Consider the following 57,671-nt stretch of genomic DNA (forward strand, 5'->3'; position numbering starts at 1 on the left):
CCTTGAATGTTGATAGAAGGCAAGACATGCTCATGAAGCGTCAAAGAGTATTCTTTAATAATTCTTCCATTTAATCTTTGAAAATCACGATATGATGTTTGAAGCTTCTCCTTCCATTTGCTGTCGGGTACCGATCTTGGTACTATCTTAAAATATGTATCCAAATAGGCAACATCAGATATCAAATGACACAAGTAACCAAGGTAAAATGGCTGCTCTTTAATGACATCTTTATACATGTTGTAGAATCGCATATAGTTTATATGACTCTTCCCATCCGCATCTATATCTTTAAAATGTGTAACTCCTTTTGGAACACCCATAAGTCCATGTATATCAGGCGCAATACCTCCAAGCATAAATTCGTTCCTATTACTTATGTCAAGTTTATTTGCCAAAAGCGATGAAATGCAGTAGTGCATAATTCTTGAACCCAATTGAATCCCTCCCCGGCACACTAAAAGCACATGATTGGTTTAGCTGAATTTCTTTTCTTCAATAAAATCTTCTCAGTTTGTATGTATTCGATCTTTATTATTTAATATTAATCTCAAGAATTTCCGATAACATTATGGCATTCACGACGTTGAGAGCCTTAGAGCGACTGCTCTAAGGCTCTCATAAGAGTCTCGGCAAATGCATACTCGTTCCCCGTTAGCTTAAAATTCGGATCGCAATCGAGGAGTAAAATTCCATCCTTCTTTCAGGGAATTACATACATCCTCTAATTTTAGACCTCTTGATCCCTTAACTAATACAACATCATCTTTATTTAATACTGCCTGCATCAGCTTCCTTAAAATCCTCGGGCAGACAGAACGATGCCACTTTAGCGCCATAACATGAAGTTATATGATGTTTATTAATCGATGTATCTACTATAGTTTTTTTGCATTATTAAATCTATGTATCCCAAAATCCTTAAAATCTGATGTTAAAATTGCTTCTCTAAGTGGATATAGATTAGAAGTAAATCTTAATTCAATTCCTTTACTTATAAGTCTCTCTATCAATTTATCGACTTTCTCTATAACAATCGGTTTCACTACTTGATAAGAGATATAGTACCCAGCTGTCTTGTCAAATAGTTCAAAACCATCATCTTTAAAATGGTATTTAAATAATGTTTGTTCAATAATTCGTGTATACCATTCACTCTCTACAGTAACAATAATGTCAGCATTAGTGTTATTGAAAAATAAATCAATGTTCTTATCGCTGATATCTTCTGTTTTTGTACAAATAATTCGAGGACAATCTCTCGGAAAATAATATGTGAATTCATGTTCCTCATCAATTGCCCACACTACTGCTGGAAAATCAGATCGATTCTGTTTTTCTTTTGGAACAAAGATTTCTATACTAGCATCTTCGCTGTAATGATAAAGCATTTAAACACCTCATTTTTATATGTATTTCAACTTTATTTGTTCTAACTTTTTTGCTTGTTTATATGCTTTTACTAGAAACTCTTCAACTGACAGATTAAGATAATCCCAGTTCATGGCTTCAATTGAGATGGGTCCTGAATAATCAGCCTCTACTATTTTTTGCATAATTACGGCCCAATCAAGCGTGCCATCAAAAGGCAATCCGTGTTGAGCGTAGCTTCCGTTATTATCATGCAGGTGCATAGCTTTTAATCGTTCACCGTATAAGGACAATAAATCACATTCTGGATAATATCGATAGTGGTGACTTACATCGTAACAAAAACCGACTTGCGGCGAATCCACTTCGTTCAATACGTGTGTCAAGTTTGCTAAATTCCATAAGTTCTCTAAAGCAATGTTAACTCCTCGCTGTTCCGCTCTGTCCACAATGTATTTAAATCTATCCATAGCAAAGGGGTTATGTATATGTTCTTCATCCGGAAGATGTATGACCATTGTTGGTATTTCTAGATTCGAACAGTCTTCAATACATTCCTGATAGCAATTGACCAAAGCTTCACCCGCCAAATTAGCTAACCAAAGATCATTTTGATTTTCGATGGGGGCATGAATGTTTTCAATCGTAAGTCCCACTTCTCGTGCAAATCGTGCTCCGTTTCGATATTCTCCACGGCCAAATCCTTCACTCCACCACATCATCACCCCATCAAAACCTGCTTGCTTAATCAAACGATAACGTTCTTCAATAGGCAGTTCATATCCGAACCAATCATAGATACTAATCATATAAACACTCCTTTTTTATCCTTACAACAATTTTCTCTATTCTTGATGTTTAATCGTTTTTAATTGTAATCAAGTGAAATCACCCTGCGTTATTGATCATAAAGGTTCCTTTGAATTTTGGATATTTCGTTTGTCGTTGGATCATATTTAAAAAGATATAGTATTTTCTCATCATCCTTATAAAGCCAAAATCCATCACTATTTATTCCTGAACTTGATTGCCCATAAACTGCAAATCCATCTGGAAAATGAATTTGAGGTTGTTGTACATTTCTGATTGATGTTATTTCCTGCTTTAAGTCAATGACTTGATAACCTAAAAAAAGAATCACCATAATTAATCCGGTGATAATAAAGTTCAGATTCTTCATAATATTCTCCTTTAGATTTTAGTATTTCGGGTTTCACTTAACGCTTCTCGTATTCACGGCTTCCACCACCATATGCCCCGTAGGGGCGACCGCGATTTGGTTAGTCGGTGCAAGCGTGTCTGCCTATGCGAATAAACACTGTTAACTGATGCAAACAACTTCCTCGAAGCACAATCAAAATTCTTATAATCTTTCCTTTAAGAAAGAAACCATTCCCAACTTCTCATCTTCTTTAAAGTTATTGCACTTACTAAGTTCAAAAGTATAATGATCTTCCGATTCCCTAATATCTATTGCTTTACAAATGTATTCCGCCTTTCCCCTATTAGAGCTCATTCCATCTCTTGAATTATCCACCGCCCAGTATATTTCACTGCCGTTTGACATTACGTCATGTATCCAATACCCTCCATCAATTATTGGAGGAATTAACATCAAGTTATCTCCCTTTCCTTCTTTGAACCTATTAGCCAGCTCTTCTAATCGTTTAAAATCTTTATTATCAAAGTTGACCAAGAAAAATTCATTCCTTGATTCTTCTTTTCCACTTCGATCTTTATTTGTAATGATCAATACAATAATTAGAACAAGAATTATGGTAAGTAATATATAGTTCAATAATCTATTACTCATAATTGCTTTTTCCTTTCCGCTAATTTCAGCTAACGTTTCAGGATCGAATGTCCCGAATCGTGAATGCGGTGTTAGATAATTCCCCCGTATTCGAAGCTTTATTTTACGAATTCTTATGTGGTTTTCTTCAATTCCTTAGTTAGAAGATTCCTGCAGGAAATATTATTCTCACCTTTATCAATCTCAACTAACACTAATCTTGTGGCTCGAGCAATCTGGGGTTTAAATCGTCCTATAATATAATTAATAGTTTTTAATCCTTCTTCCAAGGAATTATTTTTACCGATCGAAGTATGAGGGAACCATCGCCCCGGAGCATAGTATGGATTGCAATATTCTTCAAATTCCTGAAAAAATTTATGGATTTTAGTCATCAAACCCGTAAATTCTCTTGTCGAATTGGGTTGCAAGTAGGTAACCATTGATTGTGGGAAAATTGCAACCGCGTCAAAATGTAATTCAAATTCATTTAAATCATACTGTGTAAACTCCCTAAACTTTTCTACCAAATTTAATTGTTCTATATCTCCATATAACGCTAAAGCTATATGTGGTTCAGTTCCTTGAACCGAATTCATAAAGGAAGACAGATTTTTCTCATGACAGAGTTTCCACAACTCACGAACATATAAATCAAATTCCTTGTTGAAGAATATTTCGATCGCATACGTTTTCATGTTTTACTCCTTTTCATTTTGTTAAGGGATTTCGTCTAACGTTTATATATCTACGAACCCGAGAGGCTTAAGGCGCGAACGCGCCGGGTCCGGAGGACTTAGCCTCGCAAGGTTGTAAGCTGAACCCACTTCTTCGCTTCTCACATCTTGCGAGCCAAGGGCAAATACAGCCCGAAGCGTAGATATGATATTATAGGATGTCACTGACTTTATTGAGTTAATTAATAGGTTTATTTCGTATCTGGTTTAATTCTTCCGATTTGATAAATCGCCTTCCTAAAATATTTACCTACTTTCTCCAACTCATTCATTACATAATTAATTTTATTCTCATCGTGAAACCAATTTTCTTTATTTACTCCTGTCTTATCAATCACAGGACTTACGTAAAAAATCGTCTCTGGTGGGAAAATAAACCGATAAGTTAAAAGCGCTCTTCGTGCATGGTAGTTTTTACAGACAAGGATAACCCTCTTAGGGGATAGCCCTTTTTGCTGCAAAATGTCTAACGAGAGGCGCGCATTCTCAAATGTATTTGTAGCCTGATCTTCTTTAAGAATTACTTCCGGCGGAATTCCTAATGATACTCCAATATCTTTTAAGAATTTCCATTCAGTTTCTTCCACATGCTGAGTTGGACCACCAGAAGGTAGGATAAATGGAGCAAATCCTTGATGGTACAAGATTGCAGCTCTCTCCATTAATTGAGGATGACTAGCACCCGGGATCAAAATAACATCAGAATGTTGCAAGTCTGTTTCAAAAAACATAAATTCACCGATACAGTCAAATGGATACGGCAATTTGATTCCTCTCCTGTGCCTTTGGTTTTAATTTTTAAACTTTTCGCTGATTTCGAATAACGTTTCCGTGTTTACGACGTCCCACCACCTTAAGCGAACGAATGTGAGCGGCTGCAATGCGGTTAGATGAAGCGGGTGTGTCCCGGCAAACACTTCTCAGATTAAACTTCAGGGACCTAGGGAGCTTGTCTGAAGATGCGTTAGCACTTTATTAAATGATGTCAGTGTCTTCTCCGAATAACTTGCAAAATTATTTTGTATTTACTTCTGTTAATTAGTGAGTAACAGGTCCTTACTCATCTTCACTTGTTCAATCATATGTCCTATGTTCCCTTCGCCAGCAAATAAAGACATATCAAAAAAATCCTTATTTAGATCAGACCAATATAGTTCATTTTCATCCCCCGAAATTATTACTTCTTGCTGTAGTCTTCCAGCATAAACTTCAACATAGCAATTCTGAATGTAATACTTAAAGTCCATCAAATGATGTAATATGATGTCCTGATCTGTGATTCCGGTTTCCTCTAGCAACTCCCGATAAGCAGCATGAATACCTGATTCACCATCTTCGATTTTTCCACCAACTAGATTACTCAATCCCTTATAAGGATTCTTTAATCGTTTACACATAAGCAATTGATCCATACCTTTGTTATAAATCATTAGAACGTTGTACCCTTGCATAGGAACCCCCCAGTAAATGGATTTTCTAATCTTATGTGGTTTTAATATGTTTTGTCTGATTTCCTTTAACGTTTCCGTATTCACGATGTACATTTACCCTAAGCTGCTCAATTAGCACGATCTCCAATTTCTTTCACGTAAACGATTCTCACGGGTTTCTTCATCACGATCTAGAATTCCCAGCAGCATTTTCGCTATGGGTGCTTTAAAGCTCAAGTGCTGTAATTACCTTCAATTCTGTTTAAAGTAACATATATAGATTTAAAGGAGATGATAGCATGTCAGATAAGAAACCTTCGGTTCACACCGTCCCTGACCGTGATGGTGGATGGAACAACAAACAAGAGGGCAAAGTTATTAGTCACGCTGATACAAAAGCCGAAGCGCAAAAACTAGGTAGAGAAAAAGCCATCAAAGACACAACTGAACATGTAATTCATAATAAAGACGGGAAAATCTCCGAGTCTAACAGCTATGGCCATGACCCTTATCCTCCAAAAGGATAAAAATTAAATGCACCTATTATAGGGTGCATTTTTCAATTTAAATTATATACTCAACAAACGCTGGAGACCCTAACACATTGCCTTCTTTTTATATTTCAGTTTCATCATCTATTGATATGTTTCATCATATGGATAGTTATCCGATGGACTTGCCCTCTTCGAATTACTGAGAAGTTGTTTAATTCCTTATTAAATCCACTAGTTTATATAACTCCGCTATATCATGTCTATCAATCTCTTCAAATCTATTAATAGCTTCTTCAATATCCACTGTTTCTACAGATATTACTTGTTCTCCATCCACGGGATTTAATGGTTTACCTACAAGGTTAACTTCACCATATCCTACGATTCTTACGAATTTAGGATGAGGAATATGAGGCTTATACGGTTTTTCTGCACTTGATTCACAATCAAATTGTCCAATCACTTCATATGTAATCAATTCCCCACCGAGTTCTTCCATCACTTCACGTCTTAAAGCATCCATATATCCTTCTCCAGGTTCTAATGTTCCCCCTGGAAGTTCCCACATACCATTATCGATTTGAAATATAACATACTTGTTTCCAACACAAGGTATTATACTTACATTGCTTATTAATGCCTCTTCAACAGTATTCGTAAAAGTAAAATCAGCTTTTACAATCCCCCAATCAATGCTATGCGACAGTGTGGGGAATTCTTTAATATTAGGCGTATCCATTCGGTCTTGTCTCCCATGAATTTATGTTTTTATAGTAATGCAACTCTTTCATAAAACGTTTCTGTATTCACGAACCCCCACTGCCTTAAGCACCGAAGGGAGCGGCCGCGACTCAGTTAGGTTGTGCAGGGTTGTCTGCCCGTTTCCGCTTCTTCTAATTTGCCTTGGGCAGACCAAGCGACGTTAGCTGCACAGCGCGAGTATAATGTTATAGGAAGTATTCAGCCACTTTGAATAACTACCAAGGTATCTCCTCATAATTTGGAAATATGAATTTACCTGACTCCCCTATGGGGATTGTATCGATCCATTTAATTATGTTTCTTGCTGCATCTTTAGCTTTCCATTCACCTTGCCCGTGACTAGTTGTACTTCTAAACTTCCCTGGATGAATAGCGAAAGTGGCTATCCCTTTCTGTGATAACTCATGGTTTAAGCATGACGTAAACATATTTTGTGAGGCCTTTGCTATTCTGTATCCATAAGATAGTTCTTCCGCTCCATAATAATCATTTGCTATTCGTTCCAGAGAGCCCAATCTGGATGAAATATTCAGAATTAATGGCTTTGAAGATTTAAGTAAAAAGGATTGGGAAGCCAAGACACATCGTACTGCACCTAAACAATGAATATTGAACAGTTTTGAAATATTACCTGTTGTAATTTGATTCAATGTAAAGTCGGGTCGTTGCGAAGCTATACCAGCATTATTAATTAAAATATCCAGTCTATCTGTATATGAAGTTAATACCTTTTCAATTAGAGGGATTGACTCATCATTATTTAAGTCAGTAATAATAGGATAGCATTTATCAGTTATTTCTCTACTTATTAATCGAGCACTTTCTTCGGATCGAACAAGGGGAAATATTACATGTCCAGCATCATTAAATTGCTTGCACAACTCCAATCCTAGTCCTTTACCTGCACCTGTAACTAGCACATTCATTGGCTCACCACCACTTCTGAGAAGTTTTCTAATGTTTTCGTTTTTTTGAGGATTTCATAAAACGTTCCCTTGTTCATGACGTCCCATCGACTTAAGCGAATACTTCCGGGATCGAGGGCGAGGGTCTTGTCCCCCAAAGCGTCACCATAATGTTATGCGATGCTCGTCTTCACTGAATAGATCCCTGATTGTAGCCTAACATATTCTTTATTTTGAGTTCTTACATACTCCCATACTGGTTCATCAAAAGTCATGTATTCATCAATGTTTAAGTTAGTTAAATTAAGTTTTCTAATTCTGTTATTCCCCGTATCACAGATATACAAATGGTTGTCATAAATCATTAGGCTTTCTGGTAAACAAAGGATTGATTCATCCATCCTATCCCCTAGTGAAAATTCCTCATTGAAACTATCCAAGTTATATCTCTTAATTATATTTGCTGTTGGATAAGCTACCCAAATAGTTTTCTCTTGAACCTCTATATCATAAATGGTATCAAAATTATCCTCATACACTCTAATAAGATTTCCTATACTATCAAACTTCTTGAAATATCCGTCTTGATAAAAATTAATATAAATATTACCATCTAAATCATGGAGCGAATCTGTCATCTTAGTTCCATAAATATTCATTATCTTCTCGGATGCTTTGCCGTATTTCTTCTGAAAATATTCCTGTTCATTTAATTTCTTTAAGGTTCCATCATATATGTAATATTCTTGTAATTCTTCTCTTTCGCCACTATCGTGGAATAGAATGTTATCTCCATCTGCAATTAATGCCCACCCTCTATGAATAAACTCCATACTTACCTCCACGAATAAAGAGTTTCACTTAACATATCATCCACGAACTCCGAAAATCCCTCACTACAAACAAATCTACGAAGTTCTTGAATACCCTGTCCGTTCTCATCATACCATAATCTTACATGCCTACTATATAATATAATCGTTCACTCACAGGACTCATTCCCTCAAGATTTTCTTTCCAAGATTGAAGTCCTGCTCAGGAATGCGTCCTTCCGTTCTTTTTGTCATCGCTTTAATGTATAAAAAAAGCAACCTTTCACGGTTGCTAATACCTCGCTCAACACCTATTTAACTCCTTGCCACTATAGCCCAGGCCTCACCTGCAGCTCTTTTTCTAATATCATCTGATGTTTCTTCTGGTCAAATCGGAAGTAATACTTAGACACGGTATCCATCCCGGCTCCATAGCCTCCCCTAAAGACAAGTCGATCTTCTATGATGTTGGGCCTGTCAATCGGAGAAACATGAAATTTATCTAGAGACCGATGGTTAAGTGCAAACGTAATCGGATAGGCCTTATCACCGTCTATGCCATATAGATAAAACTCCAACCCATGACAATCGGTATACCTGGGCATAAAATAAAATAATTCAGTCTCCCCTAAAATCAACTTCTCCATCTCTATCGTTTCTTTATTAGGCTGGATCACTTCAATATTGTTCAGCTCTTGTATTTTCAGATCATGAGTCCCGGTTTTAAATAAGACATCATAGTTCGCGGTTATGCTATAGTCATCTTCCAGACCGTCACAACTTGGCGCACCTAGTGTATGAATTTTTTCTTCAGATCTTGATACAACTTCTAATTTGCCGACTTTTGCGTTCCCGAACGCACGTGAAGAAACTGAAGTAGCTTGTAACTGTTCATTAATCCCTATATCCGCGTTCCCCTCTTGAGTGATTCCTCGCTCCGAATATTCATAACTTGTCAGAAGCAGCAGTGATATGGTCAAGCTTATAATCAACTTAATCATTCGACCCACCTTTTTTCTTAGCCCTACAGCCCACCAATAAACTCATCAGCGGAATGCATAAGGATTATTTTTACATATGAACAAGCGTATCACAATTAAATCTCCAAAAATATACAAAAAAGCAACCTTTCAAGGTTGCTTCTCCTATTACGCTTTCTTAACTCCAGTCAGGAACAAGAGCATAAATGATATCAAAATCGTTGAGATCGTCCATACCCAAGCCATTGTCATTTCTCCAGAATCCACAGCGACATATATGGCCGTTGGCACCGTTTGTGTCTTGCCTGGTATGTTGCCTGCAATCATCAAGGTTGCCCCGAATTCTCCAAGACTGCGGGCGAAGCTGAGAATATAGGCGGTCATAATCGAAGGAAAGGACAGCGGCAAGGTGATATGACGAAAAATCTGCCATTCATTTGCCCCATTAGAACGAGCAGCATCTATAAGGCTTTGATCGATCGCCCTTATCCCCGTCTTCATCGTCTGATATACGAGCGGGAATGACACAACAACCGATGAGATAACAGCTGCCCCCCACGTAAAAATAATAGAACTAGAAAACAGCACATCAAAAAGCTGTCCAATCCAGCTGTTCCTGCCAAGCATAACAAGCAGCAAAAAGCCAACCACCGTCGGAGGTAACACAAGCGGAAGCATAAAGATCGTATCGATGATCACTTTGCCCCGTATTTTGCGAATGGACATCTGCCATGCCAAAATAATACCGATACATGTACTAACAACACTTGAAATAGCGGCAACCTGCAGAGATAAACGTATGGGACTCCATAAATGCATCCAGTCGATATCAATATGAATCATATGTACTCACACACCTGGACCTGAAAATCCGTATTTCACGAAGACATTCATCGCTTCCTCGGATCTCAGATAATTGTAAAAGTCCATTGCTCCCTGCTTATGTTTACTGGTACGAATGATTCCCATCGGATACACAATTGGTGAATAGGTTGAGAAATCCATCGTGTATGCTATTTTTACCTCATCAGAAGAAAGTGCATCTGTCTTGTATACCATACCTGTCTCCACATTACGCGTCTCTACATATTGCAGAACCTGACGAACATCCTTAGCCTGTACCATCTTCGGCAGTAATACTTCCCACACTCCAGTATGTTCAAGTGCCTCTTTCGCATATTTACCTGCAGGCACCGATTCAGGAATACCAATAGCAATCTTACGAACCTCATCATCTAAAAGATCACCCGGACCTTGGATCGTAATTCCCTCATTCGCATGAGTGATCACGGTTAGCTCATTCGATAACAGGCTTACCTGTTCTCCCTGATCAATTAGCCCTTTGTCTACCAAGGTGTTCATATATTTCTCGGATGCTGGTATAAAAAGATCCACCGGCGCCCCTTGCACAATCTGCTGCTGTAAAGAGCCAGATCCGCCTAAATTGAAGTTTATTTTCACCTCAGGATGCTCCTCCAGATAATTCTTCTTAATTTCCTGCAGGGCATCGGTTAGACTGGCAGCGGCAGAAACGGTAATCTCTGTTTGTGAGGCAAGGCGGTCATTCTCTGTCTGCTTCGTTCCACAGCCTGTTAACCACAGCATTATAAACAAAAGTACGAGTACACTTGTATTTTTTCCTTTTAAAAAAACCATTGTGCTCCCTTTCCAACCGCCAGTTTGACATTCGCAGCGCAAATTCAGCCTCATTTATCTCATTTTTTCTTGTTCAACACCATCAAGCAATGGGCGGCCTTCCGGATAACTCACTTGATTCAGCTGATCGCCAATCCATTCAGAACCGTCTTCCCCGAACTCTTTTTTCCAGATGGGTACAATCTGTTTGATCCGTTCAATCACGTATTCATTTGCTTCATAGGCGGATTTTCGATGCGGCGAGGAGACTGCAATGACAACCGCAATATCTGAAATTTCAAGACGACCTACACGGTGGGTAACAGCTGCCAGCGTATCCGGCCAGCGCTCACGAACTTCTTCACCAATACGCTCTAATTGTTTCACTGCCATTGATGGATATGCCTCATATTCAAGATACAAGGTCCGTTTGCCCTGGGTGAATTCCCTGACTGTACCTAGAAAAAGAGTAATCGCCCCCGCTTCCCTCCGTTTCACCTTCTCGGTTACTTTTTCAGGTTGAATGGGCTTATCCGTAATTACAAATAACGGAGTGTTCATGTTGTCATCCCTCCCTAACCCCCGCTAACTGGCGGAAGCATGGCAACCGTATCGTTAGGCTGGATCACAAATAACTCGTCTTCGAACTGTTCGTTAACCGCGATCATAACGTGGTCAAGCTGCAGCTTGGGATAACGCTTCTTCATTTCTTTACGAAATTCAGCCACCGTCATGGAACCAAGATCTAAATCCAGAGACGAGGTTCCAAGCTGTTCACTTAAATGGGCAAAACATAATATTTTCATATCCATCACCTTTTCTGACCATCATTCATAACTTTTAGCACGGGTATTGCTTAGGCATAATTTAAAGTAAACAATGAGTCAACGTGTTTGTCCAGCAAAAAAAAGAATCATCTGTCGAAAAATAGTCTTGGCAGCTGTAATGATCAGGCTTCACAGTTACCTCAGCTGTTTCTCTGGTTAAGCAGGGCTGCATATTGCTCTGTTGTGTCAACGTCCTCTGCGAATTGAGTATCTATTCCTTGTTCATGCCATTCTTGCTCTTCAAGTCCCCGCCAGGAGATCCCATCTAACAGTCCGGATAAGCGATACTGACGAGTCTCTAGTCTGTCCGTAATGAGAGGCAGTAACCGCTTCGGACGATAGACCCCATGCAGCATTTGGTGCATCCCGCCCACAATGGGGATCACAGCATCATACTGACCGGCCGCTAACCTGGACAACATATACTGCGCAGCTGGTGCAGACAGCATCGGATAATCACAGCCTACAACCCAAGCATATTCCATATCCACATTAGAAAAAGCAGCATGAAATCCGCTAAGTGGACCATGCCCTGTATATATATCCGGAACACAGATAATATCTTCATTGATCAAAAAGTCGTAAGCAAAAGGATCGTTCGCAATGATAATTAACTGCTTGCAAACCTTCCGCATCTCTCTTATTTGTCTTTCAACAAAGAGCTCTCCATCCATCTTCAGAAAAGCTTTGTTTTGACCTGACATACGGGAATTGCGACCTCCCGCAAGAATAACTCCTGTCATCAAAGGAATCCGCCCCCTTCCATATTATCTGAGCCATTGTAATCCTATTTTAGTAGAGATAATGCGAGGGACATAGACTGTTTAAGAACACTTTCTTCATTATGAATATGTATGATAGGAATATCGGAGTAACCGTATGAATCTAGTTCCGTTCGGTAGGCTTCTTCGCATAAGGAAGACTGCCAACTAATGAACAGTTTTATATTAGAAGCCTGCTGATGCAGACTCTCCAGATCCTGTTGATCTCGGAGGAGAGCTATTTTGGGGAAAGGGGCTGTTTTGAAGCCTTCAGCGATGATAATATCGACCGTCCCTTGCATCATAGCAGCAATTTCTTCTAAATGGACTTCACTTGGACGCATCATACGGGTAGCGGTCTTAGAAGTTAATACGGTTTGTACAGCTCCACTGCCGAGATGTCTGGAACTGTCCGTCCCCTCATCATCCAACTCAAAACCATGCGCATCATGCTTCGCAGATCCAACCCGGATTCCTTTTGCCGTTAGGGCTGCAATCAATTGGCATGAAAGAGCCGTTTTGCCACTGTTCTTGTAACCTATGATTTGTAATACAGGTGTACTCTTATTTTGCCGAGCCGTTGTTATACACCCTTGCTGAGTCCGAGTACTAGAATCCACACTTGTTGCTCCTTTCCATTCGATCCTCCGCTGCTTGCTGCACTGACATCATATCATTAGAAACCCACCTTCTACTCGCTTCCGCTTTCGTAAGGTGGGTTGTTGTGCTAATTATGAATTGAAGCAAGAGGAAAACACATTATGAATATGGATATTATCTACTCCAGGAGCGAGCTGCGCTGTCATGAGGACAAAAGCCACTTCTTGCTCCGGATAAACCCACATCATGCAGCCTCCCATTCCATTATGACCGTATATATTTCGCACAATATAGCCTTTGTGCCGAACAGGCATCTTCCATACGAATCCATAATCCGAATCCACATCCTCGAGGTGAAGCGTCTGAGGCGTAATCATCTGCTTAAAGGTCAGCGGCTGAATCAATCGGCGGTCCTGGTCATAACGAGACTCATTCATCATGACTCTAGCAAATTTAAGCAAGTCATCCGCTGTGCTAAACAATCCGCCCGAAGGTAACTTGGCCTCCATCAACAGATCCATCTGAGCACCCATAGCTTCTGCACCTGCTACATACGCTAAACGGTTCTGATCCAGCGCAGGTCCACCAAAATTCGTATCCTTCATACCAAGCGGTTCAAAAACATGAGATTGAAGATAGCTGTCATAGCTCTCTCCAGTTACACGTTCAATGATTTCAGCAAGAAGGGTGAATGCCATATTGTTATAATTGACGATTGTTCCTGGCGTACCCTGTAATTGGCTGTTTTTCAGAGCAGCGAACATCTTGGGATGAGTCATCCCATCCGGCTCGCCCTTTCCCTGCGCCCATGCAGCTGCATGGGATTGATCCAATCCTGAAGTATGGGTGAGCAAATGCCACAATCGAAGCTTGTCTTTTCCATGCTCATGAAATTCCGGGATGATATCTGTAATCAGCTGCCCGGGATGCACTAGCCCTTGTTCCCAGAGCTGCATAATACATAAGCCTATCATTGGTTTCGTGATGGAGAAGACGGGATAAATGGTTGAACTATCAACACTCTTCCCGTTCGGATCAGGACCAAACGAGCGTACGTCCAGTATGCGATCCTTATTCGTTACCCCAAAAACAGCCGATGGCCATTTCTTATCCTGTACATACTGCTGCACAGTCTGAAAAATCCGTTCAAATGAAATTGAATTTCCGCTCACTCCTGCGACCTCCATCTATATGTATATTCATATCTATGGTAACACGTAGATTGAGACGTTTCAAAAGGGGGGGATCCGTATTTTTTTTGGAAAGAATATTGCTGCCTTCTCAGTACAAAAAAAAGACCCTTCTTAATAGTTTTGCTAATAGGAAGGGCAGCACTAATTTTATGTATCAGCTTTTCTATTTTCGTGCCTAGTATATTTTATATAAGTCACTGCATTTCCAACCAGATATATCAATATAACTATAGATATGGCATACGTCGGCAGCATGTGAATCTGATAATTTTGCTGGGAGGTGATGACCTCAATCTTGAATAGATTAAATGTAACATCAGTAATAATAGCTTGCGTATTCTTGATATTCCAAAACACATAAAATAGACCGTAAGTGAATCGAAGACATGCCCCAAAAATTGTTAATAAATAAACCATACCAAGCAGATGACGAACTGTAGGTTTCTTCATGGTACCTCTCTTTCAATTTACTTACGTTGATACTGTGTGGGGCTCGATAAACGAACTTAATAATGCCCTCTTTCATTCAACTTATCTATTTTCTCTTCGATTCTTTTCAAGGTTTCCTTTGTGTTTCGCATATGCTGAACTATTTTGCTTACAAATATAATCAAGCCCAAAATAAACAAAAATATTAAAAATATAGAGAACATTTGCATAAATATAATCAAAATAATCCCCTCTTCCTATATCTATTCCTTAACTTCAATCGCGAACACGTAACTTGAAGAGCCCTCACTGATCCTCTTGTCTTTATCAAGCAGCCAAAATGCTGAAAGAGAATAATAGTAAATTCCTTCTTCACTTGGAGCCTTAAACTGATTGTCAGTAATTTGCTCTTGATTGATTTCGTCCTTATTATGTGTGGATAGATATAATTCAGTAGGCTGTTTACCTTCGATCTGTATAGTCACTTCAGCATTAGCTTTAACGATGTCTTTTGCTTCATCTTTTAACATGTCTTCTGGACCTATATAATCAACGCATCTAGCACTCCAACAATAGGAACTCTGATGTACTTGAATTGACTTTCCATCTGAGGTCGTTAATTGGGGTTGTGGTGGTTCGCTGCCTAAATTTTGACTAGATGTTTCTTCTTTAGAAGCGCATGCACTTAACATAAATAGCATCAAACACAAAATAAGCAATAACTTTCTACTCACATCATCACCCTCCTAATTAAGGAGACGTAATGTGATCAAGATAAGTTCGCTAATTATGTTAAAAAATTATTTGAATTTATATCCGCGGTATGTTTCCTTCAATAACTCATTAGTGATTCGAATAGCATCATCTCTATTGCTTGCTGGTACAGTTACCATTCGCCCATAATCCCCATTCCAAGATTCGTACGAGCCTTCCTTTTGACCATCCTGAGGTGGTTCTGCCAATAAAATCGTTGCCTGGCTGAAATCGCTACTGAAGGCTAACATGCCATAATGATAACTTCCTGAGCTAATAACGGCACCATTCTGTGAATTATATTTAAAAAACGGATACATAAGAGCAATCAAATTACCATCCATCATCGGTACATCTTTTAAAGTTCTCTGATCTTCCGGAACAGGGATTTCTTCTCCCTCAATATTTACTTGGCCAGTAAATGTTCTTTTACCCGTGATGCTTTTGTGTACCTTGCCTTCAATATCCACGTTCACAAACTTCTCTTCACCTTTATCGCTGGTTCCTAGTCGATATTTAAGTCCTTGTGCATGTATATTAACGTCTTTAGGATATAGATCGATGATTAGAAAAATTCCTGCACTAATGACAACAATTGCAGCTAAAATAACGATCAGCTTCTTCATATGAGCCCCCCAATGATCCCTCTTTATATCTAGTTGTGAAAAAAGAGCAACCCTACGTCATCGGGTTTTTTCGCGTGCAACCAAAGTTGTTATCGGATGCGTAGATGTGTAGTTACGGTTTTTAACGTCTTCTTCGAATAACTGAACCCCGTATCGTTGAATGTTTTATATTCAGTTTTGTAGGCTCCATTCTTCGTATAGCAGTCCATATGTATTAACGTCGCTAAACTCCCCGTTTTTTAACTTTGTATCTCTCCTTAGTACTCCTTCTAGAATCATGCCAAGATTAATTAACACTTTTCCTGATGCAACATTTTTTGAATGATGCCAGGCCATAATCTTATTCATTCCTAGTTTTTCAAATGCAAATCTGCTTACTTCTTTCGAAGCCTCAGTTACTATACCCTTGCCCCACCATTTTGACCCTATATAATATCCAAGCTCACATCGCAGTGACTGGTTTGATATATCAAGAAAATGAATGGAACCAGATATTCAATTGCCCAACGGTAATATTCTGTATCCTCATATTTAGATATCCATCTTGAAAGCAATTCTGTCATTTCTTCCAAAGACTCATGAGTATTCCATGACAAGTACTTTGTCATAATACAATCACTCGTCATGTTCTGATATACAACCTTAGCATCACTATGTTTAAATTGCCGCAATACTAATCGGTCGGTTTGTAATGTTATCGTCCCTGTATGTATCAGCACACTATTTCTCCCCCAATAATTAAGCTGTTAGATCTTTGTACTGAATTCATGTACATATTTTTTTTCGTTCTGCTCTATAGCTTTCAGTGTAATTACCTTCTTTAAACTCTTTTATTACGCTTCTCCAAAAGGCTATGGCCAGTATATTTACTTCCATCTGTGAAACAGCTCACTCTGCGTCATACATTTTGAATGCCTCAACTGCAGCTCTACGACCTATACCTAACCTTCTGTACTTCTCCAAAATCATAAAGTCGTATATCAGATTCGTCGGATCTGGATCAATATCCATGTTTTCAAATAGAACTACCAAAAAACCAGCGATTGAACCATCTACTACAAAAAAAAAGGGTTCCATCTGCCATCGCCTTCCCAATAAAAATCCAGGTTGATCTCATACCTTCCATTCATATGTACATCCCGATTAGTATATTTACTAAAATCATATTCATACAATTGATATAAATTGATTAATGTATCTTTTTGTTCCAAACCTACAGAGACAAGTTTTATTTCCATATATTCTCCCTTATTGAAATTAAATTTGCTCCGCAGTGAAATTCCTTAGTCTTGGCAAACCAAGGGGTAAACGCGTCCCGCTCGATGAATTACTTACATATTTATCTTTGAAATCTTTCTTAGAATTATTTTTGTAACTTCTTCTGTATCTTTATTTTCTGTGTCAATATGTTCTTGAAATTTAATATCTCTAAATGAATTTACACCTGCGTTTGTTTGCTTCTGGTACCAAACATCAAATTTGTCTCCGCGTTTTTCAATTCGTTTTTTGATTGTTTCCTCAGATGCTATGAGGCAAAAATGAACAGTATCTCGATCAATGCTTCTAAATCCATTTAATATGTAATTGAAATTTTCAGACTTATAAATTGTCATTGGAACAATAAGGTGCTTCTTATACCTATTCATTAATTCTTGAGCTGTCTGCACTACAAGTATTCTCCATAGTTCTATATCCTGAAAATCATCAGTTCGTTCTTCTTCAAAGTAGATGTCTTCTGCTATGATTTTTCTTAACATATATCCAATTTCTTCAGGATCATAAATCATACTATTAGGAATTAGCTGCTGCAGCTTTTGAGAAGCCGAAGTCTTTCCAGATCCAAACGATCCATTAATCATAATAATCAAGTCATCATTCCTTCTGGTTTAGGTTTGCATTAAGCACTTGACTGATTTCACATAACGTTGTTGAATACACGAACCCTCACTAGCTTAAGGCGTGTAGCGCTGAGTCCGAAGGGTCTCCTAATTATATTGAGATAAATTGATCATCTTTAAGCCTTGTCACTTTACATTTCTCAATGGTTTCGAATTCAATTAGTCTCTCTTCAATTGTTTTATTAGAACTATCTTTGAATACATCCTCTCTATCGTAGTGAGGGAAAATAAGCTTGTCAGTTAAACCTAATGCCTTAAAATCGGTTAAATCCAATGTATTCATCTGTGGAGTAAAAAAATGAACGATATTAATATGAGGGCCAAGTAATAGCGCTCCCGCGCTTACTCCAATAATAATTACATTCTGTGAGACCAGTGTTTTAAATATTATATCAGCACCACTTTTCTTAGCATGGAACAACAAACTAAATGGATTTCCACCATTAATATATATGACATCTTTATGCTTGAGGATTTCCGGGTTATCAAATTCTATATCTATGAAATCAATCTCCTGAAATCCCATCCCTTTAAAATCCATCATTGCCTGCTGTGCATATCTATTATTTTCTTTCATAGGTGATGCTGTTGTAATAATAGAGACCTTTAATTGATTAATATCTCTATCAATAAAATTTAAAAATTGATTTTTAATTGCCTCTGTATAAAATCCACAGGAGGTTAGTAACAATCTAGCCATTGAAAGCCCCCGTTCTAAAATAGTTTGGTTTAATTTTCATGACTTGATTAGGCATTCCCCTGATTTCTGCTAACGTTCCCGTATTCACGAGCCCGAGAACCTTAAGGTAGCTTTAGCTGCTCCGGCTGCGACTGCGGTTAGGTTCACAAAGTTGTCCGCCTGACTCACTTCCTCGGAATGCATCAGCTGACCAAATCGTTATCAGCCGACCCGCAGTGTGAATATAATGTTAACTGAAGTCGACACTTCTTCGAATCACATTCATATGTCATTCAACTAGTTCTTTAATTAAATAAAAAAACAAATCGTCATCTACCATCACTTGCTCCCCAGCTTTTACTTCAATGTTTTGTAGAAAATTCCATTTCCATCCATCACATTACCTCGCTTGTTGTACATGATTTGAGCACTTCCATAATCTTTATAAATCCCTACTGCTAAACCAATATATCTAGATCTCTTTAAAGCTATTCTTTCAAACTCATCAAACATTTTGCTTGCGATTCCCATTCTTCTGAACTCCGGAAATACATTTAAGTCATTTATCTCGGGTATATTATCTCTTTTGAAATTTGGATATTCTGAAGTAAACAATAAGTGGCAACAGCCTGCTATTGTTCCTTCATAATAAGCCAGTAAAGTAACTCTATTGCCTTGTTTATTATCTTCCAGGCACTTATAGAAATAATCCTTCGATGAATACCCACGGATATCTTTTTGAGAATTCAATATCCAATAAAGATGCTTCTTCATGTTTTGTGAGTTGCTTTATTGATATCGGACTTTTCATTTTTTATCCTCTTTCTGTCGATTTCAGTTAACGTTTCCGTGTTCACGACGTCCCACCACCTTAAGCCCGAAGGGCGGCCGCAATGCGGTTTAGGTGGTGCGGATGTGTCCCGGCAATTGCTTCTTCGACTTATCTTCCGGGACCGAAGCGGTTTGTCTGACGATGCGTTAACACATTGTTATAAGTTGTTATTGCCCACTTCAAGTTATTTTCACATATATTTGAAATGGAATTTATAATTTAAACACCATCAAGTCTTCATCATAATATTCTCCAATAAATTTTAAAGCATTTGGTTCTATACCATAGGTCTTAAAACCAATTGAATTGTATAATTTCTTTGCTGGTTCGTTGTCAGATACAACACTCAATTTCAATTGTTCTAGCCCTTCAATCTTCCTTGCAATTTCGATTAATTCATACATGAGTGTTTTTCCTATACCTTTTCCTCTCTTTTCTTTTGATATGTACATACCAAAAACGTTAGCCTTGTGAGTAGTTTTCATGCCAGTTTCTCGAACAAGAGCTACGATCCCATGTAGCAAACCGAATTCATTAAATGCTCCTAATACAAACTTGTCACTCGTAGGTCTGATTCGATCAATTACAGTTTCTAATGAAAATTTTGATTCTCTTTCATATGTTGAACCAAAAGCTTCCGGATTTGTCTTTAATCCAGTTAGTCTAAGTTCCTGGTACTGTTGAGCATCTGATTCATTCAAGATTCTTATATTCAAAGATTTCACCTCCAAAATCGAAGATCAGTTTTATTGTCTTTATTGTTTTTACAATAATTTCACATAACTAATTATCTACGAACTTCTTAAATACTTCATCATTTAGTAGATATACGTAATTCTTATTCTTCCCCGCTATTTTCAAACAACTATTCTTCAATTCTGTTCATACAATCACCTTTGATTTAGATTTCCTAATTATACCACCCAAGAATAATTATACACACGACCTCCCCCCAACATTTCCTCATTTATTTAGAATAATGACAATATCCACACTCTATTCCCTCTACCAACCCTCAAACAACAAAAAAGACACTGACCACCCATCAGTGCCTTCCCCCATACCTTAACTAACCCTATCCCACCAAATACCGCTCCCTCAAAATCCCTAAATGATGCAACTCATGCCCCGCTATAATATAAGCCACCGCCCGAGCGGAAATCGGAAGATCATTCGCTATCCCTGTTCTCCCCCACGCCTCTTCTGCTAATCCGTTCATCAACGATACGGTCGCATTTCTCACCGGAACATACTCTTCAAGCAGACTATCCAGGCTGCGCTGATCATAATGGGCATGTTCTACATAGAAATTCTCTTCAAATCCGGCTAGAGGTGTCTTGTCGCCTCTGGCGATTCGCAGAAGCCTGTAGCTCATGATCCGCTCGGTGTCGATCATATGCCCGAACACTTCCTTTACACTCCATTTGCCCGGGGCATACCGGAAGTTCGCCTTGGAATCCGAAATGGTTGGAATCATTTCTTGAATAACCTTTTGTTGTTCTACCAGCGTATCCAGTAAATTACCTTCAGGCACCAACTTCACATAGTTATGAAAATAATCCGGGTATTCATTCTCCGCAGGCCGCTTCATACAATAACCTCCTCTTGTTAATACTCTACTCTTTCATTTCCATGTAATGTTGCCCTATTCCTATCACTTTTCCTTATATTTTATAGTTTATATTTCACTCCAATATGCTAGAACAAGCAATTGATCAATGATTCATTATTCATTATACTACTAATATGTAAAATATAGGAATGTGACCCAAATGAATGAAATTGAAATTGATATGGTTACATTAGATAGTGCTGTCAAAATGTTAAAGCTCACCTATTCGCTAGAGTTATGGGATCAGCTAGTAGATTTATCCGATAAGCTATACATAAAGACGACCTACCTATATAAGAATAGGTCCTCTTATACTTACAAGATCAAGACAGAACGACCCCTCGTTTATTACTATGGATACAGCCTCTTAATGAAAGGTCTTGCACTTAAGGAACTTGGCAATTACGAATCGGCATTGCAATGCATTGATCAATATGCTAATCTTCACTGGTTTGAAGAGCTTAATGAAGTAAGCTTGGATGAGGTGCAGTATTATCAATATATTTCTGAACCGAATCGTTACGAAATCCTTCTTCTATCTGGTGACTTTAGCATCCTGAATCCTTATGTAGATTTTCTTAAGCGTAACCCGAAGGAAATACTTCCTGGTATGGGCTCAATTATAAAAGCGGCCAATACTTATAGACAGAATATAAACCATATAATTCATTCATTTTCTCAAGAAATTAACCAATCCATTCTCAATTCACCTAAAGAACTCGTTTATACGGCTTACCACCACTCCTTCTTAGTACAAATCATTAAATACAAAATCCATCACGCAGAATATGTCAAAGCCATTGATTACACTCTACGTTTAATGTTGTCCTCACATCTGGCAGATAACGATAAATTGTATAAATTTGCACTCGTTTCCTTTGAATCTATTCGGAACCATGCAACAGAAAATCAGCTTGATCAATTTATAGCTCACATTTCAACCATTAGTGGAAAGGTGGTGATATAAGTTGAAGAAGATTATTCTCTCCTCTGTTATGGTACTCTCTCTAATGAGTATCGTAATGGTTACACCTTCACAGCCAGAAATCAACCCACTTCACGGTGCTGAACATACCCATATGTAATCCAAACCCAAATCAGGGCTTAAAGTGCACCCCACTTTCCGCCCTGTTTGCATTTATATAGATGAAACTCCTTGAACCCTTCCCTGTAATCTAAAGCTGTTCCTTCTCCCAAAATATGAAGAATCATGCTATTAACATCCGCTGATCTCCTTCCCCACGGAGCAAATGTTAAACATTATTGGAAATCATTTCGCACGACTCCTTTATTCGAATGGTGAGGATCTTCATACCATTTCAGCACCGTTCTCCCGTATAATCATGTCCGAATTTCCCGTTTGGGTAATGCCCGTGATTTGGCAATAGACATCAGGAAGGAGCAACCCACAGGCTATGAACACCTTTACATCTAAGATATCCACATTTAAAAAACCACTGATCATAACCATGGTCATATTAATCTTCGCACTTGCTGCTTTTTATCGCCTCGACTTTGTGGCCTCGGTTAAACATAAAGTGTCACATGACACTGTTAACTACGACATCATGGTTCGGCAGCTGCTTGAAGATGGAATCTACGCGTACAAGGATACGGAACCAAATGCTAGAGTTACGCCGGGATATCCACTCTTTATGGCTGCGGTTTACAAAATGGTCGATTATCAAAACAACGATCCGTTTCCTTATATCCGTTATATCCAGGTCGGAATCAGTATGATCACCCTCTGGCTGATATACTCGATTGCCCGAAAACTGGCGGGCCAGACTGTCTCGATCATTGTGCTGCTCATAAGCAGCGTATATCTTCCATTCATTTGGAGCAATGGTGCCGTTCTCACCGAGACGCTGGCGTGCTTTTTTCTAATGCTATATATCCGCCTTCAGCTTTCCGCCTTTGAGAGGAAAACGCGAACCACCGCTTTATTGACCGGGGCTGCCATGGGTCTGCTCGTGCTTACACGCCCGGAATTTTTAATTCTGATTGCGCCGGCGTACGTTTTTTATTATTTTTGGAAAAAGGATTTCAAGCTTACGCTGAAGCTGCTGCTGTTCACCTGCATCGGTGCAGGAACCGTCCTCTCGCCTTGGGTGATCCGCAATATCGTGACTCTGAACGAGTTCGTTATTGCTTCCACACAGGTTAATCCATTCGTTGCAGGTACCTACCCGGACAAGAACTACGATGATGGATTGGTTGACCGCGAAGGTAAAACTCAAATGGAAGTAGCCAAAGAGCGCCTGAAAATCGGATTTACCGAACATACATCGATGTTTGTGAAATGGTACACCACTGGCAAGTTAAAGTACACTTATTCAAAAATGTATTCTGGCAGTGGTCATTCCCCGCTTTATTTTATTTTTTCGAATCCGTGGGGCAGCAGGCTTCACACGGCACTCGTATGGTTCTGTCCGGTCGCTCTGATTGCTGCACTCATAAAGTGGAGGAAGCCCGTGACGCTTCTTACCCTGATCCTGGTGACCATGACAGTGACTCGCCTGGCTTTCGTACCGGAATTCCGATATAACTATACGTCAATGCCGCTCATCATCATTCTGGATACCATGGCTGCTGTCGCTTTCATACGCTGGCCCTGGAATAGGTACATAAAAAAATCACATTTACAGAAAGGATCTGTTATCCATGACGAATCGACCGGAAACTCCTGATTCCCCGCTTAAAATACTTGTAATCGTCCCGGCATATAACGAGGCTGCAGTCATTGAACAAGTAGTCCGCCGGATTCGTCAGGATGCACCTGCTGTAGATGTTCTGGTTATAAACGACGGATCCAGCGACAATACCAGTCAGATCGCAAGAGCGGCAGGCGCCGAAGTCATCGACCTAACTTGTAATCTGGGAATCGGCGGAGCCGTTCAAACCGGTTACCGCTATGCGAAAGAATACCATTACGACTTTGCTGTGCAGATTGACGGTGATGGACAGCACAATCCTAAAGATCTAAATCGTCTACTGTCCACCATCCTAGACACTGGCGTTGATATGGTTATCGGCTCCCGCTTTATTACGAAGGAAGGATTTCAGTCAACCTTTGCCCGCAAAATGGGAATCAAATTACTGTCCTCCCTCTTAACCCTGTTGACCGGTCAGACCGTTACCGATCCAACCTCGGGCTACCGCTTCTGCGGAAAACGCGCCATTTCCCTGTTCTCCCGCGAATATCCGACGGATTACCCGGAAGTGGAAGCACTGATGCTGATGTATAACCGGGAACTATCGTTTACGGAAATTCCTGTCGTCATGAATGAGCGTATAGGCGGTGTATCGAGCATATCAGCGATGAAATCGGTGTACTACATGATCAAGGTAATCCTGTCTGTCCTGCTTATGAAATCCATGAAAAAGAGAGCGTGGGAAAACCGCTATGAAGTTTAACGTTTTTTTCGTCAGTTTCTGCATCAGTTTAGCATTTGCCGGAACTATCATATATCTGATTCGCAAAGGAAAGCTAAAGGAAAGGTACGCCTTGCTATGGCTTCTGATGAGCCTGATCATGATGGTTTTGTCCTCATTTCCATCCCTCTTGGACAGGCTTGCGGTATGGCTTGATATTTCCTACGCCCCTTCGCTGCTTTATCTGCTGAGCATAGTGGCAGTACTATTCGTCTTATTGCATTTAACAATCTCGGTATCCTCTTTGGCAGAGCGGGTGGTAGTGTTAACTCAAACATTGGGCCTGCAGGAAGATCGCATACATAAGCTTGAAAGAAAAATCGCGAATAAAGCCGCAGGGGACTCCAGATCATCTGGTATAGAGGATAAAGGGCAAGGTATATCTCAAGCGTGTATCACGCAAAGCTCCATCCCGTCTTCAGATAATTCATATGACCAAGCTGGTTCATCTACGCAATCGCCATCCTCTACCGCTAATCCAGCTTATGACCATGGGAGAAAGGGGACTCATTAGTATGGCTTATATCATGTTGTTTCTTAATATCATACTTCTGGTTGCTGGCCAGCTCGTCTGGAAGACAGGCTTGGAGCAGCATGGAGGTATTCATCTTGGCAATTTCCTGTCTGTCTTGTTTTCACCTTTGATCCTGACCGGTATCTTATTTTATGGACTGGCTACGGTACTCTGGTTTTTCGTACTGTCCCGGCTTCCCCTGAGTCTTGCCTATCCGCTCCAAAGCCTTGCGTATGCCCTTGGTATCGTGGCAGCCTGGTATTTCTTTGGAGAAAGCGTCCCGCTGAATCGCTGGATCGGAGCTGCTGTTATTGTTATAGGAGCGACTATTATTGCTGCCAAATAACGATTTCATCGTGTTAAGAGGTGCTAGCAGAATTATTTCTACGTTATTAAATAAAACAGGGCTGAAGGTACACCCACCTTCAGCCCTGTTCCTATCTATTCATAAAGATGAAACTCCCGCTTCATCTGCTCAAATTCCCTGCTCTCCTCCCGGAATTGTTCCAACAATTCCGGCACATTTACCGATTCACTGCGGTATATTTGATCGCCACCCAGTAAATCGATGAAAGGTCTTGATCCTTCCCTAAGCGGTGGAAGGAATGAAAAGTCCTCATAGTTGTTTTTGATCGTATACATCAAATGCACACCGGTTTCAAGCGGTCTAAGGGCTCGCTGGTCCGTGATATGCACCTGAACTCCACGGCACAGCTCTCCCTGAAACTTGGAGAAGACAGGCTTGAAATACGCCGGACGGAACATGACACCCGGAAGCCCCAATCCATTCATCTCTGCGGCCAGTTTCTCTGCCTCAATAAATGGTGCACCGATCATCTCGAATGGCGCGGTTGTACCTCTTCCCTCCGACAGATTCGTTCCTTCGAATAGACAAGTTCCCGGATAGATCAGTGCTGAATCGAACCGTGGAATACCCATGGACGGCATAATCCAAGGCCGGCCGGTATCCGTGAACAGCATATTCCGGTCCCATCCATCACAGGCAACGATGTGCAGCTTGGCGTTCCAGTTCATCTGCTCATTCGCCATTCTGGCGATTTCACCTGCAGTTAATCCATAGCGGACAGCAAGAGGATAATTCCCGACGAAGGACTGGTAGCCTTCCTTCAGGATATTTCCCTCCACTGTAACACCATCCAGTGGATTGATGCGATCAAGCACGACGAACTCTTTTCCCGCTTTCGCGCAATCCTCCAATGCGTACAGCATCGTATAAATGAAAGTATAATAACGGGTCCCCACATCCTGGATGTCATAAACGACCATATCGACTTCATCCAGCATATCAGAGGTTAATCGCTTCGAGTCTTTACGGTACAAGCTGTACACCGGAACCCCTGTAATTGGGTCCGTATATGTATCGACCATGGCTCCGGCGTTCAGATCTCCCCGAACTCCATGCTCAGGTGAGAACAGCGCCACCAGATTAAAGTTATCATGCAGTATTTGAATCGTGGACTCAAACCGATCATTTAGCCCTGTTGGAGCTGTTATAAGCCCAAGTCGCTTTCCCTTAAACAGCTGGGCCTCCTCAAGAATCCGATCAATCCCGTTACGAATCATCGCTTTTCTCCCCCTCTGCTGCTCCTTGCAAAAAAGACCGTAACAAATAATTGTTACAGTCATTTTCGTCTAGAGCTCATTTTTCAGAACACGTTTCGTTTCTTCAGGAACCATGAACGTTTCAGCATATTCCTTGCGAGCTTCAATTCCGCGCACACGCGCCAAGTGCTTATAATACTCCAGATAAGGGAACGACTTGCTGCCGGTTACGAACCAGTGCTGCGATACCGCCTCTACCCACAGATCATATGCTTCTTTCGGGAAATCAACATATACATACGGCTTATAGTCAACCGCATCCTCCCAGTTCTCTGCATAATACAACCGGGAAGCAAAATGCGCCGGCAATTCACGCTCGAAGGAGGACAGGCTCGCATAGAAGCGGGCATCGTTTACAATGCGATGAGTTGTCATATGGTCTTTATGCATACTGTTCTTCCAGTGGGTGATAATCACATTCGGACGCACCCGGCGAATCACATCACATACCGCCCAGCGGTTTGCTTCATCATCCTTAAGCTCACCGTCTGGTGTATCGAATACAATCGCTTCTCCGCCCAGCATATCAGCAAAAGCATTGGCTTCCCGAACCTTCTGCTCCCGGTATTCCGCCATGTCCTGTCCGGCAGGAACGCCGCGTTCACCAGCTGTTAAGGCCAAAGTAACAATGTGATCTCCTTTCAATGAATGGTGGGCCAGTACCCCACCGGCTGTAAGCTCTGCGTCACCAACATGTCCGCCAATGGCAAGAACGGTTATTTTAGAATCACTCATTATGATAACTCCCTTCGCATGACTGAAAATTGCTTCACAGTTTGAAATCCGGCTTTCTCATATATCCGAATGGCTGGGTTATTGTCTCCGGTATACAGTGACATATAATCCGTACCTATCCTCTTAAATGCTTCACACAGCTTGAAGAATAAAATACTTCCAAGCCCATGCCCCTCGTGATCCGGCTCCACGCCAATCCCGGCGAAATAACCGCGACCATTCTCCTGACGAATGACGGGACCTGCGAAACCAACAACCCTGCCATGAAGGGCAGCAATGACAACCGGTACTCCATTTGAAGTGGATTGCCCGATTTCCCGCTCCCATAGCGGATTGTTCAATGCCTTCAGCATATCAGCCACACCGTTATGTTTAGCTCCATCGAACAGTTCCACCGTATACCCTTCATTCGCCGCGCGCTCTTCCTTCTTACGGATATCTTCAGGAACTTCAAAGTCGGATAGATTCAAATACATGGCACATTCCAGGGCACGCTCAACGTACCCCTCTTGCAGAAGAAAACGGTAGAGCTTGCTGTCCACAGGCACACCCGGAGCATTGTTATGCTCATGCTGCGGTGTATCCGGAATATACCAGGGCAGCAGCATCGGATTGAAAAATAGCACTTCAGCCTGCCTCTTGCCCAGCTCTCTGAACCGGCTCTCTACGGAATCCAGCATCAGCCTGAAATTCTCATCACCTTGATAAGCATCAGACAGGACTATACATGTCAGGTAACCAGCGACCTCTCCAAGCGGCAGGTCAGCCCCGGTACACCCGCAGGCAAAGCCTTTCACCTGCCCCTCCTCCAAGAGAACGAACGTGTTCAAGGGGTCAAAATACGGATTGGAAACAAATATAAGATCAAAGCTTTCCTCTGTCATTTCCTTATATCCGTCCTTAACGGCTTCCTGATTCCACAAATCAATGACAGCTTGTGTATGCTCTTGTTTCCAGGTATCCATCATATGCGTCACCTCCTCCGCCTAAAGGCGGGTCTATAAGCAAATACAGCATCATCGTCGATTGCTATTTATTATAAATTGAGCATTCATGCTGACGTTATAACGGATGATGTAGGCAGAGCCTTCACACTCACGTGTGGCAACTGACGAATAAGATCGACGCTGCTTCTGCCTTTTTCTATAGCAAGAGCTCCTCCGAGTATTCATCATTGCTGTGACTAAGAATGATTCAGTCTGGAACCCGCTTAGCCTTTTACTGCACCAACCGTAACGCCTTCCAGGAAGTATTTCTGCAAGCTGAAGAATAGGATAAACATCGGTAATGCAGAAATGGTTGCCCCTGCCATCATTGGCGCGAAATAGGTTGTGTTGGCGAACCTGAAATTCTTGAGTCCGACCTGGATTGTCTGCATATCCATCGTGTTTGTTACAAGGAACGGCCAGAAGAAGGTATTCCAATTGTCCATGAACGTCAGGATAGCCATTACTGCGAGTACGGTCTTAGATAAAGGCAGTACGATTTTGAAATAAATCTGAAATTGATTACATCCTTCAATCTTGGCACACTCCAGTACCTCGGAAGGAATACTGCTCATAAATTGTTTGGCCAAAAAGATGTTATATACCGTAACCAGGCCAGGTACGATCATTGCGGTATATGTATTCTGAATATGAAAAGTATTAACAATCAGGATATAAAGAGGCACCTGTGTTACTTGATAAGGAATCATCATGGATACTAGCAATACCGAAAATAATACGGCTCTACCTTTAAAACGAATCTTCGAGAACGCATAACCCGCAAGACTTGCGAAAAATACGTTAGATACCATCACGGTGGTAGCAACGATCAAGGAATTGACCAGCCAGCGTACCGAATGCTCACTATAGTTGAAGAAGAACTTATAGGATTCAAATGATATTTTGGTTGGGAACAGGGAGTAACTCATCGCCCCCGCCTCTACAGGATCGCCAAATGATGAAATGACCATGAAGTAAATTGGAAACAATGTTGCTAAAGCAAATAATATCAGCACGACCATAATGACTGTGTTCCGGGTCTGTCTCCGAACAGGTTTACCTGTGTGACTGTTATATAATGCCATATCGGTGCCCTCCTCCCCTTAATATTCCACTTCTTTACCCATGAATTTGAATTGAATGAATGAAATCGAAGCGATGATAAAGGCCAGAACCAGAGATTGGGCTGCGGCTTCACCGAACTCGAAATATTTGAAAGCGTTATTGAAGATAAGCAAGCCTACCATTGTCGTCGCATTGTCAGGACCGCCGCCTGTCATCAGGAAAGCGTTCTGGAATACCTGGAAGGAGCCGATCACGCCAGTTACAAGCAAGAATAAGGTTGTAGGCTTCAGGCATGGGATGACGATGTACCACAGCTTCTTCATGAAAGATGCTCCATCAAGCTCTGCAGCTTCATAATAGCTCTCATCGATACCAAGCAGCGCTGCCAAAAAGATGATGATACTCGTACCATGGCTTGACAGCCAGGACATAAGCACCAGGGAGAACATAGCTGTTGAGCTGGAACCGAGCCAGTTGCTGTTGCTGATTCCAAATACGTTTAGCAATTGGTTGAGGATACCCGATGGCATCGGATCAAAAATCCAGAGCCATACAACAGAGAGTGCGACACCCGAAGCCACTGCAGGAAGATAATAAATCGCTTTAAATACACTTTGCAGCTTCTTTCTTAATGGAAGAATCAAAATCGCTACGGCAAAAGATATAAACAATCCGACTGGAACGGTGAGCACGGTATAGACCAACGTGTTAACAATGGATTTCCAGAACAGGCTGTCTCCAAAGGTTTCAGCATAATTTGCAAATCCGATGTATTCTGAACCAAGCGGCTTGTATTTCTGAAAGCTGATAATAAACGCGCTAACAACGGGGTACGCGGTAAACATCGCGAAGACAACAAGGGCGACAGCAATAAAGGCATATCCATAACCGCTGTCTCCTTTGATACGACGTTTTTTCATGGGTTTAGCAATTTGAGTCATTATGCAAAGCTCCTTTCATGGCTTGGTTCAACAGCAAAGATGAGGGAAGCCGCATGGACACTGCCAGGCGGCTATCCGTGTATAAATCTGATTAGTCTTTTACAATGCCGTCTTCACCAAAGGCTTGAATGGCTGCTGACTTCAAAGCATCATACATTTCTTCAGGCGTAATTTCACCTGCAATGAGTGCTTGGAGCTTTGGAATCATCACTTCATCTTCCAGCTTGATCGATTTCGCACCAAGATCTGTTGGAATATCAGGACGGGCAGGTGTTGCATGGGACAGAAGCACTTCAACTGCTGCGACATTATCCGGATTTCTGTTAATCGTCATATCCTTCGCTGCTTCTCTTCCGCTCTTTGTGATATGAGCTGCGAACAGGTCATTATTCGTTGTAGCCGCTACCTTACCAGATGAAAGGAAATATGCAGCCTTAACTACATTTGCTTTATGCTCTGGTGTTGGATCCTTTTTACCGCGGAAAGCAACATACCCATCAACGGCAACACTTGATTTTGGCTCTTGACCGAGGAATGTAGGAACAGGAAGAACGATGTAATCTACAGGAATACTGCCTTGGACAGCGCTTCCATCATTAGCTTTGATCTTCTCATTGTTCTTGTTGGCAGAGTTCTCGAACGTTGCAAGTCCTTTACCTGTGATCATGGTTTGACCTGTCAGGAACATGTTCCAGCGTTTACCGGCATCAACAGAGCTGAGCTCTTTCGGCATGGAGCCGTCATCGATCATCTCACGAATGGCTTTCAATACGCCGAGGAAATTCTTGCTTGTATAAGCGTATTTCAGGTCTTTATCGATGGCATCCGGCATACCGGCATTCTTAACCAAAATGTTCAGGTAGTCTTTCGAAGTTACACCCGATGTTGCAAAAACGAATCCGTAACGTTTGGTTTGGTCGCCTTCTTTTACTACACCCTTTTTGATAGCTTCGCGGAACTCCTCGTAAGTCCAGCCTTCTTTTTGTACCTTCTTGTAGTCAATTCCGGCTTCCTCCAGGAACTGCTTGTTACCACCAAGTGCATGAACCTCCATATATGCTGGGAGTCCATAAAGGCTGTTGCCCAGTTTCATATACTCCAGCGGTGTTGCATCATAATCATCGGTCATTTCCTTCGTTACTGTGTCTGTGATGTCCATCAGCATTCCTTGCTCTACATATTTCGAAAGACCACCAGAACCGATAAATGCAAGGTCCGGAGGACTTCCCGCATTCACTTGTGTATCAAGCTTTTGTGTCATATCCTCCCAGCTGGCAGGCTCGATTTTCAAAGTCAGGTTCGGATACAGAGCATTAAAATCCTTCTCCAATTGAGCAAAGCTGTCCTGGAAATTCGCAGATACTGGAGGAAGCAATGCTGTGATTGTATCTTTTGCTTCTGTATTTGTAGTCGTTCCTCCACCGGCTGTTCCGGTATTCGGAGTTTCCGTTTTGCCGCCATTGCCGCCAGAACCCCCACCGCAAGCGGACAACGCCAGCGTCAATGCAAGAACAGGTGCCAATATACGCATTTTCTTTTTCATATAATTTTGAACCTCCCTTAGGAATATAAAAGTCTCTGTCTGCCTATTTCTGCAACTGTGCAAATGCCTTCTTCAGACTGCCATCGCTCTCTTTCAGCGCTTCTTCTGCCTCTTCTGCATTCAAACCGGATTTAATCATCATAATGGCAAGCTTGCAGCTCATGGAAGCGCTTTCTAAATAAGCAGTAGCTGTTTTGTCGTCTACCCCCGTAGCTGCTTGAATGATACGTACGGAGCGGTCGTACAGTTTGATATTGCTTGCCCTCAGGTCAACCATCAGATTGTTGTAGGTCTTCCCGAGCTTCACCATCGTACAGGTCGTCAGCATGTTCAGAACCAGCTTCTGGGCTGTTCCTGCCTTCAATCGGGTCGATCCCATGATGACCTCTGGTCCGACAACCGGCGCGATACATACATCGCAAGCAGGCGCTAGCCTGGAGTTCTTATTGTTCACAACACCGATGGTTGCGGCACCAATTTCCTTTGCCTTCTTGAGCCCTGCAATGACAAATTGTGCACTACCGCTTGCCGTGATGCCAACGACCACATCCTTATCAGTGACGCCGCAGCGTTCAATAAGTGCGATCCCCTCCTCTGCATTATCTTCGAAACCTTCAACTGCCAGCCTCAGTGCCACATCGCCACCGGCGATATGCCCCTGCACCAGCAATGGGTCCGTACCAAAAGTAGGAGGGCATTCCGAAGCGTCAAGTACACCAAGTCTTCCGGAAGTGCCGGCCCCTATATAGAACATTCTTCCTCCATTCTTAAGCACATGATGCAAAATATCAACCGCTTTCATAATTTGCGGTATTTCAGCCGCTACAGCGCCGGGAACCTTGGAATCCTGTTCATTCATTAGACGGAGCATTTGTTCTGTTGTACATTCATCGATCATCTGAGTACTCTCATTGATCCCTTCCGTCGTCAATCCCGCCAGATACTCATCCATGGCCATCCCCCTATCCAAGTTATTGTTGTTTCTTGTCTTAATTGCATATTAACGAGAAATTTCATCCAGGTCAATAACTTTTTGAAATAAAATTTCAAAATAGAATATTATAATGACATTTTATTTTTGTCCTATTGTAATAAAGAGGGCAGCCGCATGGACACTGCCAGGCGGCTAACCGTGTATGATTCGAATTAGTCTTTTACAACGCCGTCTTCACCAAAGGTTTGAATAGCTGCTGCTTTCAATGCGTCATGCATGGCTTCCGGAGTAATTTCACCGGCCAGCAGGGCCTGAAGCTTCGGAATCATAACTTCATCCTCCAGCTTGATTGCCTTCGCACCAAGATCTGTAGGAATATCCGGGCGTGCTGGCGTTGCATGGGATAGAAGCGTTTCTACAGCTGCTACGTTGTCAGGGTTACGGTTAATCGTCATTGCCTTGGCAGCTTCACGGCCGCTCTTGGTGATATGCGCCACGAATAAGTCATTGTTCGTTGTCGCAGCCACCTTGCCGCTGGACAGGAAATACGCTGCTTTTACAACATTGTCTATATGCTCTGGCGTCGACTCTTTCTTGCCGCGGAATGTCACATATCCTCCGACAGCTGCACTGGACTTTGGCTCACTGCCCAGGAAGGTTGGCACAGGAAGCACGATGTAATCCACAGGGATACTGCCTTGGACAGCACTTCCGTCATTGGCTTTAATCTTTTCGTTGTTTTTGTTGGCGGAATTTTCGAATGTTGCCATGCCCTTGCCTGTGATCATCGTTTCGCCTGTAAGGAACATATTCCACCGTTTACCGGCGTCAACGGAGCTGAGCTCCTTCGGCATGGAGCCGTCATCGATCATCTCGCGAATAGCTTTCAATACGCCGAGGAAATTCTTACTTGTATATGCGTATTTCAGATCTTTGTCAAATGCAGCCGGCATTCCTGCATTCTTAACCAGAATGTTCAAATAATCCTTGGAGGTAACGCCCGCTGTAGCAAACACGAATCCGTAACGTTTTGTTTGGTCTCCTTCTTTGACAACACCTTTCTTGATGGCTTCACGGAATTCCTCGTATGTCCAGCCTTCTTTTTGCACTTTTTTGTAGTCAATTCCGGCTTCCTCCATGAACTGCTTGTTGCCGCCCAGCGCGTGAATTTCCATATAGGCCGGGAATCCATACAGTTTGTCGCCCATCTTCATATAGTCTAATGGACCAGTATCAAAGTCTTCTATCATTTCCTTTGCAGCCGTTTCTGTAATGTCCATCAGCATGCCCTGATCCACATATTTTGAAATACCGCTCGCATCGATAAAGGCTATATCCGGCGGACTTCCCGCATTCACTTGTGTATCTAGCTTTTGTGTCATGTCCTCCCAGCTGGCAGGCTCAATCTTCAGAGTCAGATTCGGGTAAAGAGCATTAAATTCCTTCTCCATTGTAGAGAAGCTGTCCTGGAAATTCGCAGATACAGGAGGAAGCAAGGCTGTAATCGTATCTTTCGCTTCCGTTTTCGTAGTCGTCCCTCCACCAGCTGCTCCCGTATTCGGGGTATCCGTTTTGCCTCCCGAGCTGCCAGAGCCACCTGAGCCTCCACCGCATGCGGATAACGCAAGGGTCAATGCCAGAACAGGTGCCAATACACGCATTTTCTTTTTCATACCATTTTTAACCTCCCCTAAGAATATAAATGTTTCTGCCTGCCAGCCTGCTTCTGCTTTCGATCCGGATACAGCAACATAACGGCAAGTGTTTGGAAGCGCTTACATAAGGCCCCCTATTTAAAACATTTCTCCGCTATTCGAAAGCACCCGATGTATAATAGCGGCCCGCCTTTTGTGTATTGATTCTTAATTGCATATTATCGAGAAATGTTATAACGGTCAATAAGTTTTTGAAATAATATTTCACTATAGAATATATTGATGGCATTTTATTTTTATTCTTTGGCAAAAAAAAGACACCGGCAACGTCTGCTGTATGCCGATGTCCTGCTGTTATTTGCGCTGCTTACTCGCTACGATATTGTGCGTCTTGGTTAGATATTTCTTTACATTCCGATACTCTGCGCTGGCTACACCGGCAAACAAAATATCAATAACCGTAAGCATGGCAATCCGCGAGCCCATGGCCCCGCTTCGAATAGTCAGCTCCGGTGTTGAAATACTCAGCACGATGTTCACATTTTCAGCTAACTCGCTCTTCGTATATTTGGTAATAGCGATGGTATGAGCCCCGGATTTCTTAGCAATATCGAGCGCATTCAGGATATCTACCGTTTCTCCGGAATTGGATATAAAAATGGCTGCGTCATTCTTCTCCAGCAGTGTGGCTGCTGTAAGCTGACTATGTCCATCCGTATAAGCATGACATATTTTATTGATACGTGTAAACTTCTGTTCCGCATCAATACCCACCAAGCCTGAAGCTCCAATACCAAAAAATACGATACGTTTGCATTGACGAAGCACATTGACCGCCCGCTCGACTGCATCCTTATTAATCACGCTTAGGGTGTCCTCTATTGATTTGATATTATTGCGGGAAATATTAGCTATGATCGTGTCCAGGTCATCACCAGGCTGAATATCTGTGTACTGATGCTTCTGCTCCTCGTCCATTGACCCGATCGATGCAGAGATGCTTACGATGAAGCTTCGATAACCCGTATATCCCATAGTCTTGCAGAATCGGAGCACCGATGCATCACTCGTCTTCGTTAACTGGGCCAGACTCTTAATCGACAGATGAGGTATTTCCTCCAGATTCTCTAATATGTACTCTGCAAGCATTTTCTCAACCGGTGTCAAGCTGTCCTTCATGTCCCTTATCTTGATCAAAATATTATCATTGATTGACATATGGTTCCGACTCATCCTTTAGAAAATAAAATTATAATCGTTTTCCTCTAAAATCTTACAAAAAAATTAATATCATCATAAGCTCATTACTCTTAAAAAACAAGCAGAATACGCCCTGCAAAAGATAGAAACGCTTTAATCGCCTAATGAAATTTTATTTCATAATTATATTATCATTTTGTAGATTTAATTCTATTTTATATTGCAGCGCTTACAAAAGCAATGCTATACTAACAGCAAAATTAAGCAAATTCTATGAACAAGATCATCATCAAGACCGAAGGGTGGAATAAGCATGGGTAAAGGTTTGAAGATAGCGATTATCGGAGCAGGCAGCACCTACACTCCAGAGCTCATTGAAGGCATGATTAAACGGAAAGCAGCACTTCCCGTTCAGGAACTGGTATTGATGGACATTGATTCCCGTAAATTGGAGATCGTCGGAAAATTGTGTGAACGGATGATTGAGGCAGTGAATATGCCCTGCCGTGTGACCAGAACGCAGGATCTGGATGAGGCACTTATTGATGCTGATTTTGTTCTCGGACAGATCCGGGTGGGTAAGCTGCCTGCCAGAGTCCTTGATGAAACCATCCCTCTGAAATATGGTCTGATCGGACAGGAGACTTGCGGAATCGGAGGCTTCTTCAAAGCCATGCGCACCATTCCCGTCATGCTTCATATTGCAGAACGAATGAAAGAGCTGTGCCCTGATGCCTGGCTCATCAACTTCTCCAATCCTGCTGGAATCATTACAGAAGCCATGCTGAATCATACAAATATTAAAATGCTCGGTCTTTGCAATGTTCCTTTCAATATGTTTAAAAGCATACGTGAGACGCTCCATCTGGATCAGCCTAACTTCACCTATATCGGCCTTAACCATCTCAGCTGGATTACATCCATAGAGCAGGACGGCAAGGATTATTTGAAATCTGCACTGGACATGGGACTGAATAGTGAAGCAATGAAGAACATCCCTTCCAGCGGATTCAGTAAAGAACTCATCCAAATGGTGGGCGCTATTCCTTCCTCCTATCTTGAATACTATTACTTCAAAGAGAAAAAGCTGAAACTCCTGAAGGACAGTGAAATGACACGCGGGGAGAAATGCATTCAGATTGAAGATGAGCTCCTTGGCATCTACTCCGATTCCGAGCTTCATACGAAGCCTGAGCTGCTCTCATCCCGTGGAGGCGCTAACTATTCTGAGGTTGCGATCAGCCTGGTTGATGCCATCTATAATGACAAGCAAGAGGTTCATGTCGTCAACCTGCTCAATAACGGTGCACTGAAATTCATGAAGGATTCCGATGCTGTTGAAATGTGCGCTGTGATCGGAAAAGATGGTGCGAAACCGATAGCCGTTCCTGATTTCGACAACGAGCATATCATCGACTACATGCGGATGGTCAAGGCTTATGAGCGTGAGACGGTAGCTGCTGCTGTAACGGGCAGTGAGGATGCAGCAATGCGCGCATTGCTGATGAACCCGCTGGTGGGTGACTATGATGCGGCCTATCACTGTTTCCAGGAGCTGAAGGAAGCCCATAAGGCATATCTCCCGCAGTTTTTCCCGGAAGAGATGAAGCCTTAATGGATAAATCTTATATTGTTGGCGTAGACGGCGGGAATAGCAAAACGGACTACTTCTTATTCGATCTCCAAGGGAAGTTTATCGATCATATTCATACAGGGACCTGCAGTCATGAACGATTTCCGGATGGATATACGAGTTCTTATAAGATAATGAATGAAAATATTCAGCTGCTTTTAGACCGAAATCATTTGACGATGGATCATGTTACAGCTGGAGCCTTTGGGCTTGCAGGAGCTGATTTGCCTGCCCAGAAAGCACAATTGAATGCGGTCGTTGAACGAATCGGCTTCACGGAATATGCTTTAGACAATGACTCCTTTCTCGGGATCAAGGCAGGAAGTGAACTGGGGTATGGTGTCTGCTCCATCAACGGATCAGGTACCGTCACAGGCGGTATTTCTCCTAGCGGCAGACGGCTTCAAGTAGGCGGCGTGGGCAGTGAGCTGTCAGGGGACGAAGCAGGAGGGTATTTCCTTGCTCGCAAGGTGCTTAGAGCGATTTATGATTCTTTTTACCGTATGGGACCGAAGACTTCCATGACAGAACCTGTGATGGAGCTTCTCCAAATTCCGGATAAGTCCGTATTTATCGAGCATGCAATGAATGGTGTCCTGAATCGTTCGCTTCCGAATACCAAGCTCATGAGAATCATGTTCGCTGCTGCAGATTCAGGGGATCAGGCTGCACTTGAAATCATTAACCATTCGGCACGGCAGTTATCTTATTCGACAATTGGCTGTATACACAATCTGGACTTTGAGTCAGATGTCGATGTCATTCTTGCAGGCTCGGTATGGGTCAAGGCAGAGAGCCCGCTGCTGCTGGATCAATACAAGACCTATATCGCATCCTTAACCGATCATGAATGTCATTTCAAGCTTCTTCATGTGCCGCCAGCTACAGGTGCAGTATTATGGGCTCTGGAACTGGCACTTGGACAGCCTGCAGATTTAATAATGCGCAGGCGAATCATTGAAGCGGTCGACAGCATTCATCGCATTCCTTCACCCGCTTAAATCAAAGAAGACGGTTACTGCCGGAGTTGGTCGGCAGTAACCGTCTTTTTTTCTATACCTATGTATTAGAAAGCAACAGCGTGTCCCAGCAGGTCCTCTGGCTTGCACATCTTGTCATCACTATCGCGACGGGACAGAAGTACAGGATATTCATTAAGCAGCCCTTCATAAATACATTCAAATTCAGGATGAATCAGAAAATCATGCGGTGTGACCAAGGCCGAGGGCCGATTCCACAGCTCTACCTTCATGCCTCGCAGCATTTCAGCCACGAACTGAGAACAAAAGTAAGCGTTCTTCGGTGCATAGTTCACTTTGATCATCAGAAAGAACAATCCTAAAAGATTGTATCTGTAATGTTCTCTATTCATCTCATACTGCTGAAGAATCCGCTTCAGATCAGCACGCTGCTCTTCTGTTACCCGCAAACGCAAAACGGAACAGCGAGTTAAAGGGAAGTGGCGATACACTCCCTCGTTAATATCCTCGCGTACGAACCCGGCTAACCAGGGATTGGTCGCGGTTTTGCGCCCAAAGCTGTATACCTCCGTTAATTCTTCATCCAGTGCAATCGAAGCGTGATTGTATGGAGCTGAAGTGTAACTTTTAATCATTCTTGTAAACAAGGTTCCTGTGTCTGTTAATAACACATATATAAAAGTTGGGGCTGTCATAATGGATCTTTCCTCCATGCCATTGATTACTATAACTTATTGTAGTCGTCTTGGCACCCGGTCTAAAACCGACTTAAGGAGTAAATAAGACTAGACTTAGGTCGTGTTATTTGTAAAAAATGGCTAAATCCATCGTCTGACCTGTTTATAAGCTGCAAATTTAACATTACTTGCTTCAGCCCATTCTTTTAAAGCTTTGATCGCCTGATCTTCTTCCTCTTTAGCGAACCGAAAAGTGAGATTCACTGGCGGGAACCTTTTACCCGCTGGAATCACTCCGATCACTGGCGAAAAGTAACCCTGCATTCGTATCTCTTTGATTTCCCCTGCGTTTAATTGTCTTCGTTTGATATGGATTGAACCATTACTCAACACCATGGCAAAGGGCTTTTCACACATTCGTATAATGGAGAGTACGATCATGAGTAAGCAAAAAATAATCAGAACAATTTTATACCAGAAAAAGAAAACATCAAAGGATCTACTTAAATCTGCTTTCGTTACACTTAAAGAAAAGATTTGTGCGGCAATCAACAGTGAACAACCAAATATTAGACTCACACCAGACGGGTTCTTAGCATTGAATATCCGTTTGATCTGCTCGATCTGATTCAACTCCTGTCCAACGGTTCAAAATCATTACCTGCCAAACAATATATCCAGACCTGTACTCAATACCCCTGACTTATGGCCTCTAAGAATATCAGGGTTATACACAACTACAATTCCACAAGTCATACAAGAGACATATAAATAATGTTTATAATCGATATCCAGAATTTTGCTAAGTCCCGGACCGCTCATTGCTACCTCTTGAATGTCACACTCTTGCCCGCCGCATGCAGCACATTTAAATCGGTTCTCAATTTGCTCCTCTATGCTCAGCTCGGATATATCCTGCTCACTTAATGTTGATACTGTCTCCCCATGCTCGTTAACCTCAATTGCGGCGTTTAGATGCTCCGGCAATACTTCCATCTTACATTCTGGGCAAACATCTTCAATGATAATGACATTCTCTGAGCACCACGGACAGGTAACCATACACCTCACCCTTTCCTTCAACCCATGATTAGCCGGTAATACAGACTTTCTTTCATCATAGCATCAATCCCATATAATGGGATATGTTTATTGTAAAAATATATGCCTGAATACTCCATTATGAACATACAAAACAGAGCCATCCTTCGTGTAGATGATCTACTAAGGAACAGCCCTGTCAGGTAAACGACCCTTTATTCATTCTCTGCATGATGCTCTCGCTTCCGATTCTCTCTCGCCCTGCTAATGACTTCCTGGATAAAAGCTTCCTTGCCGGCAGTATAGGAAGGCCGATCATTCTTATACTTAGCCCCCAGTTCCTTCTTTAACTCGTAATAATTATTAAGTATTTCTGCATGATCCCTTAAGTAATCCCTAAATAACAGTTGATTCTGCCAATTCACACTGTCCAGCTCATAAACATGGAGGTGATGCGTTCCTGCTCTCCATTTTCCTTTTCGGAAGAACAGTCTCTCCGGGAACTCCGGTTTATGAACATACTCATACCCCTTTGCCATTAGGCGATCCATATGCTTCTGATCCATATCGCTGAGGCTCTTAATCCCCGCCATGATATCAATGACGGGTTTTGCGCCCAGACCCGGAACGGCTGTGCTCCCGATATGTTCAATAGATGCTTCAAGATCCTGCAATGCTTCTGCAATCTTCACTTTCTCTTCTTTGAACTGCTTAACCCAATCCGCATGATATTCCGCTACGATAACTTCTTCCATTTCTTTATTCTACAACTTTATAATGCTCAACCGTCGGAAACGGCTCATAAAAATGATGCAGCAGGCTCTTCCATTCCTGATATTCCGCTGACTCTCTGAAACCAACCGTATGGTCCTCCAGCGTCTTCCATTTCACCAGAATCATATATTTGTGATCGTCCTCTATACAATGCTGTATTTCATGGCTGATATAGCCTTTCATGCTCGCTATAATAGATGAAGCTTCTTTAAATGCTGCCTCAAAATCTGAGGTTAACCCCGGTTTAATATTTAGCACAGCAACTTCTAGAATCATGTAAATACATCTCCTTATGTAAGTAATCCGCATTCATTATTATTTTTTCGTCATCATCATGATCCCTGTAGACCAGTCCAGCTTAACCTTGTGGAAATCCTCTCTCTGATCCAGAAATTCAAGGAGTTCAATGACTTTATCCCCGTGACCTTCTGGCCAATTCGTCTGCGGATTCAAATCATCAATAATATACAGCCCATTCCCGGCTACCATCTCCAGCACTTCTTCCACCATATAGAACTTTCCAGGCCATGTATCTGCAAATATAATATCAAACTTTTCCGATGAATGCTCTTCTATATAAGCTCCCCCGTCACCCACATGAAATTGAACTCTATTATCCTTGATGATCTCTATCGCAATATTGGCAAAGTCAGCCTCTGATTCAACCGAGATAAGAGATGAGCTCCCATCCATTCCGTCCAAAATCCAGGTTGTTGAATAACCCGCTCCCGTACCTAATTCCAAGATTCGCGAGCCGGGTTTGGCCGATACAAGCGTTCTCAACATATTGCCTGTTAAATCATCACATGACATTGTAAAACCCTTTTCTTCAGCCAACAAGCGTACTTGTTCAGATAATAATGGTTTTCTGATGTTTTTGTGTTCATCCATTCTTCCAGCCCCTTTTTGTATTGATTCATCTTTAATATTTATTCAATATTATCCCATTAAACCCGAAATGATCCTGTAAGTAAACTGTATATCCATCGGTAAACCAGGATTATGAAACACTCGCTTCTCATGTCTAATAAAAAAACCTGCGTTATCCGCAGGTATGACCGAATTATAACCTCTTCTAATTCAAATTATAACAACAGACTGATCGTTAATAAATTGAACAGAGCTAATGGAAGAATCGGGTTGTAACCCGGGAAAAAAGGCGGCCTCGGTCTTGGAGGAGGAAATCCAGGATAAAATCCACGCATGTCGGAGGAATCCAGGTTTAAATAAACATTTCTCCCATCCATCCCTACAACGGTACCTTCAATGACTTCATTATCAGCCGTGTGCACACGCACCCTACAGTGCATAGCATTTTTCAATGCATGATGAACCTTCTCCTTGTGCTGCTGCATGCAGCTGGCAAAATGTGAATCACATTGATAGACGACCTGGTGAGTCGGATATGTCGACATATAGTCACTCCTTTAAATTGTCCTTACTTCATCATATGCACATGCCCAGTATTGGGTGTATGACCCTTTAATCGTTTAAATAGCCGGAGTACCGGGTAAGTAAAGCAAAGAACTAGTGAAGGAGGTTGTCATCCATGCCGGAGATCAGATCAGAAAACGGACGATTTTTTATGGAAGATCAGGGACAGACTGTCGCTGAGATTACATTTTCCTCGTTAGGGGATAACGTAATCAGCATTGACCATACATTTGTGTCCCCTCAATTACGAGGTAAAGGAATAGCGGAACAACTGATCCGCAAAGTCATTGAATATGCCAGGGAAGAAAACTTGAAAATCAACCCAACCTGCTCTTATGCAGGCTATCATTTTGACAAGTTTCCTGAAGACCGGGATTTGTTAAATTAAGGATATTGGAAATTGCTTACTCATTAACCTTGTCCGTTAGACAGAAAAGGGCTGTCTCCATGTCATTATAAATGACCTGAGACAACCCTTTAATTGTATATGGGTATTAATTAAAAATACGGTTTGCTCCATTATATTTAGGTTTCCAGTAAGAACTGTCTAAGTTCGCGATGGTAACCCCTTTGCTTGTTGAAGAAATAAATTCATTGTTACCGATGTAAATACCAACATGTGATGTTGATACATTATTGGTAATAAAGAAGACCAGATCTCCCTGTTTCAGATTACTCTTCGAGACTGGAGTTCCATTTGTACTATGCATTGAAGCTGAGGTACGTGACAGGGTTACTCCTTTTTTCTCATAGACATACTTGGTATATCCGGAGCAATCAAATCCTGTAGAAGGTGAGGTTCCACCCCAAGTATATTTCACACCAAGATGCTTCTTAGCTTCTTTTACAACTTCTTTACCTTTATCAGTGCTTTGAGCTGGAGCTGTATAAGCAGGGCTGTAGGTCTTGCCATCTGTGCTCAGCATAGCAATATTATTCTTGGAGTCAAATTTAAGCTTATATCCGAAAGTTTCAGTTACAAAGCGAAGCGGCACGTATGCACGTCCCCCAACAACACGCATGGTTGTATCCATTTTAACCTGTTTATTGTTAACTAGAGCAATGCTGTTACCGGATTTCAATACAATCGTGGTGCTTCCTTTTTTGAGGGTTACCTTCACGAGCGAAGAACTGATTTTCTCATATTTAAATGTACCACCCAGTTTTTCACCAATCATGCGAATCGGTACCTGAGTGTAGCCTTTAGCATCCACAAAAGGCTGCTGATCCGGAAAAGAAACCAAAGAACTATTAATTTGAACCTTAATATTCGAAGTTGCTGCACTTGCAAAGTCCGGGCTAAGAGTAAAGGTTGACGCTACAATTGCGCCAGAAAGTAGGATTTTCTTAAGTATGCTATTCATGATGTGTCCTCCCATTTAGCTTCCGAGGTTAGTTGACGGATTCGGGAAGAGGTTTTCCCTAGTTTATAAAAATAAACATTCACCCCAAAAAGAAATCCCCCGTACCAAACGTTCTGCTCGCTTGGATTCAGCTTTAGTTATTCCGAGTCGTTTTTTTACCAACTTACTTTAAATAAGGTAACATACCCAACACGTTAATTTACGTCCAAATTGTGTCTGTTTTTTGAAAATATGAATGGATTGTAACTATTTTAATCAAAATTGATACCTTTTCGACACTTCTTGACACTATTATCCAATGGAGGGATTTTATTTTTTTGTCTGGATAAGCTCATACTGTACCTATTGACTTTTATCCAACGAAAACATTATATTTATCCTATACCCTCTTATAAGGAGAGATTTTGATGTCGGTGAATGTTCTTAACTAACCCAATTTCATAAGGTTGAAGGGTCCTGGTCTCATAGCCTGAAACGGCTATGTTTATTTTCTTATGGATTTTTCAAGCTGTGTTATGAGTTAAGAACTACGGATATCAATTGAAGCCCGGGAGGTCTATCCTGTTATTTGGCGTCTTTATATCCGTGCTGACACGTCAGCGCGGATTTTTATGAAATACGACTGCACATTGCTGTATACATGCAGCCCAGTCTGTTTCTAACGGCGCAATAACAGGAAGACTAATAAAAGGCAGAGAGTGAACCTAAAGTTCATTCTCTGCCTTTTTTATGTTTCCGGCACCTTTCCAGGATGAATATAAACATGTTAAAGGAGTAGATCCGAATGATGATATCCACGTTAAAGAAGCTTCAATACGATAAAATCCAGTCTGAGCTTGAGCATTATGCCGTTTCATATATCGGTAAGAAGCATGTTCGGGAAATGAAGCCTCTTACCCAGCTTAAAGCTGTTCGCCATCAGCTCGATCAGACTAATGAAGCAAAAGCCCTTCTTCAGGCGGGCGCAAGTGTTCCTATCCCTTCTCTTGAGGGTATTGAGCCTATTCTGCAATTAATCGGTACCGGGTATGTACTTAGTGAGCAGGATTTCACTCATACACAGCAATTTCTGCGCAGCTGCAGACAGCTGATTCGCTATATGGCGACCAAGAGTCATATCGCTCCTGTTGTCGCTTCTTACGCCTCCTCTATGTATGAGCTTCCGGCACTTTTGTCCGAGATAGAACGGTGTATATACAGCGGACGGGTTGTTGATGCTGCAAGTAAGGATCTTGCGAAAGTCCGCAAAAAAATTATCGTTTCTGAAGAGCGAATCAGGCGAAGGCTCGATCAACTGCTCCACAAGCACCGCGATATTTTGCAGGAAAGCTTGGTCAGCAAGCGAAATGGCAGATATGTTCTGCCGATCAAGAAGGAGCATCGCAGACAAGTTAGCGGCGTGGTTCTGGATGAATCCGCTAGCGGACAGACGGTTTACATGGAGCCGAATGATGTATCCGGTCTGCAAATGGAACTTCAAGCTCTTCATACCGAAGAAGCTCGAGAAGAAACCAAAGTGCTTAGTGAGCTAACTGCCCTGGCGGAAAAATACAGCGCTGAGCTTCAATTGAATGCCGATACGGTCGGTTTGTATGACTTTATCATCGCGAGAGGAAAATATGCATTATCTATTGGCGGAAGAAATGTGCAGCTGAACGATCAAGGAAGGATATCACTTAAGCAGGCTGCTCATCCCCTTCTTGGGCCTGGCATGGTTCCACTCGATTTTTCTATTGGTCACAGCTATAAATCGCTCATCATAACAGGACCGAATACAGGAGGTAAAACCTTAACATTAAAAACCGTTGGGCTATTAACCGTCATGGTACAGTCCGGATTGCTCGTTCCGGTCGAAGAAGGCAGTACATGCAGTGTTTTTGAGCATATATCCGTAGACATTGGTGACGGCCAGAGTATAGAGCATGCGCTTAGTACTTTCTCAGCCCATATCAGAAATGTGAAGGAGATTTTAGAAACGGCCAATGACAAGACTCTAATTCTACTGGATGAGATGGCCTCCGGCACAGATCCTGGAGAAGGTGTTGGTCTCTCGATCGCAGTTCTTGAGGAGTTATACCGGCGTCAATCTACTGTGGTCGTAACTACCCATTTTACCGAAATCAAGAATTTTGCAAGCTCTACTGCCGGGTTCGAGAATGCGCGAATGGAATTTGACACCGAAACACTTGAACCGAAATATCAGCTTAAAATTGGAGAAGCCGGTCAGAGTTATGCATTTGTTATTGCTGAGAAACTCGGGATTCCTTCCTCCATTATCACCAGATCACGGGAAATTTCCGAGACGGGAAGGAATCAGGTTCATCTGTTTACGGCGGAGAGTAAGGATAAAGAAGAAAGAAATATCTTTGAAGACCGAACAAGAGATCTTGAAATGACACCCTCTCTTACAGATGCAGATGAACAAACAGACGTTGAAGATACTCAGTCAGCGTCTAATCCGGGCTCTGTTCCTCCTGCTTACCAGCTCGGAGACAGCGTTTATGTATCCTCAATGAAACGGACCGGGATTGTATGTGAAACCATAGATTCAAAAGGTATGATTGGTGTCCTCATACAGAAGCAAAAGCACAAGATTAATCACAAGCGGCTTTCTCTTCATATTGCGGCTAAAGACCTTTATCCGGATGACTATGATCTTGATATTGTTTTTGAAACCAAGGAGAACCGCAAGAAACGCAAGCTGATGAAGCGCAAGTATGTAGAGGGACTTCAGATTGAAACCAAACCCGAATCATAAGGAGAATAGAATATGATCAGAACGGAACGAACTCAGGATTATCCTCAAGTTGAACATTTACTAAGAAAAGCATTTAACGGTGATGAAGAGGTCCGGATTGTTGAACGCATCCGTGCCCTGAATCATTTTGAACCTGAATTGTCGATAGCAGCTGAAGAGAATGGAGTCATTACCGGCCATATTATGTTCAGCTATGCTGAGGTTATAGACGGGCAGAGATCTTGTCAGGCAGCCGGGCTCGCACCGCTCGCCGTGCTTCCTTCCTATCAGCGCCAAGGAATTGGAGGAGAACTGGTTCGGGAGGGTCTGGCTAGATGCCGGAAGCTTGGCATTCCCTTGGTGTTCCTGATCGGGCACCCTTCCTACTATTCGAAATTTGGATTTGTTCCAGCAGGACAGCACGGGTTCTCTCTAAAGCAATTTACGGTTCCTGATGACGTCTTTATGGTATATGAAATCGAACCGAGTGCCTTGAATCGAATCCAGGGCGAGTTTCGTTATTCCGAAGCTTTTATTTAGCTATAACTCCTTCCGCTGCCTGACTTGTTGCTGTGGCATTATGCGCAGTAAATGTTGTACAATAAAGCTTAAATGACAAATTTGAAGGATGGTTTTCAACATGTATGTAGCTGATGATTGGAAAGATTACGAAGTAATAGATACCGGAGGCGGGGAAAAGCTTGAGCGCTGGGGCGATGTCATTCTGCGCCGTCCGGACCCGCAGATTATTTGGCCGATCAAGAACGAAAGTGGAATTTGGAGAAATGTGCATGGCCATTATCACCGGAGCTCTTCCGGCGGCGGAAGCTGGGATATGAAAAAGCAGCTGCCCGATCGCTGGAGCATTTCATACGATCAGCTGAAGTTCCATATTCGCCCAACCAACTTTAAGCATACCGGATTGTTCCCTGAACAGGCTGCGAATTGGCGCTGGATGATGGACAAAATCGCGAATGCCGGACGGCCGATTCGTGTGCTGAACCTGTTTGCTTATACGGGAGGAGCGTCTGTAGCAGCAGCTTACGCCGGAGCTCAGGTCGTTCACGTCGATGCGGCCAAAGGTATGGTTCAGTGGGCTAAGGAGAATTTGGCACTGTCCGGCTTGGCAGACCGACCTGTCCGATTCATTACAGACGATGTATTCAAATTCGTGCAGCGTGAACAGCGACGCGGTAACAAGTACGAGGCCATTATCATGGACCCTCCTTCTTATGGCCGTGGTCCGAGCGGAGAGACCTGGAAGCTGGAGCAGAGCTTGTATCCGTTCCTTGAAAGCTGCCTGAGCATTCTGTCCGATAATCCTCTCTTTATGCTGATCAACTCTTATACCACTGGCATATCGCCTACGGTACTGAAAAATATGCTGTCTATGACGATGCAGGAAAGATACGGCGGCAGTATCAGTGCTGGTGAGATCGGTCTGCCGATCACGAACTCGGGACTTAATCTTCCATGCGGAATTTTGGGCCGCTGGGAGTCTTAAGGATATGGGTCACATAACTGACAGATATCCTGATATTCCGATTCTGTATGAGGATAACCATGTCCTTGGTGTCAGCAAACCCGTTAACATACTGTCCCAGGAGGATTCCTCCGGCGATCCGGATATGCTCACCATATTGAAAGAGGATATCAAGGTTCGTTACAACAAACCGGGAAACGTATACCTTGGTCTCGTTCACCGGCTTGACCGGCCTGTCGGAGGAGCCATGGTATTTGCTAAAACATCCAAAGCTGCCTCCCGCTTATCTGAAGCTGTACGCAGCCGGAACTTCCGGAAGCTCTATGTCGCCGTAGTGCATGGCAGACCGAAGCAGCCTTCAGGACGGCTGGTTGACACTTTATATAAAGACAGCCGCAGCAATACCGTCCGTGTGGTCCCCAAAGGAACGGAAGGCGCCAAGGAAGCGATTCTCGATTATTCGGTGCTGGAGACTTCTGGCGGGATGAGCCTCGTTCTTGTAGAGCTCCATACAGGACGCCCGCATCAAATTCGCGTTCAATTCAGCCACGCAGGCTGTCCGCTGTACGGTGACCAAAGGTATGGAAAAGGGTTCAACAAGGCAGGCCAGCAAATCGCGCTATGGTCTGTCCTCGTCGGATTCCCTCACCCCGTAACCAAGGAAGAGATACGGATTGAGGCTGTTCCTCCGGATGCATATCCTTGGAATCAGTTCCATCAAGATCGAATTCTAGAAGAAATCAAGAATTATCCTTAATCAGATAGATGAAAAGCCGAGATCCTTAAAGGGATTTCGGCTTTTCTTTATATTTTGGATCAGGGGACTTCCCCCTCTTACGTCTTAACTCATCCGACTTCCTGCGGAGCTGTACTTACTTTGCCTAAGAGATAGATTAAGAGCTGTTGATTATGGGACGAGATCCGGTTGAGAACATGAGATAAATAATCTTCTCTCACCTTCATTCCCCGCAATACTTCCTTCCTTCCATCTTCTGAGATCGTTACCCATACAATACGCCGATCCTTTTCATCCCGATCCCGGATAATCAAACCATTCTTCTCCATACGGTCAAGGAGCATCGTAACTGCAGCAGGGCTTGTAGCCAGATAGGGAATGAAATCCGATGGCTTCATCTTCTTCTGATCCTCCAGTACCTCGAGCACGGTCAATTGCGCTTCCGTCAGTGCAGGTGCAAGTCCACTCTCCATGTGAAGTTTATAATCCTTGGCCAGCTTGGACCATACCTTGGCAAATTCGTTCGTATACATCATTTATCCCTCCTTCTTATAAAAATACATTCTCTCCGAGTAAAAGAGTACGGTTAGAACATCCCGGTTATGCGGTATTTTATAGGATTAACTTTCGTGTTAAATACCGGTTTTTCCTCCTTTTTCAGAGCAAAAATATAATTACCAATGATACGACAAATGCCGCCAAGCCAATCACAGCAAGCTTTTTCAGGAATCTCATTCATTCGACACTATTCATATGCAGCTGACATCCATATTAAAAAAGGGCATCTGATTCCGCACAAGAATCAGATGCCCATTATAACGAATCAAGGATTAACGCTCCCGTTAATCTGCCTGACCTGATTTCAACTCAGGGGCAAGAAGCAGATCAACAATTTCGCCGTTCTTGCCTACATCAGCAAGCTGTTTACCAACCGATTTAGGATCACTAATCGGCGCCTTCTCTGAATCAATCGCAAATGCAGTACCTTCCTTGCTGTATGCAATCATCCGGAGCGGCTCTCTGCAATAGAATGCTCCCATGATTCTGCTTCCGTTCGGCTTGACCCGCTTGCCTTCTTTGAATTCAAAGGTGATGATCCCTTTGCCGCCTCTGCTCTGGATTGGATAATCCACAAGCAAGGAACGTTTTCCGTAACCCAAATCTGTCATGGTCAGAATTTCACCTTCGTCATCCATAACCCACAGCGCTGTAGCTACCTCGTCCCCTTCGCGTAACTGAATACCTCTTACACCGCCAGACACACGCCCCATCGTATTAACCTCTTGTTCATTGAAGCGTATGCTCATGCCGTTTTTCGTAATCAGCATAATATCCTTCGTTCCGTCGCTTTCGACCACCGTAAGTACCTGGTCATCAGCAGAAACTTTACATGCAGCTACGGCTCCGGTCCGTTTAGTTGCATAATCCTTCAGTTCTGTCCGTTTTACCTGACCTTTACGGGTCACGAACACAAGAGTCTTGTCACTCTCTTCGAAGCTCGACACCGGAATAACCGATACAATCTCATCCTCTTTAGCCAGCTGGATCACATTAACAATGGCTGTACCGGCATCCTTCCACTTATATTCTGGAATCTGGTGTACCGGAAGCAGGAAGTATTGTCCTCTCTGCGTGAAGATCAACAGATTCTCAAGAGTATTCACTTCAAGGAGACGGGTAATATAATCGCCTTCCTTTACGCCCGAGCTGTCAGGCTCACCGCCAGAGCGGGTAAACGACAGCATGCTGGTCCGCTTGATATAGCCGTCTTTAGACAGGGTAACCAGTACATCCTCGGCAGCAACCAACACTTCTAGGTTGACCTTAATCTCTTCGACTTCTTCCTGAATCAGCGAGCGGCGGTCGACTCCGTATTTATCCCGAATCTCCATCATTTCCTTACGGATGACAGAAATCAGCTTCTTATCATTGTTCAAAATGGCTTGAAGACCCTCGATTTTCTTCGTGAGCTCATCCAATTCCTTTTGAAGGGAATGAATTTCGAGGTTCGTCAATCGATAAAGCTGAAGTGTCAGAATCGAATCGGCCTGACGCTCGGTAAAACCGAACATCCACTGCAGATTATTCTGTGCGTCCTGACGGTTCTTGGAGGCTTTAATGGCTGCGATGACTTCGTCCAGAATATTTAGAGCCTTAACGAGCCCTTCTAATACGTGTGCACGGTCTTCTGCCCGTTCAAGCTCGTACTGTGTCCGGAATGTAATTACTTCACGCTGATGGGCAATATATGCCTCCAGCATCGCTTTTAAGCCAAGCTGTTGAGGTGTCTTATTAACAATTGCAACCATGTTGAAATTGTATGTGACTTGCAGATCCGTTTTTTTGAACAGATACGCAAGTATGCCATTCGCGTCTGCATCTTTTTTCAGCTCAACCACGATCCGCAGACCATCACGTCCGCTCTCGTCACGAACCTCCGCAATACCGTCAACCTTTTTCTCAAGACGGATATTCTCCATCGCTGTAACGAGGCGAGATTTAACGACTTGGAAAGGGATTTCGGTAATGACAATTTGCTGCTTGCCGCCGCGAAGGGATTCAATATCCGTCTTCGAGCGCAGGTAAACACGGCCTTTCCCTGTACGGTAAGCATCCTGAATGCCATCTCCGCCCATAATAATGCCGCCTGTCGGAAAATCCGGACCCTTTATAAACGTCATAATCTCATTAAGTTCAATCTCCGGTTTTTGCATAACCGCAATACAGGCATCGATAACCTCACGTAAATTGTGGGGCGGGATCTCGGTAGCAAACCCTGCAGATATCCCGCTTGTACCGTTAACAAGCAGATTCGGATATCTTGATGGCAGAACTACCGGCTCCTTCGCCGTATTGTCAAAGTTATCCTTGAAGAGCACCGTCCGTTTCTCGATGTCCCGCAGCAGTTCCATCGCAATCGGCGACAGTCGTGCTTCCGTGTAACGCATTGCCGCAGCCGGATCATCATCCTGGGAACCCCAGTTACCGTGACCGTCTACAAGCGGATGCCCCATCTTCCATGGCTGTGCCATACGTACCATACCTTCGTATATAGACGAGTCACCGTGGGGATGGTAGTTACCCATGACATCCCCGACCGTTTTCGCCGATTTACGATATGGTTTATCCGGTGTATTGCCGGAATCATACATCGCGTAAAGAATACGCCGCTGGACAGGCTTCAGTCCGTCACGAACATCCGGGATCGCGCGGTCCTGAATAATATATTTTGAATATCGGCCGAAGCGGTCACCTACAACCTCTTCCAGATAAGCCGGTAAAAATTGTTCTGATAAACTCATGACTCCACCTTCTATTCCTCAAACTCTGCAAAGTTGACATTCTCAACGATCCAGCGCTTCCGGGGATCAACCTTATCCCCCATCAGAGTGGATACCCTCCGTTCCGCCTTTGCCGCATCATCAATTTGCACCTGCAGCAAAGTCCGGGACTCCGGATTCATCGTCGTTTCCCACAGCTGGTCAGGGTTCATCTCACCAAGCCCTTTATAGCGCTGAAGCTCATAAGTTTTAAATTCCTTCAAATAATTCGCCAGCTGTCCTTCATTCCACGCATATCTTACGGTCTGAAGCTTACCGGATTTACTTGAGATTTTATAAAGCGGAGGCTGCGCTATATATACACGGCCTTCATCGATCAAAGGCTTCATGTACCGGTAGAAGAACGTCAGCAGCAGCACCTGAATGTGTGCTCCGTCCGTATCCGCATCCGTCATGATAATAATTTTGGAATAATTGCTGTCTGAAGTGGAAAATTCATTCCCGATTCCGGCGCCAATGGCGGAGACAATCGCACGGTATTCATCGTTTTTAAGAATATCAGCAAGCTTCGACTTCTCCGGATTCATTGGCTTACCCTTCAAAGGCAAAATCGCTTGAATTTTGGAATCCCGTCCCTGCTTCGCAGATCCTCCCGCCGAGTCTCCCTCTACGATGAACAGTTCTGTACGTGAAAAATCCTTGGACTGAGCCGGGGTCAGCTTTCCGCCAAGATTCGAGCTTTCACTGCGCTTCTTGCCTGTCCGCATCTCGTCACGAGCTTTACGTGCTGCTTCACGTGCCTTGGAAGCCTGAATAGCCTTCTTCAAAAGTGTCTGAGCGATTTGCGGATTCTCTTCCAGGAAAATCTGCATCTTCTCGGTCACAATGCTGTCCACCGCGCTTCGAGCGGATGCGCTGCCAAGCTGATCCTTAGTCTGTCCTACAAATTCTACTTCAGACATTTTGACACTAATGACAGCCATCATGCCTTCACGCAGATCATTACCATCCAGATTCTTATCTTTCTCTTTCAGGAGGTTGTTCTTCCGGGCATAATCGTTCATCACACGCGTATAAGCCGTTTTGAAGCCCGTCTCATGCGTACCTCCCCCTCGTGTCGGTATGGAGTTTACGAATGAGGCCAAGGTTTCAGTGTATCCTGCGTTGTATTGCAGTGCAATTTCAACTTCGATATCTTCCTTTTCCGCGTTAAAATGAACAACCTCATGCAGAACGTCTTTGCCTTCATTGAGAAACTCAACGAACTGGCTTGCTCCACCTTCATAAAAGAACTCATCGTTATTGCCCGTTCTCTCATCCTTAAGCACAATCCGAAGACCTGAATTCAGAAATGCAATTTCCTGGAGGCGTTCTGCCAGTGTGTCATAATTCAGTTTAATGCCTGCGGAGAAGACACGGGCATCCGGCTTGAAGGTTACCTTCGTGCCTGTTTTGTTCGTATTCCCCAAGACTTCAAGTCCGGTTACCGGTTCACCAACATGCTCTTTTCCTTTTTTGTCCTGCCAGTACTCAAACCGTTGGCGATGTATTTTACCATCACGGTAAATTTCAACTTCAAGCCATTCGGATAACGCATTTGTAACCGAGGCGCCTACACCGTGAAGTCCGCCGGACTTCTTGTAACCAGCCCCGCCGAACTTGCCGCCGGCATGAAGAATTGTGAATACTACCTGAGGAGTTGGAATCCCCGTTTTATGCAGTCCTGTCGGAATTCCGCGTCCATTATCATATACTGTAACGGAATTATCTTTGTGTAATGTTATTTCTATTCTCGAGCAGTACTTCGCAAGATGCTCATCGACCGCATTATCTACGATTTCCCACACCAAATGATGCAGGCCTGACGAGCTTGTGCTACCTATGTACATGCCTGGCCGTTTGCGTACAGCAACTAGGCCCTCGAGCACTTGAATGTCGTCAGCATCGTATCCCGAGCGGCCATCCGGGCCGTTCTGTGATGACTCTGCAAACCAATCGATCTGTTCGACCATTCATGCTCCTCCTTCATTCCTTCATATTTCACTAATAAAGGGGGATTGCCCCCCAATATGCAAACAAATGTTTTGTACACCTCGTCCATTTTAATTCAAAATGTCCCGTTTCGTAAAGACAGTGAATGAAATGATCAACGCCGCAGCCGCCCAGACTGCCAGAACTGCCAGTGAAAAATTCAAAGACATACCTTCAATCGGCGGTAAATTCCCGGCTAAATAATCAGTAACCCGCAAATTAACCATAAATAAATATTTTGCGCTTTCCCATGCCGAAGCCATGTTCGTTAATATACTGCCAGCTATTAAAGCAGCCATCATGACGACAATGCTCGCCGCAGTGCTTCGAACAAGCACAGACACCATAAAAGCCAGCATAGCCACAACCAAGCCGACAAACCAGATCAGCCCCGACTGCATCAGAATATACTTCCACTGCGGAACCGCATGAACAGCTGACATATCCACTTCGGAGCCAACGATATTAAATCCGGTAAATACAGGAAGGTCTAATCCTGCATAACCGAATGCAAGTCCAGAGATCAAGTAAGCTATTACAACCGTCGCGAGTATAATAAGGGAAACGAACATAATCAGTGTAATCAGCTTGCTGAGCAGAATCTTCCACCTTTTTACCGGGCGGGTCAACAGCATCTTGATGGTGCCTGTGGTCCGTTCGCCTGACACAATATCCGACGCAACAGCCATAATGAGCAATGGAATAAATAATGACGCTGCATTATTCAAAAATTCGCGTGTAAAATTCACACCATTCGGCTCATTCGGATTGACATCATGCTCCAGATAATACTGCATCTGCTGAATAAAGATTTTCCGGTACTGCTTGTACTCTTCAGGTACCCGATCACTGCCTAATGAGTTCTCATTATCCGTAATGCGCTGCTGAAGCTCCAGCCGCCAGTCTCCGTTAAATTTGCCCTGACTGCGCTCAGCTGCTTTCATCTGCGCATATGTAAACATGGGAACAAGAACAAGCAGTACCAATAGAATAACGTAAAAGCGTTTCTTCTTCATGACTTTAATGGTTTCGTTCTTAATAAGCGGCAGTATGCTAGTCAATACTTTCACCTTCCGTCATCTGAAGGAACAGCTGTTCCAAAGTAGGATTGATACGGCTAACACCACGCACTTCGACGCCTGAATCAACAAGCCGCTTCACTGCATCTGCAGTAAACTCTTCTTGAATTTTTGTTACGATCGCGTCTTTGGCCATTCCTGCGAGGATATTGTCATCCAGCAAGAGCTCCGGGTTGTCCATCACTTCACAGTAATCAAGGCCACGAAGAATGGTCTCGCCTTTACCGGCCGGATGCAAGTTCCAGATTACATATCCGGTGCTGCCTGCGATGAGCTCCTCGACTCCTCCAACAGCGAGCACCTTGCCTTGACTGATGATCGCCACGCGATCACATAAGAGTTGAATTTCACTCAGCAGATGACTTGATACGAATACAGCCAAGCCTTCTTTCGCAAGCCGCTGAATAAACTCTCTCATTTCCTTGATCCCTTTCGGGTCAAGACCGTTTGTCGGCTCATCCAGAATAAGCAGTTTGGGTCTGCCCAGGAGAGCTTGTGCGATCCCAAGCCGTTGGCGCATACCCAGTGAATAGGTGCTTACTTTATCATGAATCCGTTTTTCCAATCGCACAATCCGTACAACCTCATGAATACGATCTTCATCTATACCCGGCTGCATACGCGCAAAATGCTCCAGGTTCTCCCATCCGGTTAAATAGGAGTATACCTCCGGATTCTCAACGATGGACCCAATATAGCGCAGGGCCTGCTCCTGCTGTCTGTTAACATCATAGCCGCACACCGTGATTTTGCCTTCTGTAGGTTTAATAAGATCTACCAACATACGTATTGTCGTTGTTTTTCCTGCACCGTTCGGCCCGAGAAATCCGAATATTTCACCTGCTCTCACGTCAAACGTGACATCCTGGATAATCCATTTCCGCCCTATCTTTTTCTTGACGTGATCTACGGATAGAACGATGTCCTCCCGTGCTTCTGTCATCCGGTTTCGACTCCCTTCACTTCGAGTTACAGTTACAGAATACCTTGTGCAATCCGGTCGGCTATTGCTTCATAACCTTTGTCATTGGGATGAAAGTGATCCGAAGATAGATAGACATCCAGTTTTCCCTGGAATAAATCAAATGTCGGGACCACAACCATATTGGAATCTCTGTTCACAACCTGCTGAGCGGCATGATTCCAGGTTGATACGGCAACATTCCCCGGCAAGAGTAATTCCTTTATATCAGCAAAAGGGTGATAAAGCCCGACATAGATTACTCTCGCGTCTGGATTCACGACCCGAATTTGATCAAGAATTTGTGTTAACCGTTTCGTTGCTTGCGGGAGTTCATTCATAAGCTGTTTGGGGTCTAGCTCTTCCTTTCCAGCCTTAGCGTTCTCCATTAACCGGCTTCCCTGAAATAAATCATTGCCACCGATCGACAACAGGATGAGGTCCGCCTGCTTCAGTGCATACTGAACCCCTTTCTCTTCAAGCTTCGATATCAGTCCTTCTGTGGTCAAGCCGTTAATAGCAAGATTATTCAAAAGCTCACTCTTCCGTCCGCTGTCATTGAGATTTTGGATGGCTCTGCGTACAAAGCCGCTGCCTGTGCTGTCTCCTGTCCCTTTGGCTAAAGAATCCCCAATAGCCGTTATCTTTATTTTATCGGGCAGGGGCGGTAGAACCTTGAGATCCTTTGGCTCTGTCTCTTGTTCTGACGATTTTGGAGTATCCACTGCGGTTCCCCCCTTTTCTTCAGCAGCGCCAGATGATGCCCCGTTTGCAGCTGATGATTTCGATGAGTTTATATCTTTTACTGCATATATGAAGCCAATAATTAAAACTATAGTAATGACGAACGAGACGGATGCAGTGATGCGCCAGATCCATTTCGAAGAGTTCATACGGCTGTTCCTCCTGTTTGATGTAATGTACGATTACATTATTGGGTGAAGCTTGTTAACTGTATGTACATAAACATAAAACTTCTGAGATATTTTTGCAAATATGACCAAAATCATTGCAAAACAAAAAAACAGAAGGGAAAATCCCCTCCTGTTTATCATCATAGCCTTTGATTATTGACTAATAAACTCCTGAACCCAGTAACCATTATAGTAACCTACTCCGATCATGGTAAAGTTCGGAGACATAATATTTTTGCGATGACCTTCACTGTTCATCCAGGATTTCATAACTTCTTCCGGGGTACGCTGGCCCATAGCGATGTTCTCACCTGCATATTTATAAGAAATACCATAAGATTTCATCATCTCAAACGGTGAGCCGTAAGTTGGAGAAGTATGGCTGAAGTATTTGTTGTTATTCATATCCTTCGCCTTGTCTAAAGCCATTGTTGTCAGCTTTCCATGTACAGTTAGCGCCTTGAGGCCTGCTTTAGCACGTTCTTTATTCACAAGTGAAACCACCTGGCTGGCAAAATCAGACTGACCCGCTTCATCAGACGGTTTAGATGGAACCGATGGCTTGCTTGGTGTTGATGGTGTATTCGTTTCTGGAACGGATGGCTTTTCAGGCTGCGGCTTCACAACCGGCTTTTGAATAATCCATTGGAATTTCTTAATGCCAATCCACCCTTGCTCCTTTAATATCTGCTGTACCAGTTGATGCTTGTATGCTTTGCTCTCAGCCGGGGCTGCAGCAGATGCAGATGCCGGAAGCATAATTCCTACAGACAATACAGCTGCAATA

Annotated in this window: 66 protein-coding genes and 1 riboswitch (2 of these 67 cut by a window edge); of the genes, 13 read left to right on the forward strand and 53 right to left on the reverse strand. The window is 42.8% G+C overall.

Annotated features, from left to right (window positions below; all coding sequences use genetic code 11):
- The 8 genes from BN1234_RS20615 to BN1234_RS20650 form a co-directional block, all read right to left on the reverse strand.
- On the reverse strand, positions 1-437 hold the 5' portion of the coding sequence (locus BN1234_RS20615) for a zinc dependent phospholipase C family protein (protein WP_054958516.1). 196 nt of this gene lie to the left of the window's left edge; the window shows 437 of its 633 coding nt (coding positions 1-437); it begins with the start codon at positions 435-437; its stop codon lies beyond the left edge, outside the window.
- A gap of 441 nt (positions 438-878) precedes the next feature.
- A complete protein-coding gene (locus BN1234_RS20620) occupies positions 879-1,391 on the reverse strand; it encodes a DUF6886 family protein (protein WP_054958517.1) in 513 nt (170 codons plus the stop codon).
- 15 nt (positions 1,392-1,406) lie between these two features.
- On the reverse strand, positions 1,407-2,180 hold the full coding sequence (locus BN1234_RS20625; protein ID WP_054958518.1) for a sugar phosphate isomerase/epimerase family protein: 774 nt from the start codon (positions 2,178-2,180) through the stop codon (positions 1,407-1,409).
- Between the two features lie 89 nt (positions 2,181-2,269).
- The gene (locus BN1234_RS20630; RefSeq protein WP_054958519.1) at positions 2,270-2,551 is read right to left on the reverse strand and encodes a hypothetical protein; all 282 of its coding nucleotides are present in this window, start codon (positions 2,549-2,551) and stop codon (positions 2,270-2,272) included.
- A gap of 183 nt (positions 2,552-2,734) precedes the next feature.
- Positions 2,735-3,184, reverse strand: coding sequence for a DUF4362 domain-containing protein (locus BN1234_RS20635; protein ID WP_054958520.1), 450 nt, complete (start codon positions 3,182-3,184; stop codon positions 2,735-2,737).
- 113 nt (positions 3,185-3,297) lie between these two features.
- The gene (locus tag BN1234_RS20640) at positions 3,298-3,861 is read right to left on the reverse strand and encodes a 2'-5' RNA ligase family protein (protein ID WP_054958521.1); all 564 of its coding nucleotides are present in this window, start codon (positions 3,859-3,861) and stop codon (positions 3,298-3,300) included.
- Positions 3,862-4,091: 230 nt separating this feature from the next.
- Positions 4,092-4,664, reverse strand: coding sequence for a YdcF family protein (locus BN1234_RS20645; protein ID WP_054958522.1), 573 nt, complete (start codon positions 4,662-4,664; stop codon positions 4,092-4,094).
- 270 nt (positions 4,665-4,934) lie between these two features.
- Positions 4,935-5,351 (reverse strand): NUDIX hydrolase, encoded by a 417-nt coding sequence (locus BN1234_RS20650; RefSeq protein ID WP_054958585.1) that lies wholly within the window; start codon positions 5,349-5,351, stop codon positions 4,935-4,937.
- 278 nt (positions 5,352-5,629) lie between these two features.
- Between BN1234_RS20650 and BN1234_RS20655 the strand changes: the two genes are divergently transcribed.
- A complete protein-coding gene (locus BN1234_RS20655) occupies positions 5,630-5,857 on the forward strand; it encodes a DUF2188 domain-containing protein (RefSeq protein WP_054958523.1) in 228 nt (75 codons plus the stop codon).
- A 178-nt stretch (positions 5,858-6,035) separates the two neighbouring features.
- Here BN1234_RS20655 and BN1234_RS20660 read toward each other — a convergent pair whose 3' ends face one another.
- The 21 genes from BN1234_RS20660 to BN1234_RS20760 all read right to left on the reverse strand — a co-directional run bounded on the left by BN1234_RS20660 (position 6,036) and on the right by BN1234_RS20760 (position 21,107).
- Entirely contained in the window at positions 6,036-6,563 is a 528-nt protein-coding gene (locus BN1234_RS20660; protein WP_054958524.1) for an NUDIX hydrolase, read from the reverse strand.
- Positions 6,564-6,801: 238 nt separating this feature from the next.
- On the reverse strand, positions 6,802-7,512 hold the full coding sequence (locus BN1234_RS20665) for an SDR family NAD(P)-dependent oxidoreductase (protein ID WP_054958525.1): 711 nt from the start codon (positions 7,510-7,512) through the stop codon (positions 6,802-6,804).
- A 152-nt stretch (positions 7,513-7,664) separates the two neighbouring features.
- Positions 7,665-8,324 carry an NHL repeat-containing protein gene (locus BN1234_RS20670; protein WP_054958526.1) on the reverse strand — a complete coding sequence of 220 codons (660 nt, stop codon included), beginning with the start codon at positions 8,322-8,324 and terminating at the stop codon, positions 7,665-7,667.
- Positions 8,325-8,632: 308 nt separating this feature from the next.
- A complete protein-coding gene (locus BN1234_RS20675) occupies positions 8,633-9,304 on the reverse strand; it encodes a hypothetical protein (protein ID WP_054958527.1) in 672 nt (223 codons plus the stop codon).
- 147 nt (positions 9,305-9,451) lie between these two features.
- Positions 9,452-10,126, reverse strand: a complete 675-nt coding sequence (gene modB / locus BN1234_RS20680; RefSeq protein ID WP_054958528.1) for a molybdate ABC transporter permease subunit — start codon at positions 10,124-10,126, stop codon at positions 9,452-9,454.
- Positions 10,127-10,132: 6 nt separating this feature from the next.
- A complete protein-coding gene (modA, locus tag BN1234_RS20685; protein ID WP_054958529.1) occupies positions 10,133-10,939 on the reverse strand; it encodes a molybdate ABC transporter substrate-binding protein in 807 nt (268 codons plus the stop codon).
- Positions 10,940-10,993: 54 nt separating this feature from the next.
- Complete coding sequence (locus tag BN1234_RS20690; RefSeq protein WP_054958530.1) at positions 10,994-11,479, reverse strand: molybdenum cofactor biosynthesis protein MoaE; 486 nt, start codon at positions 11,477-11,479, stop codon at positions 10,994-10,996.
- 14 nt (positions 11,480-11,493) lie between these two features.
- Entirely contained in the window at positions 11,494-11,724 is a 231-nt protein-coding gene (locus BN1234_RS20695; protein ID WP_054958531.1) for a MoaD/ThiS family protein, read from the reverse strand.
- A 161-nt stretch (positions 11,725-11,885) separates the two neighbouring features.
- Positions 11,886-12,488 (reverse strand): molybdenum cofactor guanylyltransferase, encoded by a 603-nt coding sequence (gene mobA, locus BN1234_RS20700; protein WP_054958532.1) that lies wholly within the window; start codon positions 12,486-12,488, stop codon positions 11,886-11,888.
- A 44-nt stretch (positions 12,489-12,532) separates the two neighbouring features.
- Positions 12,533-13,126: a molybdopterin-guanine dinucleotide biosynthesis protein B gene (gene mobB, locus BN1234_RS20705; RefSeq protein ID WP_054958533.1), complete on the reverse strand. Its 594-nt coding sequence runs from the start codon at positions 13,124-13,126 to the stop codon at positions 12,533-12,535.
- Between the two features lie 111 nt (positions 13,127-13,237).
- The gene (locus BN1234_RS20710) at positions 13,238-14,278 is read right to left on the reverse strand and encodes a serine hydrolase domain-containing protein (protein WP_054958534.1); all 1,041 of its coding nucleotides are present in this window, start codon (positions 14,276-14,278) and stop codon (positions 13,238-13,240) included.
- 713 nt (positions 14,279-14,991) lie between these two features.
- Positions 14,992-15,462, reverse strand: a complete 471-nt coding sequence (locus BN1234_RS20720) for a hypothetical protein (RefSeq protein ID WP_054958536.1) — start codon at positions 15,460-15,462, stop codon at positions 14,992-14,994.
- Between the two features lie 66 nt (positions 15,463-15,528).
- Positions 15,529-16,107, reverse strand: coding sequence for a hypothetical protein (locus tag BN1234_RS20725; protein ID WP_054958537.1), 579 nt, complete (start codon positions 16,105-16,107; stop codon positions 15,529-15,531).
- A gap of 171 nt (positions 16,108-16,278) precedes the next feature.
- Positions 16,279-16,602, reverse strand: coding sequence for a GNAT family N-acetyltransferase (locus tag BN1234_RS23155; RefSeq protein ID WP_082423310.1), 324 nt, complete (start codon positions 16,600-16,602; stop codon positions 16,279-16,281).
- The gene (locus BN1234_RS23160) at positions 16,533-16,826 is read right to left on the reverse strand and encodes a GNAT family N-acetyltransferase (RefSeq protein WP_054958538.1); all 294 of its coding nucleotides are present in this window, start codon (positions 16,824-16,826) and stop codon (positions 16,533-16,535) included. Before BN1234_RS23160 ends, BN1234_RS23155 begins: the two co-directional genes overlap by 70 nt.
- A gap of 169 nt (positions 16,827-16,995) precedes the next feature.
- Positions 16,996-17,184 (reverse strand): GNAT family N-acetyltransferase, encoded by a 189-nt coding sequence (locus BN1234_RS23165; protein ID WP_370734275.1) that lies wholly within the window; start codon positions 17,182-17,184, stop codon positions 16,996-16,998.
- Between the two features lie 254 nt (positions 17,185-17,438).
- Positions 17,439-17,966: an AAA family ATPase gene (locus BN1234_RS20740; RefSeq protein ID WP_245640245.1), complete on the reverse strand. Its 528-nt coding sequence runs from the start codon at positions 17,964-17,966 to the stop codon at positions 17,439-17,441.
- A gap of 130 nt (positions 17,967-18,096) precedes the next feature.
- Entirely contained in the window at positions 18,097-18,705 is a 609-nt protein-coding gene (locus BN1234_RS20745; protein ID WP_054958540.1) for a Type 1 glutamine amidotransferase-like domain-containing protein, read from the reverse strand.
- Positions 18,706-19,041: 336 nt separating this feature from the next.
- On the reverse strand, positions 19,042-19,458 hold the full coding sequence (locus tag BN1234_RS20750) for a GNAT family N-acetyltransferase (protein WP_245640242.1): 417 nt from the start codon (positions 19,456-19,458) through the stop codon (positions 19,042-19,044).
- 270 nt (positions 19,459-19,728) lie between these two features.
- Positions 19,729-20,241, reverse strand: coding sequence for a GNAT family N-acetyltransferase (locus BN1234_RS20755; protein ID WP_245640246.1), 513 nt, complete (start codon positions 20,239-20,241; stop codon positions 19,729-19,731).
- Positions 20,242-20,591: 350 nt separating this feature from the next.
- Positions 20,592-21,107: a DinB family protein gene (locus BN1234_RS20760; protein ID WP_054958542.1), complete on the reverse strand. Its 516-nt coding sequence runs from the start codon at positions 21,105-21,107 to the stop codon at positions 20,592-20,594.
- A 181-nt stretch (positions 21,108-21,288) separates the two neighbouring features.
- Between BN1234_RS20760 and BN1234_RS20765 the strand changes: the two genes are divergently transcribed.
- The 5 genes from BN1234_RS20765 (at position 21,289) to BN1234_RS20785 (ending at position 25,423) form a co-directional block, all read left to right on the forward strand.
- Entirely contained in the window at positions 21,289-22,095 is an 807-nt protein-coding gene (locus BN1234_RS20765; protein WP_054958543.1) for a hypothetical protein, read from the forward strand.
- A gap of 448 nt (positions 22,096-22,543) precedes the next feature.
- A complete protein-coding gene (locus BN1234_RS20770; protein WP_054958544.1) occupies positions 22,544-23,818 on the forward strand; it encodes an ArnT family glycosyltransferase in 1,275 nt (424 codons plus the stop codon).
- Positions 23,793-24,545, forward strand: a complete 753-nt coding sequence (locus tag BN1234_RS20775; protein WP_054958545.1) for a glycosyltransferase family 2 protein — start codon at positions 23,793-23,795, stop codon at positions 24,543-24,545. Before BN1234_RS20770 ends, BN1234_RS20775 begins: the two co-directional genes overlap by 26 nt.
- Positions 24,535-25,077, forward strand: coding sequence for a DUF2304 domain-containing protein (locus BN1234_RS22060; RefSeq protein ID WP_082423311.1), 543 nt, complete (start codon positions 24,535-24,537; stop codon positions 25,075-25,077). The genes BN1234_RS20775 and BN1234_RS22060 overlap by 11 nt, the downstream gene beginning before the upstream one ends.
- A gap of 1 nt (position 25,078) precedes the next feature.
- The gene (locus BN1234_RS20785; protein ID WP_054958546.1) at positions 25,079-25,423 is read left to right on the forward strand and encodes an EamA family transporter; all 345 of its coding nucleotides are present in this window, start codon (positions 25,079-25,081) and stop codon (positions 25,421-25,423) included.
- A gap of 95 nt (positions 25,424-25,518) precedes the next feature.
- Here the strand turns inward: BN1234_RS20785 and BN1234_RS20790 are convergent, their stop codons facing one another.
- The 9 genes from BN1234_RS20790 to BN1234_RS20830 form a co-directional block, all read right to left on the reverse strand.
- Positions 25,519-26,661, reverse strand: a complete 1,143-nt coding sequence (locus tag BN1234_RS20790; RefSeq protein ID WP_054958547.1) for an exo-beta-N-acetylmuramidase NamZ family protein — start codon at positions 26,659-26,661, stop codon at positions 25,519-25,521.
- Between the two features lie 69 nt (positions 26,662-26,730).
- Positions 26,731-27,435, reverse strand: a complete 705-nt coding sequence (locus BN1234_RS20795; protein WP_054958548.1) for a PIG-L deacetylase family protein — start codon at positions 27,433-27,435, stop codon at positions 26,731-26,733.
- Positions 27,435-28,403: a GNAT family N-acetyltransferase gene (locus BN1234_RS20800; RefSeq protein ID WP_054958549.1), complete on the reverse strand. Its 969-nt coding sequence runs from the start codon at positions 28,401-28,403 to the stop codon at positions 27,435-27,437. The genes BN1234_RS20795 and BN1234_RS20800 overlap by 1 nt, the downstream gene beginning before the upstream one ends.
- 242 nt (positions 28,404-28,645) lie before the next feature.
- Positions 28,646-29,506, reverse strand: coding sequence for a carbohydrate ABC transporter permease (locus BN1234_RS20805; protein ID WP_054958550.1), 861 nt, complete (start codon positions 29,504-29,506; stop codon positions 28,646-28,648).
- A gap of 18 nt (positions 29,507-29,524) precedes the next feature.
- A complete protein-coding gene (locus tag BN1234_RS20810) occupies positions 29,525-30,427 on the reverse strand; it encodes a carbohydrate ABC transporter permease (RefSeq protein WP_054958551.1) in 903 nt (300 codons plus the stop codon).
- 91 nt (positions 30,428-30,518) lie between these two features.
- Positions 30,519-31,970 (reverse strand): ABC transporter substrate-binding protein, encoded by a 1,452-nt coding sequence (locus BN1234_RS20815; protein WP_054958552.1) that lies wholly within the window; start codon positions 31,968-31,970, stop codon positions 30,519-30,521.
- 43 nt (positions 31,971-32,013) lie between these two features.
- Positions 32,014-32,922: an N-acetylmuramic acid 6-phosphate etherase gene (murQ, locus tag BN1234_RS20820; RefSeq protein ID WP_054958553.1), complete on the reverse strand. Its 909-nt coding sequence runs from the start codon at positions 32,920-32,922 to the stop codon at positions 32,014-32,016.
- Positions 32,923-33,116: 194 nt separating this feature from the next.
- A complete protein-coding gene (locus tag BN1234_RS20825; protein WP_054958554.1) occupies positions 33,117-34,577 on the reverse strand; it encodes an ABC transporter substrate-binding protein in 1,461 nt (486 codons plus the stop codon).
- A 336-nt stretch (positions 34,578-34,913) separates the two neighbouring features.
- On the reverse strand, positions 34,914-35,777 hold the full coding sequence (locus BN1234_RS20830) for a MurR/RpiR family transcriptional regulator (protein WP_054958555.1): 864 nt from the start codon (positions 35,775-35,777) through the stop codon (positions 34,914-34,916).
- 295 nt (positions 35,778-36,072) lie between these two features.
- Between BN1234_RS20830 and BN1234_RS20835 the strand changes: the two genes are divergently transcribed.
- Positions 36,073-37,374 carry a 6-phospho-beta-glucosidase gene (locus tag BN1234_RS20835; protein ID WP_054958556.1) on the forward strand — a complete coding sequence of 434 codons (1,302 nt, stop codon included), beginning with the start codon at positions 36,073-36,075 and terminating at the stop codon, positions 37,372-37,374.
- Positions 37,374-38,393 (forward strand): N-acetylglucosamine kinase, encoded by a 1,020-nt coding sequence (locus tag BN1234_RS20840; RefSeq protein ID WP_054958557.1) that lies wholly within the window; start codon positions 37,374-37,376, stop codon positions 38,391-38,393. Before BN1234_RS20835 ends, BN1234_RS20840 begins: the two co-directional genes overlap by 1 nt.
- Positions 38,394-38,458: 65 nt before the next feature.
- Here the strand turns inward: BN1234_RS20840 and BN1234_RS20845 are convergent, their stop codons facing one another.
- The 7 genes from BN1234_RS20845 to BN1234_RS20875 form a co-directional block, all read right to left on the reverse strand.
- Positions 38,459-39,067: a hypothetical protein gene (locus BN1234_RS20845; RefSeq protein WP_245640243.1), complete on the reverse strand. Its 609-nt coding sequence runs from the start codon at positions 39,065-39,067 to the stop codon at positions 38,459-38,461.
- Between the two features lie 123 nt (positions 39,068-39,190).
- A complete protein-coding gene (locus tag BN1234_RS20850; RefSeq protein ID WP_054958558.1) occupies positions 39,191-39,682 on the reverse strand; it encodes a hypothetical protein in 492 nt (163 codons plus the stop codon).
- Between the two features lie 24 nt (positions 39,683-39,706).
- Complete coding sequence (locus tag BN1234_RS22640) at positions 39,707-40,045, reverse strand: zinc ribbon domain-containing protein (protein ID WP_245640244.1); 339 nt, start codon at positions 40,043-40,045, stop codon at positions 39,707-39,709.
- 260 nt (positions 40,046-40,305) lie between these two features.
- A complete protein-coding gene (locus BN1234_RS20860; protein WP_054958559.1) occupies positions 40,306-40,845 on the reverse strand; it encodes a GrpB family protein in 540 nt (179 codons plus the stop codon).
- A 4-nt stretch (positions 40,846-40,849) separates the two neighbouring features.
- Positions 40,850-41,140, reverse strand: coding sequence for an antibiotic biosynthesis monooxygenase family protein (locus tag BN1234_RS20865; protein WP_054958560.1), 291 nt, complete (start codon positions 41,138-41,140; stop codon positions 40,850-40,852).
- A gap of 39 nt (positions 41,141-41,179) precedes the next feature.
- Positions 41,180-41,755, reverse strand: coding sequence for an O-methyltransferase (locus BN1234_RS20870; RefSeq protein WP_054958561.1), 576 nt, complete (start codon positions 41,753-41,755; stop codon positions 41,180-41,182).
- Positions 41,756-41,949: 194 nt separating this feature from the next.
- Positions 41,950-42,279, reverse strand: coding sequence for a hypothetical protein (locus BN1234_RS20875; protein ID WP_054958562.1), 330 nt, complete (start codon positions 42,277-42,279; stop codon positions 41,950-41,952).
- A gap of 134 nt (positions 42,280-42,413) precedes the next feature.
- On the opposite strand from BN1234_RS20875, the gene BN1234_RS20880 reads away from it, so the two are divergent.
- A complete protein-coding gene (locus BN1234_RS20880) occupies positions 42,414-42,686 on the forward strand; it encodes a GNAT family N-acetyltransferase (protein WP_054958563.1) in 273 nt (90 codons plus the stop codon).
- A gap of 106 nt (positions 42,687-42,792) precedes the next feature.
- Here the strand turns inward: BN1234_RS20880 and BN1234_RS22070 are convergent, their stop codons facing one another.
- On the reverse strand, positions 42,793-43,662 hold the full coding sequence (locus tag BN1234_RS22070) for a C40 family peptidase (protein WP_170308097.1): 870 nt from the start codon (positions 43,660-43,662) through the stop codon (positions 42,793-42,795).
- A 3-nt stretch (positions 43,663-43,665) separates the two neighbouring features.
- Positions 43,666-43,805, reverse strand: a riboswitch (cyclic di-AMP (ydaO/yuaA leader).
- 641 nt (positions 43,806-44,446) lie between these two features.
- Here BN1234_RS22070 and BN1234_RS20890 point away from each other — a divergent pair.
- The 4 genes from BN1234_RS20890 (at position 44,447) to BN1234_RS20905 (ending at position 48,639) form a co-directional block, all read left to right on the forward strand.
- Positions 44,447-46,420, forward strand: coding sequence for an endonuclease MutS2 (locus tag BN1234_RS20890; RefSeq protein ID WP_054958564.1), 1,974 nt, complete (start codon positions 44,447-44,449; stop codon positions 46,418-46,420).
- 12 nt (positions 46,421-46,432) lie between these two features.
- On the forward strand, positions 46,433-46,939 hold the full coding sequence (locus BN1234_RS20895) for a GNAT family N-acetyltransferase (protein WP_054958565.1): 507 nt from the start codon (positions 46,433-46,435) through the stop codon (positions 46,937-46,939).
- A 100-nt stretch (positions 46,940-47,039) separates the two neighbouring features.
- Positions 47,040-47,903: a class I SAM-dependent methyltransferase gene (locus tag BN1234_RS20900; protein ID WP_054958566.1), complete on the forward strand. Its 864-nt coding sequence runs from the start codon at positions 47,040-47,042 to the stop codon at positions 47,901-47,903.
- A gap of 4 nt (positions 47,904-47,907) precedes the next feature.
- Positions 47,908-48,639 carry an RluA family pseudouridine synthase gene (locus BN1234_RS20905; RefSeq protein WP_054958567.1) on the forward strand — a complete coding sequence of 244 codons (732 nt, stop codon included), beginning with the start codon at positions 47,908-47,910 and terminating at the stop codon, positions 48,637-48,639.
- Between the two features lie 89 nt (positions 48,640-48,728).
- Here the strand turns inward: BN1234_RS20905 and BN1234_RS20910 are convergent, their stop codons facing one another.
- The 7 genes from BN1234_RS20910 to BN1234_RS20940 form a co-directional block, all read right to left on the reverse strand.
- The gene (locus tag BN1234_RS20910) at positions 48,729-49,151 is read right to left on the reverse strand and encodes a MarR family winged helix-turn-helix transcriptional regulator (protein ID WP_054958568.1); all 423 of its coding nucleotides are present in this window, start codon (positions 49,149-49,151) and stop codon (positions 48,729-48,731) included.
- A 309-nt stretch (positions 49,152-49,460) separates the two neighbouring features.
- Positions 49,461-51,920 carry a DNA gyrase subunit A gene (gyrA, locus tag BN1234_RS20915; protein WP_054958569.1) on the reverse strand — a complete coding sequence of 820 codons (2,460 nt, stop codon included), beginning with the start codon at positions 51,918-51,920 and terminating at the stop codon, positions 49,461-49,463.
- Between the two features lie 11 nt (positions 51,921-51,931).
- Positions 51,932-53,911, reverse strand: a complete 1,980-nt coding sequence (gene parE, locus BN1234_RS20920) for a DNA topoisomerase IV subunit B (protein ID WP_054958570.1) — start codon at positions 53,909-53,911, stop codon at positions 51,932-51,934.
- A 90-nt stretch (positions 53,912-54,001) separates the two neighbouring features.
- The gene (locus tag BN1234_RS20925) at positions 54,002-54,991 is read right to left on the reverse strand and encodes an ABC transporter permease (RefSeq protein ID WP_054958571.1); all 990 of its coding nucleotides are present in this window, start codon (positions 54,989-54,991) and stop codon (positions 54,002-54,004) included.
- Positions 54,984-55,952, reverse strand: a complete 969-nt coding sequence (locus BN1234_RS20930) for an ABC transporter ATP-binding protein (protein ID WP_054958572.1) — start codon at positions 55,950-55,952, stop codon at positions 54,984-54,986. Before BN1234_RS20930 ends, BN1234_RS20925 begins: the two co-directional genes overlap by 8 nt.
- A gap of 32 nt (positions 55,953-55,984) precedes the next feature.
- Positions 55,985-56,863 carry a GDSL-type esterase/lipase family protein gene (locus BN1234_RS20935; protein ID WP_054958573.1) on the reverse strand — a complete coding sequence of 293 codons (879 nt, stop codon included), beginning with the start codon at positions 56,861-56,863 and terminating at the stop codon, positions 55,985-55,987.
- A 174-nt stretch (positions 56,864-57,037) separates the two neighbouring features.
- Positions 57,038-57,671, reverse strand: the 3' portion of a protein-coding gene (locus BN1234_RS20940; protein WP_054958574.1) for a CAP domain-containing protein. 38 nt of this gene lie beyond the right edge of the window; 634 of the gene's 672 nt are visible here — the last part of the coding sequence; the start codon falls outside the window, past its right edge; its stop codon occupies positions 57,038-57,040.

The sequence above is a fragment of the Paenibacillus dakarensis genome (assembly GCF_001373415.1).
Classification (GTDB): Bacteria; Bacillota; Bacilli; order Paenibacillales; family Paenibacillaceae; genus Paenibacillus_AQ; species Paenibacillus_AQ dakarensis.

Bases quoted from the DNA above. Each gene is read 5' to 3' on its own strand.
- BN1234_RS20620 (WP_054958517.1), bottom strand. From the start codon at position 1,391: ATGCTTTATCATTACAGCGAAGATGCTAGTATAGAAATCTTTGTTCCA.
- BN1234_RS20625 (WP_054958518.1), bottom strand. From the start codon at position 2,180: ATGATTAGTATCTATGATTGGTTCGGATATGAACTGCCTATTGAAGAA.
- BN1234_RS20630 (WP_054958519.1), bottom strand. From the start codon at position 2,551: ATGAAGAATCTGAACTTTATTATCACCGGATTAATTATGGTGATTCTT.
- BN1234_RS20635 (WP_054958520.1), bottom strand. From the start codon at position 3,184: ATGAGTAATAGATTATTGAACTATATATTACTTACCATAATTCTTGTT.
- BN1234_RS20640 (WP_054958521.1), bottom strand. From the start codon at position 3,861: ATGAAAACGTATGCGATCGAAATATTCTTCAACAAGGAATTTGATTTA.
- BN1234_RS20650 (WP_054958585.1), bottom strand. From the start codon at position 5,351: ATGCAAGGGTACAACGTTCTAATGATTTATAACAAAGGTATGGATCAA.
- BN1234_RS20655 (WP_054958523.1), top strand. From the start codon at position 5,630: ATGTCAGATAAGAAACCTTCGGTTCACACCGTCCCTGACCGTGATGGT.
- BN1234_RS20660 (WP_054958524.1), bottom strand. From the start codon at position 6,563: ATGGATACGCCTAATATTAAAGAATTCCCCACACTGTCGCATAGCATT.
- BN1234_RS20665 (WP_054958525.1), bottom strand. From the start codon at position 7,512: ATGAATGTGCTAGTTACAGGTGCAGGTAAAGGACTAGGATTGGAGTTG.
- BN1234_RS20670 (WP_054958526.1), bottom strand. From the start codon at position 8,324: ATGGAGTTTATTCATAGAGGGTGGGCATTAATTGCAGATGGAGATAAC.
- BN1234_RS20675 (WP_054958527.1), bottom strand. From the start codon at position 9,304: ATGATTAAGTTGATTATAAGCTTGACCATATCACTGCTGCTTCTGACA.
- modB (WP_054958528.1), bottom strand. From the start codon at position 10,126: ATGATTCATATTGATATCGACTGGATGCATTTATGGAGTCCCATACGT.
- modA (WP_054958529.1), bottom strand. From the start codon at position 10,939: ATGGTTTTTTTAAAAGGAAAAAATACAAGTGTACTCGTACTTTTGTTT.
- BN1234_RS20690 (WP_054958530.1), bottom strand. From the start codon at position 11,479: ATGAACACTCCGTTATTTGTAATTACGGATAAGCCCATTCAACCTGAA.
- BN1234_RS20695 (WP_054958531.1), bottom strand. From the start codon at position 11,724: ATGAAAATATTATGTTTTGCCCATTTAAGTGAACAGCTTGGAACCTCG.
- mobA (WP_054958532.1), bottom strand. From the start codon at position 12,488: ATGACAGGAGTTATTCTTGCGGGAGGTCGCAATTCCCGTATGTCAGGT.
- BN1234_RS20725 (WP_054958537.1), bottom strand. From the start codon at position 16,107: ATGAAGAAGCTGATCGTTATTTTAGCTGCAATTGTTGTCATTAGTGCA.
- BN1234_RS23165 (WP_370734275.1), bottom strand. From the start codon at position 17,184: ATGGAACCCTTTTTTTTTGTAGTAGATGGTTCAATCGCTGGTTTTTTG.
- BN1234_RS20740 (WP_245640245.1), bottom strand. From the start codon at position 17,966: ATGATTAATGGATCGTTTGGATCTGGAAAGACTTCGGCTTCTCAAAAG.
- BN1234_RS20745 (WP_054958540.1), bottom strand. From the start codon at position 18,705: ATGGCTAGATTGTTACTAACCTCCTGTGGATTTTATACAGAGGCAATT.
- BN1234_RS20750 (WP_245640242.1), bottom strand. From the start codon at position 19,458: ATGAAGAAGCATCTTTATTGGATATTGAATTCTCAAAAAGATATCCGT.
- BN1234_RS20760 (WP_054958542.1), bottom strand. From the start codon at position 21,107: ATGAAGCGGCCTGCGGAGAATGAATACCCGGATTATTTTCATAACTAT.
- BN1234_RS20765 (WP_054958543.1), top strand. From the start codon at position 21,289: ATGAATGAAATTGAAATTGATATGGTTACATTAGATAGTGCTGTCAAA.
- BN1234_RS20770 (WP_054958544.1), top strand. From the start codon at position 22,544: ATGAACACCTTTACATCTAAGATATCCACATTTAAAAAACCACTGATC.
- BN1234_RS20775 (WP_054958545.1), top strand. From the start codon at position 23,793: ATGACGAATCGACCGGAAACTCCTGATTCCCCGCTTAAAATACTTGTA.
- BN1234_RS22060 (WP_082423311.1), top strand. From the start codon at position 24,535: ATGAAGTTTAACGTTTTTTTCGTCAGTTTCTGCATCAGTTTAGCATTT.
- BN1234_RS20785 (WP_054958546.1), top strand. From the start codon at position 25,079: ATGGCTTATATCATGTTGTTTCTTAATATCATACTTCTGGTTGCTGGC.
- BN1234_RS20790 (WP_054958547.1), bottom strand. From the start codon at position 26,661: ATGATTCGTAACGGGATTGATCGGATTCTTGAGGAGGCCCAGCTGTTT.
- BN1234_RS20795 (WP_054958548.1), bottom strand. From the start codon at position 27,435: ATGAGTGATTCTAAAATAACCGTTCTTGCCATTGGCGGACATGTTGGT.
- BN1234_RS20800 (WP_054958549.1), bottom strand. From the start codon at position 28,403: ATGATGGATACCTGGAAACAAGAGCATACACAAGCTGTCATTGATTTG.
- BN1234_RS20805 (WP_054958550.1), bottom strand. From the start codon at position 29,506: ATGGCATTATATAACAGTCACACAGGTAAACCTGTTCGGAGACAGACC.
- BN1234_RS20810 (WP_054958551.1), bottom strand. From the start codon at position 30,427: ATGACTCAAATTGCTAAACCCATGAAAAAACGTCGTATCAAAGGAGAC.
- BN1234_RS20815 (WP_054958552.1), bottom strand. From the start codon at position 31,970: ATGAAAAAGAAAATGCGTATATTGGCACCTGTTCTTGCATTGACGCTG.
- murQ (WP_054958553.1), bottom strand. From the start codon at position 32,922: ATGGATGAGTATCTGGCGGGATTGACGACGGAAGGGATCAATGAGAGT.
- BN1234_RS20825 (WP_054958554.1), bottom strand. From the start codon at position 34,577: ATGAAAAAGAAAATGCGTGTATTGGCACCTGTTCTGGCATTGACCCTT.
- BN1234_RS20830 (WP_054958555.1), bottom strand. From the start codon at position 35,777: ATGTCAATCAATGATAATATTTTGATCAAGATAAGGGACATGAAGGAC.
- BN1234_RS20835 (WP_054958556.1), top strand. From the start codon at position 36,073: ATGGGTAAAGGTTTGAAGATAGCGATTATCGGAGCAGGCAGCACCTAC.
- BN1234_RS20840 (WP_054958557.1), top strand. From the start codon at position 37,374: ATGGATAAATCTTATATTGTTGGCGTAGACGGCGGGAATAGCAAAACG.
- BN1234_RS20845 (WP_245640243.1), bottom strand. From the start codon at position 39,067: ATGACAGCCCCAACTTTTATATATGTGTTATTAACAGACACAGGAACC.
- BN1234_RS22640 (WP_245640244.1), bottom strand. From the start codon at position 40,045: ATGGAAGTATTGCCGGAGCATCTAAACGCCGCAATTGAGGTTAACGAG.
- BN1234_RS20860 (WP_054958559.1), bottom strand. From the start codon at position 40,845: ATGGAAGAAGTTATCGTAGCGGAATATCATGCGGATTGGGTTAAGCAG.
- BN1234_RS20865 (WP_054958560.1), bottom strand. From the start codon at position 41,140: ATGATTCTAGAAGTTGCTGTGCTAAATATTAAACCGGGGTTAACCTCA.
- BN1234_RS20870 (WP_054958561.1), bottom strand. From the start codon at position 41,755: ATGGATGAACACAAAAACATCAGAAAACCATTATTATCTGAACAAGTA.
- BN1234_RS20875 (WP_054958562.1), bottom strand. From the start codon at position 42,279: ATGTCGACATATCCGACTCACCAGGTCGTCTATCAATGTGATTCACAT.
- BN1234_RS20880 (WP_054958563.1), top strand. From the start codon at position 42,414: ATGCCGGAGATCAGATCAGAAAACGGACGATTTTTTATGGAAGATCAG.
- BN1234_RS22070 (WP_170308097.1), bottom strand. From the start codon at position 43,662: ATGAATAGCATACTTAAGAAAATCCTACTTTCTGGCGCAATTGTAGCG.
- BN1234_RS20890 (WP_054958564.1), top strand. From the start codon at position 44,447: ATGATGATATCCACGTTAAAGAAGCTTCAATACGATAAAATCCAGTCT.
- BN1234_RS20895 (WP_054958565.1), top strand. From the start codon at position 46,433: ATGATCAGAACGGAACGAACTCAGGATTATCCTCAAGTTGAACATTTA.
- BN1234_RS20900 (WP_054958566.1), top strand. From the start codon at position 47,040: ATGTATGTAGCTGATGATTGGAAAGATTACGAAGTAATAGATACCGGA.
- BN1234_RS20905 (WP_054958567.1), top strand. From the start codon at position 47,908: ATGGGTCACATAACTGACAGATATCCTGATATTCCGATTCTGTATGAG.
- BN1234_RS20910 (WP_054958568.1), bottom strand. From the start codon at position 49,151: ATGTATACGAACGAATTTGCCAAGGTATGGTCCAAGCTGGCCAAGGAT.
- gyrA (WP_054958569.1), bottom strand. From the start codon at position 51,920: ATGAGTTTATCAGAACAATTTTTACCGGCTTATCTGGAAGAGGTTGTA.
- parE (WP_054958570.1), bottom strand. From the start codon at position 53,911: ATGGTCGAACAGATCGATTGGTTTGCAGAGTCATCACAGAACGGCCCG.
- BN1234_RS20930 (WP_054958572.1), bottom strand. From the start codon at position 55,952: ATGACAGAAGCACGGGAGGACATCGTTCTATCCGTAGATCACGTCAAG.
- BN1234_RS20935 (WP_054958573.1), bottom strand. From the start codon at position 56,863: ATGAACTCTTCGAAATGGATCTGGCGCATCACTGCATCCGTCTCGTTC.